We start from the raw sequence: 57440 nt of genomic DNA, 5'->3' as shown, positions 1-57440 counted from the left end.
CTGCAAAACCGGCGAGGACCTGGCCGTGGTACAGGCGGCGCACTTTTTTGGCGTTGCCTTTCATCACGGTATTGCCAAGGGAAACCTGGCCGTCGCCGCCCATGACGACTTTGCCGTGGCGACGAACTGAAACGATGGTGGTCAAGGGGAGAGTCTCCACGCTGCGGGGCGAAAATGCCCTGATGGAACTCATATGGGGGTGGTGGGGGAGATTTCAACCGTAGGGCGGGTGTGCGGACGAGTGGTGTCTAGCGGGCCGGCACAAGCTCAAGAGCACTATAAAACCAATGTGGGAGCTGGCTTGCCTGCGATAGCGGTGCACCCGTCACTGAAAATATTGACTGATACACCGTCATCGCAGGCAAGCCAGCTCCCACATCTGATCCATGTTACCTGTGGCTCAACGGCTCTGGCGTTGTTGTAACAACAGGTTGCTAAAGCCCGCGCCTGCCAGTTGTTTCTGCGCCACGGTCAGTTGTTCGCGGTTGCTGAACGGCCCCACCAGCACGCGATACCAGGTCGCTTCCTTTACGGTCCCGGACTCCACCGTCACCGTCTGCCCCAGCAGGATAATCTGCGCGCGCACTCGATCCGCATCCGCCTGCTTGGGGAACGAGCCCGCCTGCAGGAAGAACTTGGTCACCGGTGCCGCCTTGGTCGTGGCGACCGGTGGTGCCGGCGGCGGGGTAATCCCGGCCAGCGCCGCCTGGGCCCGCGCGGTGTCGATCTTCGCTGCCTCCGCCGGGGTCACCGGGGTGGTCGGTATTTGTGGCGTTGGCAGGGTTTTCTCCGGCACGGCGTCTTGCGGCACGATCACTTCCGATTCCGGCAGCAGCGTGTAGAAGTCGTACTTCGGCTTCACCGGTGCGGTCGGGCTTGGAGGTGTCTTGTTCGCCTCGGCGATCTTGCTAGCCTTCTGCTGCTCCTGCTTGACCCGCTTGACGTCTTCGCCCTGGCCTGGCTCCAGCTTCATCAGGAACACGATAAACGCTCCGACCGACAGGCCGATGGCCAGCCACATCCAGCCCGGGATCGGTTGTTTTGCCGGTGCCTGGTAGCGGCTGGCGCCGCGCTTGGGTGCAGGTTTTTTCTTGGCTGCCAACTTACATACGCTCCAGAGTTTCCAGGCCCAACAGTTCCAGGCCTTGCTTGAGGGTCCGTCCAGCCAGTGCGGCGAGGCGCAGGCGGCTTTGCTTCTGCGTTTGGTCGTCGGCGTTCAGGATCGGGCAGTTCTCGTAGAAACTGGAGAACAACCCGGCGACTTCATACAGGTAGGTGCACAGAATGTGCGGCGTGCCTTTCTCGCCGACGCTGTTGAGCACTTCGCCGAACTGCGCGAGCTTGGCCGCCAGTTCCTGCTCGTGGGGCGCGTCCAGCACGATCTGCCCTTCGACTTCGCTGAAGTCCTTGCCCAGCTTGCGGAACACGCCCGCCACACGGGTGTAGGCATACAGCAGGTACGGCGCGGTGTTGCCTTCAAAGTTGAGCATCAACTCGAAGTTGAAGCTGTAGTCGCTGGTGCGGTGCTTGGACAGGTCGGCGTATTTCACCGCGCCAATGCCCACCACCTTGGCGATGTTGCGCAGGTCGGCTTCGGCCAGCTCCGGGTTCTTTTCCTTCACCAGGTTGTAGGCACGCTCCTGGGCTTCGTTGAGCAGGTCGATCAGCTTCACGGTGCCGCCGTCGCGGGTCTTGAACGGGCGGCCATCGGCGCCGTTCATGGTGCCGAAGCCCATGTGCTCCATGTGCATCGGGTGGGTGACGAAACCGGCGCGGCGCGCCACTTCAAACACTTGCTGGAAGTGCAGGGCCTGGCGCTGGTCGACGAAGTACAAGGCGCGATCGGCCTTGAGCACGCCGCTGCGGTAGCGCACGGCCGCCAGGTCGGTGGTGGCGTACAGATAGCCACCGTCGGCCTTGACGATGATCACCGGCAGCGGCTCGCCGTCGGCGGTCTTGAATTCGTCGAGGAACACGCACTGGGCGCCGTTGCTCTCAACCAGCAGGCCCTTGGCCTTGAGGTCGTTGACCACGTTGATCAGGTCGTCGTTGTAGGCACTTTCGCCCATGACGTCGGCCATGGTCAGCTTGACGTTCAGCAACTCGTAGATTTTCTGGCAGTGCGACAGCGAGATATCACGGAAACGTGCCCACAGCTCCAGGCATTCCGGGTCGCCGGCCTGCAACTTGACCACCAGGCCCCGGGCGCGGTTGGCGAACTCTTCGGATTCGTCGAAGCGTTTCTTGGCGGCGCGGTAGAAGTTTTCCAGGTCCGACAGCTCGTTGCTGGTGATCGGGTTTTCTTGCAGGTACGCCATCAGCATGCCGAACTGGGTGCCCCAGTCGCCCACGTGGTTCTGGCGGATCACGGTGTCGCCGAGAAACTCCAGGACCCGCGCCACGCCGTCGCCAATGATGGTCGAGCGCAGGTGGCCGACGTGCATTTCCTTGGCCAGGTTGGGGGCCGACAGGTCGATGGCCACACGCTGCACAGGGCCGGCCTTGCGCACGCCGATTTTGGCGTCGGCCAGGGCGGCGTCCAGGCGCGACGCCAGGGCCTGGGTGTTCTGGAAGATATTGATAAAGCCGGGGCCGGCGATTTCGGCCTTGCTGACCTGTGGATCAGCCGGCAGCGCGGCAATGATTTTTTCCGCAAGGTCACGCGGTTTCATGCCCGCAGGCTTGGCCAACATCATCGCGATATTGCTGGCGAAGTCGCCGTGGGTCTTGTCTCGAGAGTTTTCCACCTGGATCGCCGGCGTCAGCCCTTCAGGCAACACACCTTCGTTGACGAGTTGGGTGAGGGCTTGTTGGATCAACTGGCGAATTGTGTCTTTCATGGTGTTCTCTTTCGACCGCAAGCGGCGGCGCGCGATGCGCAGGTGGAAAAACTGGACATTATCCGGTGCCAGGGCGGGCTTGCCAACCTTCAAGGTCCGTTACTGGACCTGCGGGCCTCATCGCGGGCAAGCCCGCTCCCACATTTTGATGTGTGAATACCGTCAAATGTGGGAGCTGGCTTGCCTGCGATAGCAATTTACCTATCAGTACAAATCCACCGGATCGACATCCAACGACCATCGCACCTGTCGCCCGCTGGGCATTTGCTCCAGCGCAAGTAACCAGCTACTTAATAGCCGATGCAGCGGCGCGCGGGCGCTGGCTTGCAACAGGAGTTGTGCGCGATAACGTCCGGCGCGGCGCTCCATCGGTGCTGGCACTGGGCCCAGCAACTCGATGCCGCTCAGACCCAACTCGCCGAGCAAACGTTCAGCCGCGCTGCACGCTTCGTCCAGGAAACCTTCGGCCTGCCCCGGTTTATGGGCCTCGGCGCGCAACAGCGCGAGGTGCGCAAAGGGTGGCAGGCCGGCGGAGCGGCGCTCGCTCAAGGCCTGCTCGGCGAAGGCGAAATAGCCTTGTTCTGTCAGTTGAATCAACAGGGGGTGGTCGGCCAGGTGGGTCTGGATGATTACTTTGCCAGGCTCCTCGGCCCGCCCGGCGCGGCCTGCGACCTGCACGATCAGCTGCGCCATGCGTTCACTGGCGCGGAAGTCCCCGGAGAATAGCCCGCCATCGGCATCCAGGATCGAGACCAGGGTCACGCGCGGGAAGTGATGGCCTTTAGCAAGCATCTGCGTGCCGACCAGGATGCACGGCTGGCCTTTCTGGATGGTGGCGAACAACTGGTTCATCGCATCCTTGCGCGACGTACTGTCGCGGTCCACCCGCAGTACCGGGAAGTCGGGGAACAGAATCCCCAGGCGCTCCTCGGCGCGCTCGGTGCCTGCGCCCACGGGCCGCAGGTCGACTTTGCCGCATTGCGGGCAATGGCGCGGGACCCGTTCCACATGGCCGCAATGGTGGCAGCGCAATTCGCCCGAGCGCTGGTGCACGGTCATGCGCGCATCGCAGCGGTTGCACTCGGACATCCAGCCGCAGTCGTGGCATAGCAAAGTCGGCGCAAAGCCCCGGCGATTGAGGAACACCAGCACTTGCTGGCCGGCCGCCAGGGTCTGGCCGATGGCTTGTTGCATCGGCCCTGAAATTCCGCTGTCCAGTGGCCGGCTTTTCACGTCCAGGCGCAAGAAGCGCGGTTGCTTGGCGCCGCCCGCGCGCTCGTTGAGGCGCAGCAGGCCATAGCGCCCGGTGTAGGCGTTGTGCAGGCTTTCCAGGGAGGGGGTGGCCGAGCCCAGCACAATCGGGATGTTTTCCTGGCGTGCCCGTACCAGGGCCAGGTCGCGGGCGTGGTAGCGCAGGCCTTCCTGCTGTTTATAAGAACCGTCGTGTTCTTCGTCGATGATGATCAGGCCGGGGTTTTTCATCGGCGTGAACAGCGCCGAGCGGGTGCCGATAATAATGTCGGCCTCGCCGTCCCGGGCGGCGAGCCAGGATTCCAGGCGTTCGCGGTCGTTGACGGCCGAGTGCACCAGGGCGATCCGCGCATTGAAGCGTTGCTCGAAGCGCGCCAGGGTCTGCGGGCCGAGGTTGATCTCGGGGATCAGCACCAGTGCCTGTTTGCCGGCTTCCAGGGTTTCGCGGATCAGTTGCAAATAGACTTCGGTCTTGCCGCTGCCGGTAACGCCGGCCAGCAGGAAGGCGTGGAAGCTGTCGGCGCCGGCGCTGATGGCTTCAAAGGCGGCGCGCTGTTCCGGGTTCAGCGGCAGCTCCGGTTGGGCCAGCCAGTGTTCATGGCGCTCGCCGGGGGCATGGCGGCGGATTTCCACCTGCACCAGGTCCTTGGCCAGTAGCAGATCCAGGCTGTCTTTGCTCAGCATCAGCTTGCTCAGCAACTGATGAGCAACGCCGTGGGGGTGCTGCGCCAGGGTGGCCAGGGCCTCACGCTGGCGCGGGGCGCGGGCGATGCGCGGGTCGTCCAGGCGTGCGCCCGGGGCCATCGACCAGAAACGCTCCTGGCGGGCCTCGGCCAACTCGCCCTGGCGCAACAGCACCGGCAACGCCCAGCTCAAGGTATCGCCCAGGCTGTGCTGGTAATACTGGGAGGTCCACAGGCACAGCTTGAACAGCGACGCCGGCAGCGGTGGCGTGGCATCCAGGATGGCCAGGGCCGGCTTGAGCTTTTCTGCCGGCACTTCGCTGTGGTCCGCCACTTCGATCAGGATCCCGATCATCTCCCGCCGACCGAACGGCACGCGCACGCGCATCCCCGGCTGCAACTGCGACCGTACGACACCCGCAGGCGCCCGATAATCGAACAGACGGCGCAGGGGCGAGGGCAGGGCGAGGCGCAAAATGGCGTCGGGCACGCGGGCGATTCTCATATGGCAGGCGGTGAAGAAGGGCGCGAGCCTAGCAGACCCGCAGGGGAGTGTCCTGCCACAGTTTCTGATGAAAGGGGGCATGGCGGCGCTTGCGCGTTTAAAAAGCTCTGGTAGAATCCGCAGCCCAATTACGTGCGGTATTCGACAATAGTGTCGAGTGGCGGCACGCTAGCCCGAGGAAGACACCATGAAAGCCGATATCCATCCAGCGTACGAAACCATCCAAGTTACTTGCAGCTGCGGCAACAAGTTCGAAACTCGCTCGAACCTGTGCAAGCCACTGGGTACTGACGTATGCAACGAGTGCCACCCGTTCTACACCGGTAAGCAGAAGACTCTGGATACTGGCGGCCGTGTACAGCGCTTCGCTGACCGTTTCGGTGCTTTCGGCAAGAAAGCTCCAGCTGCTGCAGAGTAAGGTTAAAGAGCCTGATGGGCTTTTACTTGCTAATGAAAAAGGCGTCCCTTGCGGGCGCCTTTTTTGTGCCTGCGATTTGGCTGTCGGCCGCCCAGGCCGAGGTGTTTTGCCCCGCGCCCGCTGCGCTCAGCACCTTCGAGGTGCAGCGCGTGGTGGATGGCGACACCGTGCGCCTCAAGGACGGGCGCAGTGTGCGGATGATCGGCGTCAATGCACCGGAGACCGCTAAGAAAGGCCGCCCGGACGAGCCATTCGCCGTGGCTGCGCGCCAACGCCTGCAAGGGTTGGTGGAGGCCAGTGGGGGTCGGGTCGGCTTGGTGCCGGGGCGCGAGGCCAAGGACCGTTACGGGCGGACCCTGGCCCATCTTTATGGGGCCAACGGCGCGAATCTGGAGGCCCAACTGCTTGCCGAGGGGCTCGGGTTCCTGGTGGCGGTGGCACCCAATGTCGATCTGGTCGCCTGCCAGCAAGCGGCTGAGCGCAGTGCGCGGGTGGCAAGGCTGGGCCTGTGGCGCCAGTCGCCAGTGCAGAAAGCCGGGCACATACAGCAGTCGGGCTTCGCCGTGGTCAGCGGGCGCGTGAGCAAGGTCGAACGCAATCGCGGCGGGATCTGGATCGAATTGCAGGACTCCCTGGTATTACGGGTTGCACCCAATCTGGCCGGGCAATTTGATAACGCCCTGCTCAAGCGCCTGCCAGGCCAGGCTATCGAGGCCCGCGGCTGGGTGCTGGACCGCTCGCGGCGGGGCGGCCTGAAAAGTGGCCAGGCGCGCTGGCTGCTCCCCTTGACCGACCCCGGCATGCTGCAATTGGCACAATAAGAAAAAATTGTAGACATTTTTTCTATCGATTGTGAACAGTTGTAGGCCTTGTATCCCGTGGCTCTTGGCCGAAAGTCGTAGGGCAGGGCCCTTGACACCGGTGACTGCCCAGTCTTGTAGGGACTTTGCGAGGCGAGTATCCTCGGCGGTCCGTCGTCCAACAGTAAAAAGCGGAATGCCGATATGTCTGATTTGAAAACTGCCGCTCTCGAATATCATGCCCATCCTCGTCCAGGAAAGCTGAGTGTCGAGCTCACCAAAGCCACTGCTACCGCACGCGACCTGTCGCTGGCGTACAGCCCCGGTGTAGCCGAGCCCGTGCGTGAAATCGCCCGCGATCCTGAACTGGCCTACAAATACACCGGCAAGGGCAATCTGGTTGCAGTGATTTCTGATGGCACCGCGATTCTCGGCCTGGGTAACCTCGGCCCATTGGCCTCCAAGCCCGTGATGGAAGGCAAGGGCGTACTGTTCAAGCGCTTTGCCGGCATTGATGTATTCGACATCGAAGTCGACTCCGAAAGCCCGCAGGCCTTCATCGACACCGTCAAGCGCATCTCCATCACCTTCGGTGGCATCAACCTGGAAGACATCAAGGCACCTGAGTGCTTCGAGATCGAAAAGGCCCTGATCGAACAGTGCGACATCCCGGTATTCCACGATGACCAGCACGGCACCGCGATCGTTACCGCCGCCGGCATGATCAACGCCCTGGAAATCGCTGGCAAAACCCTGTCCGAGGCCAAGATCGTCTGCCTGGGCGCCGGTGCCGCGGCCATCTCGTGCATGAAGCTGATTGTGAGCATGGGCGCGCGCCTTGAAAACATCTCCATGGTCGACAGCAAGGGCGTGATCCAGTCCGAGCGGACCGACCTGAACCAGTACAAGGCGATGTTTGCCCACCCGTCCTCCAAGCGCACCCTGGACGACGCCTTGAACGGTGCTGACGTATTCGTCGGCCTGTCCGGCCCGAACCTGCTGAGCGCCGAAGGCCTGAAGCTGATGGCGGCCAACCCGATCGTGTTCGCTTGCTCCAACCCTGATCCAGAAATCGCCCCGGCCCTGGCACACGCCACCCGTGACGACGTGATCATGGCCACTGGTCGTTCGGACTTCCCGAACCAGGTCAACAACGTATTGGGCTTCCCGTTCATCTTCCGTGGCGCCCTGGACGTTCGCGCCAAGCGCATCAACGAAGAGATGAAAGTGGCTGCCGCCAACGCCCTGCGTGAACTGGCCAAGCTGCCGGTGCCTCAGGACGTGTGCGACGCCTACGGTGGCGCCAAGCTGGAATTCGGCCGTGAGTACATCATTCCCAAGCCAATGGATAAGCGCCTGATCACCGTGATCTCCGATGCCGTGGCCAAGGCCGCCATCGAGACAGGTGTGGCTACCCTGCCGTATCCGAAGAACTACCCGCTGCAAAGCGTGGATGATGTGTTCAACGGCTAAGCCGTTGTAGCGCCCCCACAAAAAAGCCCCGGCTCTTGCGAGTCGGGGCTTTTTTTGTGGGGGCAGAATGCAGGCTCAAATGTGGGAGCGGGCTTGCTCGCGATGGCGGTGTATCAGACACCTAATGTGTTGACTGGCCCACCGCCATCGCGAGCAAGCCCGCTCCCACACAAATCCGCTGCCACAATGGGACCTGTGTTTAGAACAAATCGATCGGCGCCGACTCATCCGCCGGCAACGGGCTGCCCGGTGCCACGCCATTGCCCAGTTCATTCATCGACGGCGGCGTATCTTCGCTCTTGAACAGTTCAAAGTACGCATTCGGCGTGCCTGGTACGGCGGCGCGGCCGCTGATCGGGTCGATGCGCAGGCTGAGGATGCCTTCCGGCTCGGCCTGGGTGTGGGCGGGCTTGTCCTTGAGGGCGGCGCCCATGTAGCTCATCCAGATCGGCAGCGCCACGGTGCCACCGTACTCGCGGCGGCCGAGGCTTTCCGGCTGGTCGTAGCCGGTCCAGACGGTGGTGATGTAGTCGGCGTTGTAGCCGGAGAACCACGCATCCTTGGATTCGTTGGTGGTACCGGTCTTGCCCGCCAGGTCCGTGCGGCCCAGGGCCAGGGCACGGCGGCCGGTGCCGCGCTTGATCACATCCTGCAGCATGCTGGTAAGAATGTAGGTGGTACGCCCGTCAACCACACGTTCGGCCACGGCCGGTGTGTGTGGGGCCGGTGCCGCCTCCGTGGGCACAGCGCCTGGCGCAGGCTCGATGGTGATGCCAGCGTTGGCCGGTGCCGCCAGGCCATCACTGGCGGCGACGCCGTTGGGTACGCTCGGCGGGTTGGCGACAAACAGCGTGTCGCCGTTGCGGCTTTCAATCTTATCGATCAGGTACGGCGTGACCTTGTAGCCGCCGTTGGCGAACACGCTCCAGCCGGTGGCGATCTCCATCGGCGTAAGGGTCGCGGTGCCGAGGGCCAGGGACAGGTTGGGTGGCAGGTCCTGCTTGTTGAAGCCGAAGCGGGTCATGTAGTCGATGGTCTTGCCCACGCCCATCGCTTGCAGCAGGCGGATCGATACCAGGTTGCGCGACTTGTACAGCGCCTCGCGTACGCGGATCGGGCCGAGGAAGGTGTTGGTGTCGTTCTTCGGGCGCCAGACCTTGTCCAGGTACTCGTCGACAAACACGATCGGCGCGTCGTTGACCAGGCTGGCGGCGGTGTAGCCGTTATCCAGCGCGGCACTGTAGACAAATGGCTTGAAGCTGGAGCCCGGCTGGCGCTTGGCCTGGGTGGCGCGGTTGTAGTTGCTCTGCTCGAAGGCGAAGCCACCGACCAGGGCGCGGATCGCGCCGTTCTGCGGGTCGAGGGAGACCAGGGCGCCCTGGGCGACCGGGACCTGGCTGAATTTCAGGCTATCGTCCTTCTGGCGCTGCACGCGGATCAGGTCGCCGACCTGGGCCACGTCCGACGGTTGCTTGGGCATCGGCCCCATGCTGTTGGTGTTCAGGAAGGGGCGGGCCCACTTCATGCTGTCCCACGCCACATGTTCTTCGCCGCTGCGGGTCAGGACCTGCACGCCATCTTTTTTCACCTGGGTGACGATGGCCGGATCCAGGCCGCTGATGGAGCGCTGCTTGCCCAGCTCGACGGTCCAGGCGCTCAGGGTCTTGCCCGGCAGGCGCGATTCCGGCCCACGGTAGCCATGGCGCTGGTCGTAGGTGATCAGGCCTTCGTGTACTGCGTGGTTGGCAATTTCCTGCAAGTTGCTCGGAATGGTCGTGGTAACGCGGAAACCTTCGGTGTAGGCGTCGCTGCCGTAGCGGCCGACCATTTCGGCACGGGCCATCTCGGCGATATAGGGGGCGCTGATTTCTGGCGTCGGCACGTGGTAGCTGGCGTTCAACGGCTCGGCCACCGCGCTTTCATAGGCGCTCTGGTCGATCTTGCCCAGCTTGTACATGCGCCCCAGGATCCAGTCGCGGCGTTCCTTGCTGCGGGCCGGGTTGGCCAGCGGGTTGAAGCGCGACGGGGCCTTGGGCAGGCCGGCAATCATTGCCATTTGTGCCAGGCTGGCATCGCGAATCGACTTGCCGTAGTACACCTGGGACGCGGCCTCGATCCCGTAGGCGCGGTTGCCCAGGTAGATCTTGTTGACGTACAGCTCAAGGATTTCATCCTTGGTCAGCTGGCGTTCGATCTGCAGCGCCAGGAGGATCTCGGTGGCCTTGCGCGAGAAGCTGCGCTCGCTGGTGAGGAAGAAGTTCTTCGCCACCTGCATGGTGATGGTGCTGCCGCCCGATTGAATGTGTCCGCTTTTTACCAATTGCGTGGCTGCGCGCACCAGGCTGCTGGGGTCCACGCCATAGTGGTTGGCAAAATTATCGTCTTCAGCCGACAACAGGGCATTGATGAAGTTGGGTGGAATGTCGGCGAAACGGATCGGGGTGCGGCGCATTTCGCCGAACTCCGCGATCAGTTTTTCATCGCTGCTGTAGACCCGCAAAGGAATCTGCAACTGGATACTTCTCAGGGCCTCTACCGAGGGCAATCCCGGGCTAAGGTAGAGATAGGCGCCGCTGAACACGAGCAGCAGCCCGCAAACGATAGCGACGAAGGAGTACCCGAAAAACTTCAGCAGACGAATCAAGGCTTTTGGATTTCCAGAGAAAAGAATGAGTTAGGTGTCGGGGGTAGGCATGCCGACCCGACCTGCAGATAAAAAGCGGGAAAAAACGCTGGGCATTAAAGCATTTTTCGCCTCGGGGCGTCATGGGCGCTGCGGGACCGAGCCGACCGAATGCATCAAACCCGAAATTGATCAGCCCTGAGACAGGCAAAGCTTTAGGGAGTTTTATGAAAAAGGGATTTTTCAGGCGAAAAGCCGATACCGTACTGGGCGTGGACATCCAGGATCACGGCGTGCAGGTGCTGGAGCTGGCCCGTGCCGGCGATGGCTATGCGGTGCGCACCTATGCAAGCCAGCCTTTACCGGGCCACGCGGTGCTCGACAGTAATATCGTTGATCTGGAGGTTGTCGCGCAGGCCCTTTCCAAGGCATTGTTCCGGGCGCAGACCCAGGTCAGGCAGGCGGCGGTTGCCGTGGCGGGGCCTTCGGTGATCAGCCGTATGGTTGCGCTGGAGGCCGGGCTTGAGGCCGGCGAGATGGAGCGGCGCCTGCACTGCGAAGCCGAGCAGTACATTCCTTATCCGCTGGATGAGGTGGCGATTGATTTTCAGGTCCAGGGCCCCTCGGGTCGTGAGCCCGGTTATGTTGATGTGCTGCTTGTGGCGTGCCTCAAGGAGCAGGTGGAAGCGCGCGAAGCGGTGCTGGCCCTGGCCGGCCTGGTTGCACGAGTCGTGGATGTAGAGGCATTTGCCTTGGCGCGGATGACCGATCAGGTGGTCGCCCGGATAGCGCCGGGGCGTGGGATCAATAGTGCACAATGGGCTGCCGATGCCCAGGGATTGCGGGTCGCCTGCGGTTTGGCCCTCAGGAGTTTCGATTGATGACAAGAATCAACCTATTGCCCTGGCGTGAAGAACGCGCCGAGCGCCGTCGCAGGTTTTTCCTGATTTTCCTGTTGGTGATCAGCCTTATTGCATTGGCCGCGGTATGGCTGGCCGACCGCGTCATCGACCGTGCGATTGATCGGCAAGTGGCCCGTAACAACCACTTGAGCAAGCAGGTCACGATATTGGACTCACGCATCAAGACCATCGACGAGCTGCGCGAACAGCGCCAGCAACTGATGGAACGGATGAAGGTGGTCGAAGACCTGCAGAGCCATCGTGCGTCCGGCCAGGCGTTGTTCGACCAACTGGCCCGTGCCGTGCCGGATGGGGTGCAACTGAGCCAGGTCAGCGTCAGCGGCACATCGGTGGAGGTCCTCGGCACGGCGGTGTCCAGTGATGATGTCGCCTGGCTGATGCGCAGCCTGGAAGCCTCCAGCGCCCTGCACGCGCCCAATCTGCGCCATGTGCGGGCCGAGGAGGGCGGTGCGGGCAGTGCCTTCCAGTTGATGGTGGACCATGGGGAGCCTCAGGAGACGGGGCGGTGAGCCTTGCGCCCAGCCTGCCAGGGCTGGCACTCCCGCGACTCTCCACGCTGTACCGCAACACCGCCCACTGGCCTTTGGCTGGCCGGCTCCTGGTGGGCGTCGTGCTCGCCTTGCTGGTACTGGTGGCGGGGGATGCTGTGTACCTGGGCAGCGCCCGTGAGGTCTTGCAGCGTCAGGAGGCGGGAGAAATAACGCTGCGCCAGCAGTTTGCTACCAAAGCCCGGCAAGCCGCCCAGCATGAAGGGGTGGTGCGCGAGCTTGAAACCCTGCGCACCGCCTTCACCGAACAGTTGCGCCAAATGCCGACGCTGACGCAAATGCCCGGCCTGCTGGAAGACTTCGCCCGGCTGGGGCAGGCCAGCGGCGTGCAGGTCGAGCAGCTCAGTGTGCTGGACGAGCAGGTGCAACCCGTGTTCGTCGAACGGCCGATGCAGCTCAAACTGCTCGGCACCTATCACGACCTCCTGGCCTTCGTCAGTGGCGTGGCCGGGTTGTCGCATCTCGTTACCCTGCATGACTTTGTGATTCGCCCTGCCAGCTCCCAGGGTGACGCCTTGCTGAGCCTGACGATGCTCGCCAAGACCTACAGGTACAGCGCCCAGGGAGCATTGCCATGAGCCGTCTCAAGGTTGTGGGCCTGAGCCTGGCATTGCTTGCGGGGTGCGACAGTGACCCGCAATTGCAGGCGCTGAATGACGAGTTGCAAGCGATCCGCCAGCAGGCGCTGCCGTTGGCCGACGACGTGCCGGCAGCGAGGCCCGGGCCACGGTTTGTCGCCAGCTCGCCACCCCTGCGTGATCCCTTCCAGCCACCGGACCAGCCCGCCAGTCGTCCCACCGGCAAGCCTGGACCCGCACCGGACCTCGACCGTCCCCGGCAGTTTCTCGAAGGGTTTGCCGTCGATCAGTTCCAGCTGGTCGGCACCCTGTCGCTGGGCGCGCAGACCTTTGCCCTGCTGCGCGGCGCGGCAGGTGTTCATCGCCTGGCGGTGGGGGATTACCTGGGGGCCGATCATGGGCGCGTCGTGGCGATCCATGAGGGGCAGTTGGAGCTGGTCGAACTTTTTCCCGATGGTCAGGGCGCCTGGCTTGAGCGCCCGCGCACCTTGGTATTGAACGTGAACTCATAACGGAAGCAAAAAATGAAAAGGATTATTTCGTCCTTCGGTGTGGCGCTATGGATAGCGTTCACGGCACCGATGACTGAGGCTGTGCCCAAGCGGATCGACCTGATTCACTTGCCACCACCGGGCGGCTCGCCCCTGAATGCTGCGCGTGGCCCGTTTACCGGTGACAAGCTGTCCCTCAACTTCCAGGACATCGAGGTGCGCGCCGTACTGCAGCAGATTGCCGACGTCGCCGGCCTCAACCTGGTGGCCGGCGACGATGTGCAGGGCTCGATTACCCTGCGTCTCAGGGATGTGCCGTGGGACCAGGCCCTGGACCTGGTGCTGCAAGCCAAGGGCCTCGACAAACGCGTGACGGCCAATGTGCTGCTGGTGGCGCCGGCCGAAGAGTTGGCCGCGCGCGAGCTGTTGGCCCTGGAGTCGCGCAAGTTGATGACCGAACTGGCGCCCCTGCGCCGGGAGCTGCTGCAGGTCAATTACGCCAAGGCGTCTGAGCTGGCCAAGTTGTTCCAGTCGGTGGCCGGGCTTGAAGGGGCGACCGATGAGCGCGGTTCGGTGACGGTAGATGACCGCACCAATAACATCATCGCCTACCAGACGGGGGAGCGCCTGGAGGAGCTGCGGCGTATCGTCGATCAGCTGGATGTTCCGGTGCGCCAGGTGATGATCGAGGCGCGGATAGTCGAGGCTAATGTCGACTATGACAAAAGCGTCGGTGTGCGCTGGGGTGGGTTGCTGCGCAATAAAGGCAATTGGAGTGGTGGTGGGGTCGATAAAAAACCGTCAGGTGAGGGCGAGTCGCCCGATAGCTCGCCGTTCGTTGACTTGGGCGTGGTTAACCCAGGTTCCGGCCTGGGCATCGCGTTTATCACCGATAATGTGCTGCTGGACTTGGAACTCACCGCCATGGAAAAAGGCGGTAATGGCGAGGTGATTTCCCAGCCCAAGGTGGTCACGTCCAACAAGGAAACTGCGCGGATTCTCAAGGGCACCGAGATCCCTTACCAGGAGTCGACGTCCGAGGGAGCAACCTCGGTTTCGTTCAAGGAAGCCTCGCTTTCTTTGGAGGTGACGCCGCAAATCACCCCGGATGACCAGGTGATCATGGAGGTCCGGGTGACCAAGGACGAGCCTGACTACTTGAACAAGCTCAACGATGTGCCGCCGATCAAGAAGAACGAGGTCAACGCCAAGGTGCTGGTCAAGGACGGCGAGACCATCGTCCTCGGTGGGGTTTTCTCGAAAAACCAAAGCAAGGTGGTAGATAAAGTGCCATTTTTGGGCGATGTGCCGTATCTTGGCCGCCTTTTCCGGCGTGATGTGGTCGCCCAAAGAAAATCCGAGCTGCTGGTATTCCTGACTCCGCGTATTATGAATAACCAGGCGATTGCTGTGAGTCGTTGATTCTGTGCGAAATTTGATTCTTGTAGGGCCGATGGGCGCTGGAAAAAGCACCATCGGCCGTTTGCTGGCCAAAGAGCTGCGCCTGCCATTCAAAGACTCCGATAAGGAAATTGAATTGCGCACGGGTGCCAATATTCCGTGGATCTTCGATAAGGAAGGCGAACTGGGCTTTCGTGACCGCGAGCAGGCGATGATTGCCGAGCTGTGCGGCTGCGATGGCGTGGTATTGGCCACCGGCGGCGGCGCGGTGATGCGCGAGGAAAACCGGCGGGCGCTGCATGCCGGCGGTCGGGTGGTGTATTTGCATGCCTCGGTCGAGCAGCAGGTCGGGCGCACCGCGCGTGATCGCAACCGACCATTGCTGCGCACCGCCAACCCTGAAAAAACCCTGCGGGACTTGCTGACACTGCGCGATCCGCTTTATCGGGAAATCGCCGATCTGGTGGTAGAAACCGATGAACGGCCACCGCGCATGGTCGTAATCGACATTCTCGAGCGCTTGCAGCAGCTGCCGCCCCGTTAAAGCCAGGGCCGAAATGCGCTATCCTCGGCAACGCGTTGCAACCGTCCGAGGTGTGGCGTAGAGCCATTAGGCAGCGTCCGATCTCGACGGTGCCGACAACGTTAATACAGGGCAGGACGCCTGCTTCCATCTTCAGCGCGGGGACACATGCAGACACTTAAGGTCGATCTTGGCGAGCGTAGCTACCCGATCCATATTGGCGAAGGTTTGTTGGACCAGCCCGAGTTGCTCGCGCCGCATATTGCCGGGCGACAAGTGGCAATCATCTCCAACCAGACCGTGGCGCCGCTCTACCTTGAGCGTCTGAGTCGCAGCCTTGCGGCGTATTCGGTGATCTCGGTGATTCTTCCCGACGGCGAAGCCTTCAAGAACTGGGAAACCCTGCAACTGATCTTTGACGGCCTGCTCACCGCACGCCACGACCGGCGGACCACGGTGGTGGCCCTTGGCGGCGGCGTGATCGGCGACATGGCCGGTTTTGCGGCGGCCTGTTACCAGCGTGGCGTGGACTTTATCCAGGTGCCGACCACCCTGCTGTCCCAGGTCGATTCGTCGGTGGGCGGCAAGACCGGGATCAACCATCCCCTGGGCAAGAACATGGTCGGCGCGTTCTACCAGCCCAATGCCGTGCTGATCGACACCGCCACCCTCAATACCCTGCCGCCCCGCGAGCTGTCGGCGGGTCTGGCGGAAGTCATCAAGTACGGGTTGATCTGCGATGAGCCGTTCCTGACCTGGCTTGAAGAGCACGTCGATGCCTTGCGCAACCTGGACCAGGTGGCGCTGACCGAGGCTATCTCCCGCTCCTGTGCGGCCAAGGCGCTGGTGGTCAATGCCGACGAACGTGAGTCTGGCGTGCGTGCCACCCTGAACCTGGGCCACACCTTCGGCCATGCGATTGAAACTCACATGGGCTATGGTGTCTGGTTGCATGGAGAGGCCGTGGCGGCTGGCACAGTGATGGCGTTGGAGATGTCGCAACGCCTGGGCTGGATCAGTGTCCAAGAGCGTGATCGCGGCATTCGCCTGTTCCAGCGCGCCGGGTTGCCGGTCATTCCTCCTGAGGCAATGACCGAGGCCGATTTCCTCGAACATATGGCGATAGACAAGAAAGTGATCGATGGTCGTTTGCGTCTGGTGCTGTTGCGCCGAATGGGCGAAGCGGTAGTGACCGACGATTATCCGAAAGAGATTCTACAGGCCACGCTGGGAGCGGATTACCGCGCCCTGGCCCAGCTGAAAGGTTAACCAGATCCCGATGACTAGTTTGCATGCCGACGAGGCTTTCCTCGGCCATTACCAGTTGAGCCACGACCCTTTTGCGCCACGGGTCCCCGGTTTCAAGTTTTTCCCTGCGCAACGCAAGCCGGTGCTGGGGCAGTTGCACCACCTGGCGCGCTACAGCCAGTTGCTGCTGGTGGTCACCGGCCCCCTGGGCAGCGGCAAGACCCTGCTACGCCAGGCGCTGGTGGCCAGCACCAACAAGCAATCGGTGCAGAGCGTGGTGGTTTCCGCCCGTGGCGCCGGCGATGCGGCCGGCGTGTTGCGCCAGGTTGCCCAGGCGCTGGATGTGGCCAATGCCGAGCCGACCGCGATCCTCAAGCAAGTGGTGCAACTGGGCCTGACCGGCCAGGAAGTCTACCTGCTGGTGGACGACGCCGAGCAGCTCGACGAGTCCGCCCTGGAAGCGTTGCTGGCCCTGGCGGCGGGTACGCCGGAAGGTCGCCCCCATGTGTTCCTGTTCGGTGAGGCATCGCTGATTGCCGATCTGGAGCAACTCAGTGGCGAGCAAGAGCTGTTCCACGTCATCGAATTGCAGCCCTACGAAGAGGAAGAAACCCGCGAGTACCTGGCCCAGCGCCTTGAAGGTGCTGGCCAGGGCATCGAACTTTTCTCCGCCCAGCAGATCTCTGATATTCACGAAAGCTCCGACGGCTGGCCTGGCACCATCAACCAGGTGGCCCGGGATGCAATGATCGAAGCAATGATTGCCAGCCGCTCTGCGGTTAAGCGTCCAAAGATGGGGTTCACCATGCCGAAGAAACACGTACTGGCGATTTCTGCTGTTGTCGTGGTGGCCGTTGTCGCCGCCTGGCTGATTCCTGGCCGCAGCAAGGCCCCGACCGCGCCAGGTGCGCCGACCGAGCAGGCACAACTGCCACTGGGCAAGCCCACCACCAACGGCGCGCCTGCCGTTGAGTTTGCCGGTTCCGGCCAGCCTACCAACCTGCCGATGGTCGGCCAGCCGGTCATGCGAGGCCCGCTGGCAGAAGAAGCCGGCGCCATTTCCGAAGGCGACGACGGTGTGCCGGTAGAAGGCTCCAGCGCCACGCCACCGACCGTTACCACCGTGGCTCCGCCACCGGGCGCAACAGCCAGCCCTGCACCGGTGCCTGCGGCTACGCCAACGCCTGCTCCGACCCAGGTTGCCACCGCCAAGCCAGCTCCGGCGCCAGTGGTCAAGCCTGCGCCAGCCCCTGCGGCTAAGCCAGCGCCTGTCGCCAAGCCTGCTGAGAAACCGGTGACCGTGGCCAAGGCCGCTGCCGGCAGTGGCTGGTACGGTAGCCAACCGGCCAAGAACTACGTGGTGCAGATCCTCGGCACCAGCTCCGAAGCCAACGCCCAGGCGTTCGTCAAAGAGCAGGGCGGTGAGTACCGTTATTTCAAGAAAGTGCTCAACGGCAAGCCTCTCTACGTGATCACCTACGGCAGTTTCCCGAGCCGTGCGGCCGCCGATTCCGCGATCAAGGCCTTGCCAGCGAAGGTTCAGGCTGGTAAACCTTGGCCTCGCACTGTTGCCAGCGTTCAACAAGAACTGGCAACAACTCGCTGAAGATCCGGCGACCTTACCCAGGTCGCCCTCTCAGCACCTCAAAAAAACGACAACAGCGTGCAGCCCTGAAGGCCGCGCGCTTTGTGGTGTCTGCGTCACAGTGGCTTTTGAGTAGTCGCAGTCAAAATTAAAAAAGTTTTGACTAGCACAGCATATCGCTTTAAACCTTTCATAAATGCGACATAGATTTGCGACAGTTCGTCGCCAAATTTGTGGGCGTCTGTGTCGGTGTGTACAATGACCTCCCTTTTGCCCCCGCTAAGCCGGCGTACGTTCGGCGTGGAAGGTAACCGGTTGAATTGAAAAGAAATTTGCCTCGAAATAAGAGGCAGCCTGGTGAGAAAGTGTCTATGAAAGCAGGTCTGTACCAACCCGATGAATTCAAGGATAACTGTGGTTTCGGCCTGATAGCCCATATGCAGGGCGAACCCAGTCATACCCTTCTGCAAACGGCCATCGAGGCCCTGACCTGCATGACCCACCGCGGTGGGATCAACGCCGACGGCAAGACCGGTGACGGCTGTGGCTTGCTGATTCAAAAGCCCGACCTGTTCCTGCGCGCTGTCGCCAAGGAAACCTTCGGCGCCGATTTGCCCAAGCAATACGCGGTGGGCATGGTGTTCTTCAATCAGGACCCGGTCAAAGCCGAGGCCGCTCGCGAGAACATGAACCGCGAGATCCTTGCCGCCGGCCTGCAACTGGTCGGCTGGCGCAAAGTGCCAATCGACACCAGCGTGCTCGGCCGCCTGGCCCATGAGCGCCTGCCGCAGATCGAACAAGTGTTTATCGCAGGCGACGGCCTGAGCGACCAGGACATGGCGATCAAGCTGTTCACCTCCCGTCGTCGTTCGTCCGTGGCCAACGCCCTGGACACCGACCACTACATCTGCAGCTTTTCCCACAAGACCATCATTTATAAAGGCCTGATGATGCCGGCGGACTTGACCGCCTTCTATCCAGACCTGAGCGATGAGCGCCTGCAAACCGCGATCTGCGTGTTCCACCAGCGCTTCTCCACCAACACCCTGCCGAAATGGCCGCTGGCCCAGCCATTCCGCTTCCTCGCCCACAACGGCGAGATCAACACCATCACCGGCAACCGCAACTGGGCCGTGGCCCGTCGCACCAAGTTCGCCAACGACCTGATGGACCTCGAAGAGCTCGGCCCATTGGTCAACCGCGTGGGTTCCGACTCTTCGAGCATGGACAACATGCTGGAATTGATGGTCACCGGCGGCATCGACCTGTTCCGTGGCGTGCGCATGATCATTCCGCCAGCGTGGCAGAACGTCGAGACCATGGACCCCGACCTGCGGGCGTTCTATGAGTACAACTCGATGCACATGGAACCGTGGGACGGCCCGGCCGGCGTGGTCATGACCGATGGTCGCTACGCGGTGTGCCTGCTCGACCGTAACGGCCTGCGCCCGGCGCGCTGGGTAACCACCACCAACGGCTTCATCACCCTGGCGTCGGAAGTCGGCGTGTGGAACTACCAGCCTGAAGACGTGATTGCCAAAGGCCGCGTCGGCCCTGGCCAGATCCTCGCCGTGGACACCGAAACCGGGCAGATCCTCGACACCGATGCCATCGACAACCGCCTGAAGTCGCGCCACCCGTACAAGCAATGGCTGCGCAAGAACGCCCTGCGCATCCAGGCGACCATGGAAGATAACGACCATGGCTCGGCGTTCTATGACGTGGACCAGCTCAAGCAGTACATGAAGATGTACCAGGTCACGTTCGAGGAGCGCGACCAGGTGCTGCGCCCACTGGGCGAGCAAGGCTACGAGGCGGTCGGCTCCATGGGCGACGACACGCCGATGGCCGTGCTGTCCCAGCGCGTGCGCACGCCGTACGACTATTTCCGCCAGCAGTTCGCCCAGGTGACCAACCCACCGATCGACCCGCTGCGTGAAGCCATCGTCATGTCTTTGGAAGTGTGCCTCGGTGCCGAGCGCAATATCTTCCAGGAATCGCCAGAGCACGCCTCCCGCGTGATCCTCAGCTCGCCGGTGATTTCCCCGGCCAAGTGGCGTTCGTTGATGACCCTGGAGCGTCCAGGCTTCGACCGCCAGATCATCGACCTGAACTACGACGAGAGCCTCGGCCTGGAAGCCGCGGTGCGCAACGTCGCCGATCAGGCCGAAGAAGCCGTGCGTGCCGGTCGTACCCAGATCGTACTGACCGACCGCCATATCGCCCCGGGCAAGCTGCCGATCCACGCCTCCCTGGCCACCGGCGCGGTGCACCACCGGCTGACCGAAAAAGGCCTGCGCTGCGACTCCAACATCCTCGTCGAAACCGCCACCGCCCGCGACCCGCACCACTTTGCGGTGCTGATCGGCTTTGGCGCCTCGGCGGTGTATCCGTTCCTGGCCTATGAAGTGCTGGGCGACCTGATCCGCACCGGCGAAGTGCTGGGCGATTTGTACGAGGTGTTCAAGAACTACCGCAAAGGCATCACCAAGGGCCTGCTGAAGATCCTGTCGAAGATGGGCATCTCCACCGTCACCTCTTACCGTGGCGCGCAGTTGTTCGAGGCCATCGGCCTGTCGGAAGAAGTCTGCGAACTGAGTTTCCGTGGCGTGCCAAGCCGCATCAAGGGCGCGCGTTTCGTTGATATCGAAGCCGAACAGAAAGCCCTGGCCCTGGAGGCCTGGAGCGCGCGCAAGCCGATCCAGCAAGGTGGCCTGCTCAAGTTCGTGCACGGTGGCGAATACCACGCCTACAACCCGGATGTGGTCAGCACCCTGCAAGCCGCTGTGCAGCAGGGCGACTACGCCAAGTTCAAGGAATACACCGCGCTGGTGGATAACCGCCCGGTGTCGATGATCCGCGACCTGTTCCAGGTGAAAACCCTGGACACGCCGTTGGCTATCAGCGAAATCGAACCACTGGAGTCGATCCTCAAGCGCTTCGACTCCGCCGGTATCTCCCTGGGCGCCTTGTCCCCCGAGGCCCACGAAGCCCTGGCCGAAGCCATGAACCGCCTGGGTGCGCGTTCCAACTCCGGCGAAGGTGGCGAAGACCCGGCGCGCTACGGCACCATCAAGAGCTCGAAAATCAAGCAGGTGGCCACTGGTCGTTTCGGCGTAACCCCGGAATACCTGGTCAACGCCGAAGTGCTGCAGATCAAAGTCGCCCAGGGCGCCAAGCCCGGTGAAGGCGGCCAGTTGCCAGGCGGCAAGGTCAATGGCCTGATCGCCAAGCTGCGTTATGCGGTGCCGGGCGTGACCCTGATCTCGCCACCGCCGCACCACGACATCTACTCGATTGAAGACTTGTCGCAGCTGATTTTCGACCTCAAGCAAGTCAACCCGCAGGCCCTGGTCTCGGTGAAACTGGTTGCTGAAGCCGGTGTGGGCACCATCGCCGCTGGCGTGGCCAAGGCCTATGCCGACCTGATCACCATCTCCGGCTACGACGGCGGCACCGGCGCTTCGCCGCTGACCTCGATCAAGTACGCTGGCGCACCGTGGGAGCTGGGCCTGGCCGAGACCCACCAGACCCTGCGCGGCAATGACCTGCGCGGCAAAGTCCGGGTGCAGACCGATGGCGGCCTGAAAACCGGCCTCGACGTGATCAAGGCCGCGATCCTCGGCGCCGAAAGCTTCGGCTTCGGCACCGCGCCGATGATCGCCCTGGGCTGCAAATACCTGCGCATCTGCCACCTGAACAACTGCGCCACCGGCGTGGCCACGCAGAACGAGAAGCTGCGCAAGGATCACTACATCGGCACCGTCGACATGGTGGTGAATTTCTTCACCTACGTCGCTGAAGAAACCCGTGAGTGGCTGGCCAAGCTCGGCGTGCGCTCCCTGGAAGAACTGATCGGGCGTACCGATCTGCTGGATATCCTCCAGGGCCAGACCGCCAAGCAACAGCACCTGGACCTGACGCCGCTGTTGGGCAGCGATCATATCCCGGCAGACAAGCCACAATTCTGCCAGGTGGAGCGCAACCCACCGTTCGACAAAGGCCTGTTGGCCGAGAAAATGGTCGATATGGCCGGTTCCTCGATCAATGACGCCAGTGGTGGCGAGTTTGCCCTGGATATCTGCAACTGCGACCGCTCCATCGGCGCACGCATCTCCGGCGAAATCGCGCGCAAGCATGGCAACCAGGGCATGGCCAAGGCGCCGGTCACCTTCCGCTTCAAGGGCACTGCCGGCCAGAGCTTTGGCGTGTGGAACGCCGGCGGCCTGCACATGTACCTCGAAGGCGACGCCAACGACTACGTGGGCAAGGGCATGACCGGCGGCAAGCTGGTGATCGTCCCGCCAGCGGGTAGCATCTACAAGACCCAGGACAGTGCCATCATCGGCAACACCTGCTTGTACGGCGCCACCGGTGGCAAGCTGTTTGCCGCAGGGACCGCCGGTGAGCGTTTCGCCGTGCGTAACTCCGGTGCCCACACTGTGGTTGAAGGCACGGGCGATCACTGCTGCGAGTACATGACCGGTGGCTTTGTCTGCGTGTTGGGCAAGACCGGTTACAACTTTGGTTCGGGCATGACCGGCGGTTTCGCCTATGTGCTGGACCAGGACAACACCTTCGTCGACAAGGTCAACCACGAGTTGGTCGAGATCCAGCGGATCAGCGGCGAGGCCATGGAGTCCTACCGGAACCACTTGCAGCACGTGCTGGACGAGTACGTCGAGGAAACCGGCAGCGAATGGGGTCGTAACCTCGCCGAGAACCTCGATGATTACCTGCGTCGTTTCTGGCTGGTCAAGCCCAAGGCGGCCAACCTGAAATCGTTGCTTTCCAGCATCCGTGCCAACCCGCAGTGATATGCGCCTGAAGAGTTTGATGAGGTTTTAACATGGCTGAACGTCTGAATAACGACTTCCAGTTCATCGATGTCGGGCGCAAAGATCCGAAGAAGAAACTGTTGCGTCAACGCAAGAAAGAGTTCGTGGAAATCTACGAGCCCTTCAAACCCCAGCACTCGGCCGAACAGGCCCACCGCTGCCTGGGGTGCGGTAACCCGTATTGCGAATGGAAGTGCCCGGTGCACAACTTCATTCCCAACTGGCTCAAGTTGGTGGCCGAGGGCAACATCCTCGCCGCCGCCGAGCTGTCGCACCAGACCAACACCCTGCCGGAAGTCTGCGGCCGGGTGTGTCCCCAGGATCGTCTGTGCGAGGGTGCGTGCACCCTCAATGACGGTTTTGGCGCGGTGACCATCGGTTCGGTGGAGAAGTACATCACCGACACCGCGTTCGCCATGGGCTGGCGCCCGGACATGTCCAAGGTCAAGCCCACCGGCAAGCGCGTGGCGATCATCGGCGCAGGCCCGGCGGGCCTGGGCTGTGCCGACGTGCTGGTGCGTGGTGGCGTGACCCCGGTGGTGTTCGACAAGAACCCGGAAATCGGCGGCCTGCTGACCTTCGGCATCCCCGAGTTCAAGCTGGAAAAGACTGTGTTGAGCAATCGCCGCGAAGTCTTCACCGGCATGGGCATCGAGTTTCGCCTGAACACCGAGATCGGCAAAGACGTGACCATGGAGCAACTGCTCGAAGAATACGATGCGGTGTTCATGGGCATGGGCACCTACACCTACATGAAGGGCGGCTTTGCCGGTGAGGACCTGCCGGGCGTGTACGACGCGCTCGACTTCCTGATCGCCAACGTCAACCGCAACCTGGGCTTTGAAAAGTCGCCGGAAGATTTCGTCGACATGAAAGGCAAGAAGGTCGTGGTGCTGGGCGGTGGCGACACCGCGATGGACTGCAACCGCACGTCGATCCGCCAGGGCGCCAAATCGGTGACCTGTGCCTATCGCCGTGACGAAGCCAACATGCCGGGCTCGCGCAAAGAGGTGAAGAACGCCAAGGAAGAAGGCGTGAAGTTCCTCTACAACCGTCAGCCGATCGCTATCGTTGGTGAAGACCGCGTCGAAGGCGTGAAGGTGGTCGAGACCCGTCTCGGCGAACCGGACGCCCGTGGCCGTCGCAGCCCCGAGCCGATCCCGGGTTCCGAAGAGATCATCCCGGCCGATGCCGTGGTCATCGCTTTTGGCTTTCGCCCAAGCCCGGCGCCGTGGTTCGAGCAGTTCCAGATCCAGACCGACAGCCAGGGCCGCGTCGTGGCCCCGGAGCAGGGCCAGTACAAGCACCAGACCAGCAACCCGAAAATCTTCGCCGGTGGCGATATGGTGCGCGGTTCTGACCTGGTGGTGACGGCGATCTTTGAAGGCCGCAATGCCGCCGAAGGCATCCTGGACTACTTGCAGGTCTGATCTGATCGTTCCCACGCTCCGCGTGGGAACGATCGGCCGCGACAAATTGACCCTATAGACAAAAGGCACGGTGCATACCGTGCCTTTTGCGTCCGGCTCTGAGAAAATGCCCGCACTTTTTTTGCGGATGCCGACATGACTGCCCTCAAGAACGACCGTTTCCTTCGTGCCCTGCTCAAGCAACCCGTAGACGTCACCCCCGTGTGGATGATGCGTCAAGCCGGTCGCTACCTGCCGGAATACCGCGCCAGCCGCGCCAACGCAGGCGATTTCATGAGCCTGTGCATGAACCCGGAGTTTGCCTGTGAGGTCACGATGCAGCCGCTGGACCGCTATCCACAACTGGATGCGGCCATCCTCTTCTCCGATATCCTGACCATCCCCGATGCCATGGGCCAAGGCCTGTACTTTGAAACCGGCGAAGGTCCACGCTTCAAGAAAGAGATCAGCACCCTGGCCGATATCGAAGCCCTGCCGATCCCTGATCCACATAAAGACCTCGGTTATGTGATGGACGCCGTCAGCACCATCCGCCGCGAACTCAACGGCCGCGTACCGCTGATCGGCTTCTCCGGCAGCCCGTGGACCCTGGCCACCTATATGGTCGAAGGCGGCTCGTCGAAAGATTTCCGCAAGACCAAGGCCATGCTCTACGACAATCCGCAAGCCATGCACCTGCTGCTGGACAAGCTGGCGCAGTCGGTCGTGTCTTACCTCAACGGCCAGATCATGGCCGGCGCGCAAGCGGTGCAGATCTTCGACACCTGGGGTGGCAACCTGTCGGCGGCGGCGTACCAGGAATTCTCCCTGGCCTACATGCGCAAAATCGTCAGCGGCCTGATCCGCGAACACGAAGGCCGCAAAGTGCCGGTGATCCTGTTCACCAAGGGCGGCGGCCTGTGGCTGGAAAGCATCGCCGATGCCGGCGCCGATGCATTGGGCCTGGACTGGACCTGCGACCTGGGCGAAGCCCGTCGCCGCGTCGGCAGCCAAGTGGCCCTGCAAGGCAACATGGACCCGACCGTGCTCTACGCCAAGCCAGAGGCGATCCGCAGCGAAGTGGGGCGCATCCTCGCCAGCTACGGCAAGGGCAGCGGCCATGTGTTCAACCTCGGCCATGGCATCACCCCGGAAGTGAACCCGGAGCATGCGGGCGCGTTCCTGCGGGCGGTGCATGAGTTGTCGGCGCAGTATCACGAGTGATTGCAGCCTATAAAAAACGCCCGGCTTAGGCTGGGCGTTTTTTTGGGTCGGTTTTATGAGTGGGCAACGGACGTAAGAGGCTTGTAAAGTCCGTCATATAGGACTAAATGTATGATTTACTCTATAAAGTCCGATATGGGTAACATTATGTTGCTGACTAATCCACCTGACCTCGGTGAAAGGATACGCCAGTTGCGTCGCGCCAAAGGTTACAGCCAGGCGCAACTGGCGGACCGTGCCAAGTGCAATCGCAAGACCATCATTGATCTTGAAGCGGGTGAGAACGTCGCGATGTACACGGTATTCCGGGTGATCTCGGCACTCGGGATGGCCTTGGAAGTCGTCGACAAACGCATCGATCTCAAATCCCTGGCGGATCTGGTGGAGCACGATGAGTAGAGTCAAATTGCTCAATGTCGTAGCCCCACAGGGGAACTCAGGCGCGCTGTCCAAGGGCTCCCAGTTCTCGTTTGCCTACGCGTCTGCCGATGCCGAGCGCGAGGTGTCGCTGGTCATGCCTTATGACCCTACGCCTGCGGTCAGCAATGTGTTGCATCCGATTTTTGATATGAACGTGCCGGAGGGTTTTCTCGCCGATCAGATAAAACGCCGGATGGCCAAGCACATGCAGGTAGATGAGATGCGCCTGTTATCGGTAATCGGCGGGAACCAGATCGGACGTCTGACCTATCAAAACCCAGTCGAAGCGTCGGTTGCCGTGCGTGCTCAGGTTGGGCTTGAGCAAATACTTTCGGCCGATACCTCCCAGGGCATATTCGAGTTTCTGGTGCAAACGTACTTCGAGTCGGGTATTTCCGGCGTGCAGCCCAAAGTGCTGGTACCTGACCTGGATAAGCTGACCGGTAGCCGCAAAACCATGCTCAGTTCCGACCTGATCGTGAAGTCTGGTGCCGATGAGTACGCCCACCTGGCCCAGAACGAGTTCCTCTGCATGGAAGCTGCGCGCTTAGCGGGGATGGAAACACCACCATTCTGGCTGTCTGAAGGTGGCGATCTGTTTGTCATGGAGCGCTTTGACTTGACACCATCTGGCCGGCTCGGTTTTGAAGACATGGCTGTGCTCTTGGGGCTCAACAAAGACCCCCATGACAATTACAAGTATTCCCAGAGCTACGAAACCCTTGCTGCAGTCATTGACCATGTCTGCTCACATGGCGACCCGTTACGTGAGCTTGAGCGGTTTTTTTTCTCGGTCTGCTTGTCGGTGATGCTGCATAACGGTGATGCGCACTTGAAGAATTTCGGGGTGATCTACACCCATCCGGGCGCTCGTGAAACGGTGCGGCTGGCGCCCGTGTTCGATGTGACCACTACCACGGTGTATGAGAACTACAACCCAAAATCCGGCCGCTCATTGGTTGATCGCACGTTGGCAATCAAAATGAACAAGGTGAAAACCTACCCGGACCGTCAGCAACTGATGGAGTTCGGTCGTAAACACTGTGCTGTGGAGAAGCCTGGGGTGATCATCGAGCGAATCGCAGAGGCCATGTCCGAGGCGCTCGTTACTCATCAAGCACGAATCGACGTTGAGCTGTTTTCGGCGATGCAGGCGGAGTGGGACGCGGGGCGTGCCACGGCGTGTTATGACTCGATAACTACCGCAATGAAGCGCAAGCCTGTGGTGAGAAAAACGCAGTGAGGCGCTTTATCCAGGAGCACTTCAAGCCACTGTTTGTCTCAGCGGCGCCAACTTCGCCAGCTTCAACGCCACCAGCAGCGCCACGATCAGCAGCGCCACGATAAACCCGCCAATCCCGTTCCACCCGGCGTAATGCCAGAAAAACCCACCGGCCGTCCCGGCAATGCTCGACCCCGCGTAATAGCTGAACAGGTACAGCGACGAAGCCTGGCCCTTGGCTTTCAGGGCGCGGCGGCCAATCCAACTGCTGGCTACCGAGTGGGCGCCGAAGAAGCCGAAGGTGAAGATCAGCATGCCGATGATAATCAGCGCCAGCGGGCTGAACAGGGTCAGGGTGATGCCGGCGAGCATCAGCACAATCGTGGCCCACAGGACGCGGCGGCGGCCCAGGCGGTCGGCCAGCGAGCCAATCTTCGCCGAGCTGTAGATGCCCGATAGGTACACCACCGACAGCAAGCCCACCACCGCCTGGCTCAGGTCGTAGGGATCGGCCAGCAAGCGGTAGCCGATGTAGTTGAACAGCGTGACAAACGCCCCCATCAGCACGAAGGCTTCGAGAAACAGCCACGGCAGGCCGGCATCCTTGAAGTGCATGACAAAGCCATTGATCAGGTTGCGCGGCTTGAGGCTGCTGGCGCGGAAGTTGCGCGAGGGTGGCAGGATCTTCCAGAACACTGTCGCCGCAATCAGCGCCAGGGCGCCGATGATCAGCATTGCCGTGTGCCAGCTGACAAAGTCGATCAACACGCCAGTGATCAGGCGCCCGCTCATGCCGCCAATCGCGTTGCCGCCGATATACAGGCCCATGGCCAGGCCGATGTGCTGCGGGTGGATCTCTTCGCTGAGGTAGGTCATGGCCACGGCTGCCAAGCCACTAAGGGACAGGCCCAGCAACGCGCGCATCCACAGGATGCCTTCCCAGGTCGGCATCAGGCCGCTGGCGATGGTGCATACGGCTGCGCAGAACAGCGAGGTGACCATCACCGGCTTGCGCCCCAGGCGGTCGGAAATCGGCCCGGTGATCAGTAGGCCAAAGGCGAGCATCGCGGTGGAGACGGAGAGGATCAGGCTGCTCTGTGCGGCATTGATGGAAAATTCGTGGGACAGCGCCGGCATCATCGGCTGTACGCAATACAGCAGGGCAAAGGTGGCAAAGCCGCCGGAAAACAGCGCCAGCACCGTACGCATAAACATCGGCGTACCTTTTTCGATGTACGCGTCGTTGAGCTGTGCCACCACCTCATCCAGGGCGGTGGGCGGACGTTCTTGGGCAAGTGGAGCGACAGCAGCTTTCACGCGGGACCTCGGGAAGCAAAGGCAGCCAGGACTGGCCATGCAAAAAAGAATATAGCTGGCTAATGATTCTTTCCAATATATTGTTCGACCTGTTTGATAGCTTTTACGACCTAATGAGGTTTTTATGGAATTGCGCCACTTGCGCTACTTCATCGCCGTGGCTGAAGAGCTGCATTTCGGCAGGGCTGCCCAGGTCCTGGGTATCTCCCAGCCGCCCTTGAGCCAGCAGATCCAGGCGCTGGAACAGCAGGTCGGCGCGCGGCTGTTCGAGCGCACCAATCGTCGGGTCGAGCTGAGCGAGGCTGGGCGCCTGTTCCTCGTGGAAGCCCGCCTGGTGCTGGCGCAGGTCGACAAGGCTGCGGATGTGGCGCGCCGTGCGCAGTTGGGGGAGTTGGGGGAACTGAAGATTGGCTTCACTTCTTCGGCGCCGTTCAACTCCAGCATCCCACAGGCGATTTTTGCTTTTCGCCAGGCCTTCCCGGCGGTGCACCTGAACCTGCAGGAAATGAGCAGTACCGAAGTGGCGGATGCGCTGGTGGATGAGTCGATCCAGGTCGGCTTGATGCGCCCGTTGCCCTTGCCGGACTCACTGAGTGTCGTGGAGTTGATGCGTGAGCCCCTGGTGGCGGTGCTCAGTGCCGGCCATCCATTAGCGCAAGGCAGCGAACGGGGCTTGCACCTGACGCAGTTGGCTGACGAACCTTTTGTATTTTTCCCACGGGCCTATGGCAGCGGCCTGTATGCCCAATTGCTCAGCCTGGCTCGCGACGCAGGCTTTAGCCCGCATTTTGCCCAGGAGGCCGGTGAGGCCATGACCATCATCGGCCTGGTGGCGGCGGGGTTGGGGGTGTCGGTGTTGCCGGCGTCGTACCAGCGCATCCGCATCGACGGCGTGGTCTACCGCCCCTTGCTCGACCCGGAGGCGGTGACGGCGGTATGGCTGGTGCAGCGCAAGGACCAGCAGTCACCCATGGCCAAGGCGTTTGTCGAGCTGCTGACGCGTAAGGCGTTGGTGTAGCGGCGGTCACATATCAGGTAACGGAACCGATTTAGTGATTTGCCTTGGAGTTGCGCAGAATCGTTTCTTTTTCACTGAGTGACATGGATGACACTTCTCTATCAGCCCAAAGAAGGCAGCGTGTTGATTTGTGATTTTCGAGGCTATGAGGTGCCGGAAATCATCAAGATCAGACCTGTTATTGTGATACGCAGGCACAGGACCAATAAGCTGTTGGTAACGGTTGTGCCTTTAAGTACCACGGCGCCGCAGACGGTACTCGCACACCACTTGCAGCTTGAAAGCCATTTACAAGGTGCGAACCCGGTGTGCTGGGCGAAATGCGACATCGTTGCCACCGTCAGCCTTGGACGACTTGATCGAATCAAGAGTAAGGATCGGCATGGCAAACGAACTTACAAAATCGCCGAACTTTCCAGTGAGCAGTTTTTGGCTGTCAAGGCGGCGGTGCGCGGTGCACTTGGCCTTTGAGGAGTGCGTTAGCCGACAGGAGGCGTTTTGCCACGGATTGTCCTGCCCGGTATTTCAGGCATACTGACCCAGTTCCCGAAAGGGGCTTGTGAGACTCTGAGGATCCTGGAAATCCAGCCATCGCAGAGCCGGGCAGGACAAGGCGATGACAAGCCAGCCTGCTTGTGAAGAGGGCGCCGAAAGGCGCCCTTTGTCGTTTCTGGTGCTAGGTAGATGCCGGTTTTTCAGGCGCCGATCAGTTCTGCTTCGACGTCCCCGTCTCCTTGAACAACTGCGCCGCCGTGCCTGCTTGCGCTGCGCCGCTTGTGCGCAGCCCGGCCATGATGTCGCGGTCGAGCATGCTCACCCAGCGGTTGTAGTTGCGGTGGATCTTGCCGTCCTTGTAGCCCAGTTCCTGGCTGTCGCGGTAGGTGATGGCGTAGCTGGTGCCGGTGTAGCGGATGTCGATTTCGGCGGAGTAGCGGTTGCGCACGTTGATCTGGGCCTGGATCAGGCGTGGGTCGGCGCGCTGTACGGTCCAGTTGCGCTTGTCCAGGGCAGTGAGGATGCTCTGTTTCATTTTCTCTTCACTGACCTGCTCGTTGGCGGCGAGTGCGTGCTGGGTGTTGAGCACCGGCTTGCTGGTACAGCCGGCAGCGGTCAGCAGGGTCAGGGCGATAAGGGTGGCGCGTAGCAACGAAGACATTGCGTTCTCTCCAATCAATTAAAAGGCTTACTGCCAGCGGCGAAAGATCAGCGACGTGTTGACGCCGCCAAAGGCAAAGTTGTTGTTCATCACGTAGTCGTTGTGCATCTGGCGGAACTCGCCGCGCAGGTAATCCAGTTCGCCGCAGCGCGGGTCGATGTGATCGAGGTTGAAGGTCGGCACGTACTGGTCGCGGTTCATCATCTCGATGCTGAACCACGACTCCAGCGCCCCGCAGGCGCCCAGGGTATGGCCCAGGAAGCTCTTCTGCGAGCTGATGGGCATGCGGCTGCCGAACAGGCTGCTGGTGGCCAGGGTCTCGGCTATGTCGCCTTGTTCGGTGGCGGTGCCGTGGCCGTTCACGTAACCGATGGCATCCGGCGCCAGGCCGGCATCTTCGAGGGCCAGCTCCATCGCCCGGCGCATGGTGACCTGCTCGGGACGGGTGGTGTGCTGGCCGTCGGCGTTGCTGCCAAAACCGACGATCTCGGCATGGATAGGCGCACCGCGGGCCAGGGCATGTTCCAGCTCTTCAAGCACCAGCATACCGCCGCCTTCGCCGATCACCAGGCCATCGCGGCCGCTGTCGTAGGGGCGTGGGCTGGTTTGCGGCGCGTCGTTTTTCAGGCTGGTGGCGTAGAGCGCATCAAATACCATGGCTTCGGTGGGGCACAGCTCTTCGGCGCCGCCGGCGAGCATCAGCGGCAGGCGGCCGAACTTGATCGCTTCATAGGCATAGCCGATGCCCTGGCTGCCGCTGGTGCACGCGCTGGAGGTGGGGATCAGGCGCCCGGTGAGGCCAAAAAAGATGCTGATATTGGCTGCCGTGGTGTGCGGCATCATGCGCACATAGGAGTTGGCGTTCAGGCCTTCGGCCACCGAGTTGAGCAGCATATTGCCGAATGCCTTGATCTCATCGGTACTGCCGGTGGATGAGCCGCAGGCTACACCCATGCGCCCATCCTTGATCGACGCATCGCCCAGCAGGCCGGCGTCCCGCAACGCCTGCTCGGCCGCCCACACCGCCAGGCGCGAGACCCGGCCCATGCTGCGCAGTTGTTTGCGGGTCCAGTGGGCGGGCACGACAAAGTCGTCAATCGGCCCGGCCAAACGGGTGTTCAGTTCGCTGAAGCGATCCCACTCGTCCATGCGCCGGATACCGCTGCGTTGGGCGCGGAAGTTGGCGACGATGGTTTCCCAGTCGCAGCCCAGGGAGGTCATGCCGGCCATGCCGGTGACTACCACACGTTTCATCAGCACAGGCCCCCGTTCACGGCCAGGACCTGGCGGGTGATGTAGCCGGCCTCGGCCGACATCAGGAAGTTCACCGCACTGGCGACCTCTTCGGGGGTGCCCATGCGTTGCGCGGGGATCATCTTCATCAGTTCTTCCACCGGCACGTTCTCGTCGAGCATCGCCGTGTCGATCAGGCCCGGAGCCACGCAGTTGACGGTGATCTTGCGTTTGCCCAGCTCAATGGCCAGGGCCTTGGCGGCGCCGATCAAGCCGGCCTTGGACGCGCTGTAGTTGACCTGGCCACGGTTGCCGATCAGCCCCGAGACCGAGGTGATGCACACAATGCGCCCGGCCGCGCGACGCCGGATCATCGGCATCATCACCGGGTGCAGCACATTGTAGAAACCGTCGAGATTGGTGCGCATCACCACGTCCCAGTCGTCTTCCGACAGCGCCGGGAACGCGCCATCGCGGGTCAGGCCGGCGTTCAACACCACGCCGTAATAGGCGCCGTGGGCTTCTACGTCGGCTTCAAGGATCTGCTTGCAGGTGGCCCGGTCCGCCACATCGAATTGCAGCACCCGCGCCTTGCGGCCCAGGGCCTGGACTTCGACCTGTACGGCATCCGCCTCGGCGCGGCCACTGCGGCAATGCAGCACAATGTCATGGCCGGCCTGGGCCAGGCGCAGGGCGATAGCGCGGCCGATACCCCGGCTGGAGCCGGTGACCAGTACGGATTCAGTCATGACGAGTGTCCTTCGATTCAGCTAAATAGTTGGCCGCCTGGGGCGGTCGAAATACGTTCAGGCGCGCGCTGGCCTGGATCCCGTCGCCGGTCAGGTGGCACTCGAACACACCCATGCCGTTGTCGTCTTCCAGGGAGCGCAGGCCGTGGATGGTCAGTTCGGTGCCGGCAGGAAAGTGCTCGACATTGCACTCGAATTTACGGGTGCCCAGCAGGAAGCCCAACGCCACGGCTTCGCCGTTCTGGCGTGCGCGGCAGCCGGCATAGGCCGCGACGCTTTGCGCCATCAACTCGACGCCGACCCAGGCCGGCAGGCTGCCGTCAGGGCGGTTGAACAGGCCGCCGGGCTTGACGGTGGCGTGGGTGCGGATCTGCTCTTCATCGAAGGCCAGCACCTGGTCGATCAGGATCATGTCCCCGGCGTGGGGCAGCAGTTCGGCGAGTGGCCAATGGCTCATGGGGCGTCTCCGATAATCAGGCTGACGTTATTGCCACCGAAGGCAAACGAGTTGCTCATCAGGTAGCGTTTTTCCAGGGGGTCGCCGACCTTGGCCCAGCGCAGGGCGGGCAGCGCCGGGTCGGCGTGGCCGTCCCAGAGATGCGGCGCCAGCGTGCCCTCGACCAGGCTCAGCCAGCAAAACGCCGCTTCCAGCGCCCCGGCGGCGCCGAGGGTATGGCCGGTCAGTGGCTTGGTCGAGGAGCAGGCCACGCCCGCCGGAAACAGGCTGGCCACGGCCAGGCTTTCCATGGCGTCGTTATGCTGGGTGGCGGTGCCGTGCAGGTTCAGGTAACCGATCTGCGCCGGTGCTAACTTCGCGTTGGCCAGGGCCTTGCTCATCGCCTGCAATGCGCCCTTGCCACTGGGCTCCGGTGCGGAAATATGGTGCGCGTCGCAACTGGCGCCGCTGCCCAGCAGGGCGATGGGCCCTGGGGTCTTGCTCATCAGGAACAGCACCGCCGCCTCGCCGATATTGATGCCATTGCGGTTCAGCGAAAACGGGTTGCAGCGCTCGGCGGACACCGCCTCCAGCGAGGTAAAGCCATTGAGGGTCAGCTTGCACAGGCTGTCGACCCCGCCGCACAGCACCGCATCGCACAGGCCCAGGTCCAGCAGGCGGCGTGCGCTCATCATTGCGCGGGCGCTGGAGGTGCAGGCCGTGGAAATCACATAGGCCGGGCCGCTCAGTTGCAGCCAGTCGGCGAGGAAGTTGGCCGGGGCGCCGAGTTCCTGTTGCCGGTAGTCATAATCGTCAGGGAAGTGCCCTTCTTGCAGATAGTGGGCAATGCCGCGGCTGGCTTCATCGATGCCCGAGGTGCTGGTGCCCAGCACAATCCCGATGCGCGCGGCGCCAAAGGTGTGGATCGCCTGCCGGATCGGGCCTTCGATCTGCAAGGCGGCCTCCAGCAGCAACTGGTTATTGCGACTGCTTTGTTGCGCCAGGTGCGGCGGCAGCGGTGCCAGCTCGCCAGGCACGCTGCCCACCGGCAGTACCCGCTCGGGCACCCAGCCACTCTCGGCGCGCATGCCCGAGCTATCCCCGGCAAACAGGTTGCGCCGCACTTGCTGCTGGCCACGGCCCAGGGCGCAGATGATCCCCAGGGCATTGAGGTAGGCGGTCATGGGCTGCTCTCAAGCGCGCTGACGCGGTAGTTCAGGTGCTGGCCCGGCATGTTCACGCTGAAGATCAAGGGCGCGCGGTAGATCCCCTGCCAGTGCGGCTTGAGGGCCCGCCCGCCATCGTCTTCACGGGCTTGGGGGTAGTTGCCGGGCAGCTCGGCGGCGGGTGTCAAAGCAAATAGCAAGGCGGCAAACAACTCGCGGGCCTGGGGGTTGGGCGGCAGCAGGCCATCTGCCTGCCAAGCCCCGGCCACCAGCTTTTGCCGGGCCAGGGGGATGCCCAGCGGGTCCAGCAGCGACCAGCGCAAGGCCTGGCCTTCGCGCTGGATCACCAGCAACCAGTCCTGGCGCTGGCCATCCTGCTCGCGCTCGATATGCAATTGCAGGGGCAAGGCCAGGCTTGGCGTATGCACCGGCAGCGGCGGCTGGCTGGCGCAGGCGGCCAGCAGCAACAGGCAGCCGATCAACAGCGCGCGGATCATGCTGGCGGGCCTGCGAGGGGCTTGCGCGCAACCACATTCACCAGGGTCTCTTCACGTTGGCCAAACGGCTTGGGCTGGCGCAGGCCCCAACGCTCCAGCAGGCCGAAGTCTGCCGAGCGGCTCCACCACAGGTACGGGTACGACACGTTCTGCGGGCCAAACTCGAAACCCTGGTCGCGGATCATCTCCAGGTACTCATCGGCACTTTTCTGCACCTGCATCGGGTGGCGGAACAGCCAGCGAATTACCCAAGTGTCGATGTAGGCTTCGGTGGACTCGGCAAACAGCAGGTAGCCGCCGGGCTTGAGCACCCGATAGAACTCGGTCAGTGCCCGCTGTTGCTCCACCAGGTGGTGGAAGGTCTGGTGGCAGAACAGGATATCGACACTTTCATCGGCCACCTTGAGGGTCGCGCAATCGCTGCCGATCAGCTCGATCGCTATGCCCTGGCGCGCCGCTTCGGCACGGCTCAGGTCGAGGCTGTGCGGGTCGGCGTCCAGGCCGATCAGGCGCTTGGGGGCGAATACCTGCTGCAAATAGCCGAACGATTTGCCCTGGCCACAACCTGCATCCAGCAGCACCGGGGCCTCGGGCAGTGGCGCGCTGAACAGGCTGCGCAGGTCCTTGATGGCCACGCGCAGTACGTGATGCTGCCAGGTGTGGCTGCGCAGGAACCAGAAGCCGAACTTGGTTTCTTCGACGTAGTTTTTGCTCAAGTACTCTTTTGACACAGGTGGGCTGCTCATAGGTTTTCCCCGGCACAGATTTCCGAGAGCATCCGCAAGCGGCGCTTGGGTTCGCTGACAAAGGGGTTGCGCTCGTCCCAGGCATAACCGGCGAGGATCGAGCTGATCATGCGGCGGATTTCCGGCGAACTGCCTGGGTGGTAGATCACATCCTGGAACGTGCCGGCGTACCAACCTTCGACATAGCAGCGGAACGTATCGACCCCACGTTTGAGCGGCTCGGCGAACTCGGTCTGCCAGTCCACCCTTTGGCCCTTGAGCTGGCGGTGCAGCAGCCCTGCGGCCATGCTGGCCGAGCGCATGGCGATGGTCACGCCGGAGGAGAACACCGGGTCGAGGAACTCCGCCGCATTGCCCAACAGCGCAAAGCCCGGGCCATGCAGGGTGGTGACGTTGGCCGAGTAGCCGCCGATGGTCCGCGCCGGGGTGTCCCAGACCGCGTTCGCCAGCACCTTGGACAGGCTCGGGGTTTGCTCGATAAAACCGCGCAGGCAGGCATCCAGATCCCCATCGCAACCGTCGAAATGCTCCTTGGCCGCGACTACGCCCACCGAGCAGCGCCCATTGCTGAACGGGATGGTCCAGAACCAGATATCGCGCTGGGTCGGGTGGGTGGTGATGAGGATCTTGCTGCGGTCGAAGCCCGGATGTTCGATGCGGTCCTCGACGTGGGTGAACACCGCCTGGCGCAACGGGAAGTTCGACGGCGCTTCGAGGTTCAGCAGGCGTGGCAGCACGCGGCCGTAACCGCTGGCGTCGAGGACGAAGCCGGCCTTGATATGGTATTCGCGGCCATTTTCGCGGCGTACATGCAGGTAGCGGTGGCCAGCGACAAAATCCACCCCGACCAGGGTCTGGCCATACCGGATCTCCACGCCTTGCAACGCCGCCTGATCGGCCAGCAACTTGTCGAAATCGGCGCGCTGGACCTGGAAGGTGGTGGGCTTGCCATCGCTGAACGTGTCGCTGAAATCAAAGGCACTGTAGCGCTCGCCCCAGGCAAACGCGGCGCCGGTTTTCAGCTGGAAGCCGGCGGCGTTGACCGCCTCGAGCATGCCGGCTTCTTCGATAAAGTCGATGCAGTGGGACAACAGGCTCTCGCCGATGGAAAAGCGCGGGAAGTGCTGGCGCTCGATGATCAACACATCATGCCCGTTACGCTTGAGCAACGCGGCCGCAATGGCGCCGGACGGGCCGGCACCGATCACCACGACCTGGCGACGTTCCATTTCAACTGTGGGCACTGTGGCTCCTTGCCGGGTTGGCAATCATCAGGTTCGACTCAATAAAATTCGTGGGCATCATTGCGTGTGCTCCTGGCGGCCGGCCCACGGCGCCAGCATAAAGCTGAAGGCCAGGCCCAGGCTGACCGACAGGCCGAAGTTACTCACTGCCGGCGTACTGGAAACGGCCAGCAGGCCAAAGGACAGCCAGGTGGTGACGGCGGCCAGCAAGGTCCCCAGAAGACTGACAGCGGCACCGCCGATCTGTTCGCGCATGAGGATCGCATAATCGACGCTGATGGCCGTCACCAGCAGCAGGCCAAACAGGCTGAACAGGGTCAACGGCTGCCCCAGCCAACCGAGGCTGGCCAGGCTGCACAGGGCGGCCAGCAGCGGCAGGGCGACAATCCGCAGCGCGCCGCCCAGGCCGAAGGGCAGGATCAGCAACAAGACAATCAGTACACAGGACAATAATTTCAATTCGGCGGCGCTGACCTGGGTCGCGGCAAATACCTGGTTCAAGTCGCCAAGGCGATCCACCAGTTGCACGCCCGGCAGGTCCAGGGCCTGGATACGCAGCAGCGCCGGGTTGTTCAGGCCTTGCAGGCTGACCATCGCCGCCACGCCGCCGTCCACCTTGCCCAGCCACAACAGGCGCCACGGTTCGGCCAATGGGCCGGCCAGGGCGGCGTCGATGTCGGCGGTGGGCAGCGCCTGCAACTGCGCCACCTCCGCTTGCAAGGCACTGGCGGGGATGCCGAGGTCGAGCAGCGGTTGCCACAGCGCCGGCAGTTGCTTCAGGGCCTCGCGCACGTGTTGCTGTTCGCCGGGCGTGCTGACCAGTTGATTGAGCGCCAGGTAGCCCTGCAGCTTGTCCAGGTGCACCAGTTGATCCAGGCGCTGGCTCAACGCAGCCTGGCGCTCCAGTAACTGTTGTTGAGTGTCCGCCCGCACCAGGAAGAACTGGCTGGTGGGTTGGTAGCCGGTAATCCGTGCAATGGCCTGGGCTTCTTGCAGCAACTGCGGCGGTGCGCCGATCCACTGGCGAATATCGTTCTTGCTGTTCAACTGCCACAGGCCGCCGGCGCAGAACAGCAGGGCCAGCACCAGCAGCGCCTGGCTCGGCAGGCGCTTGAGCAAGGATTCACGTACCCCCAGCAGGAACTCGGCGACCCGCAGCGGCCATTGCGCTGGGCGCAGGTCCAGGCCGTTGAGCAGCGCCGGCAACAGGCATACCGCCGACAGGTAGGCGCCCACCAGCCCAGCGGCGGAGAACACGGCGATCTGGGTCAGCGCCGGGAATGGCGTCCAGGCCAGGGCCAGGTAGCCGATGCAACTGGTGGCCAGGCTCAGGCTCAGGCCCGGCAGGGTCAGGCGCAAGGCTGGCCAGCTGCGCCAGGGTTGCAGGCTCCAGCTCTTGGACAGGTAATGCAGCGGGTAGTCGACGGCCACGCCGATCAGGCTCGCGCCCAGCACCAGGGTCATCACATGCATATGGCCGAACAGCGCCACGCAGGCCACCGCGCCAAACAGCATGCCCACCAGCACCGGGACAAAGGCCAGCAACACGCGCCAACGACGGAACGCCAGCAGCAACAGCAACAGAATCCCTACCGTTGCGCCGCCGCCGACCCAGGTCATCTCGCGGCTGGCCTGTTGTTGGCCGTTGGCCGCGTACAGCAGGCCGCTGGCGGCGAGCAGTTGCACGCCCTGCTGGCTGGCCTGTTCGCGGCTCGCTTGCAGCAGGTCGGCGACTTGCAGCGGCAGCTTCATATCAAAGGCGTTGCCCTGGGTACGCGCACGCAGCAGCACCCAGCTTTTGCCGTCGGCATCGGCGATCAAGGCGCCGCTGCCGATATCCAGCTGCACCGCGCCATGTTGCGGCTGGCTGTTCTGGATGCGTCCGGTCAGGCCCAGCCAATCGTCCTGGCTCGACACCAGGCTGAAGCCGGTAAAGGGGTCGAACAGTGCCTGCACCCGCTGCGCGATAAATGCCGCAGGCTCGCTGGCCAACTGCTCACGGTCCTTGGCCGATAGCATCGCCAGGCGCCCTTGCAGCAATTGCTGGCGCAGGGCTGGCAGGTCGGCTTGTAGGGTCCAGGTGACCTGTTCAAACAGGCCGCTGGCCTGCCACTGCGTGCCGAGTTGTTGGGCCATGCTCAGTGCCTGCTGGCGGTCGGCATGCCCGACCAGCACCAACATCTCGCGGTTCAGCGGTTCTTGCATGCGTTGCTCGGCCGCCAGTTCCAGAGCGTCCGGGGTGTTACCCGGCACCAGGTCCATCAGGTTGGCCGACAACGGTGCGCCATGGCGCCATTGCCAGCCGGCCAGGGCCAGCACGGCCACCAGCAGGATCAGGAACAGGCGCGGCAACCAACGCTCACTGGGCAAAGTCGTGTTGCTCCGCGTCGCTCAAGGGTTGCGTGCTGGTGCTGTCTTGCATGCGCAACAGGGTGCTGTCGCCCTGGGTTTCCAGCAGCTCGATGGTGTGCACCAACTCGCCGCCGTCGATATTGATCTGGGTGAACACTTGCTTGAGCAGCAGCGAGCGGGGGATCAGCGTGAGTTTCCAGGCCTTGGCCTCGCCTTGCAGCTGCAACTCGAAGTCGCGCTGCAAGCCGCTGCTGTCGCCTTGCAGCACGGCGAGGAACAAACGGTTCTGCTCGGCGCCGGCGCTTTTGTTCGGCAGCGGTTGCCAACCGTTGGCATCACGCCGGGCAATGCCCTGGGCGTTGATGCGGTAGTCCTGTTGCAGCGGGGTTTTCAGCAGCCAGAGCAGGCCGTGGTCCCGGGCCAATACGAAGGTGCCCTTGCTGGTCAGCGGCTGGGGCAGGGCGCGCAGGTGTTTTTCCTGGATGAAGTTGCCGTGGATCACCGTGGGTTTGGCCAACTGATCGCTCAGTTGTTGCAAGTCGAAGGCATAAGCCCCAACGCTCAGCAACAACCCAACTCCTGTAGGCGCGAGCTTGCTCGCGAAAAACCCGAGGACGCCGCGCAGTGTCAGGCACCCCGCGTTATTGTTGGCGACCATCGCGGGCAAGCTCAGCATTCCAGAGCCCTTTCGACGGCGGTGGTGAACACGGCGGGTGAGGCCAGTTGCATCTCGCGGCTGGCAATCTCGACCGCCACTTGCACAGTGCTGGCGCGGGTCAGGCGTTCGCCGCTGGCCAGGTCGGTGATCAGGTAGTTGACCTTCAAGCGGTTCTCCCACTCCACCAGGCTGGCGCGCACATTGAGGGTCTGGCCAAAGGTGGCGCCCCGCACGTAGCGCAGTTGCAGGTCGATCACCGGCCACGCATAGCCGGATTCGAGCATTGCCGTGTAGTTGTGGCCGAGCTTGTCGAGCAACGCGCAGCGGGCGATTTCCAGGTATTTCACGTAGTGGCCGTGCCAGACCACGTTCATCGTGTCGATGTCGAAGAAGGGCACGAGGATTTCAGTGTCGCAATGCAACACGCCGGGGCTACGCATGCAGCCTCCAGTGTTGCGCGGCGATGCGTTGCAGGCACAGGCGCAGTTCGCCTTCCAGGGCGCGGTCTTCAATCACCGGCGGGAAGTCCTTAGCCAGCTCGCTGTGCATCGCGGCCAGGGCCGGCGGCAACGGCCTGGCATCCGTGACCTGGGCGCGCAACCACACGCCCTGGTTGGCCGCGAGCAAGGTGGCGGCGGCCACCTGTTCGGTCAGCTCCAGCACGCGGATCGCATCGCGGGCGGCGATCGTACCCATGCTCACCTTGTCCTGGTTGTGGCACTCGGTGGAGCGTGAAAACACGCTGGCCGGCATCGTATTTTTCAACGCTTCGGCGGTCCAGGCGCTGGTGCCGATCTGCACCGCCTTGAAGCCGTGGTTGATCATCGCACGGTCCGCCGGGGCGCCCGACAGGTTGCTCGGCAAGCCATGGTTGTAGCGCTCGTCCACCAGCAGCGCCAATTGCCGGTCGAGCAGGTCGGCGACGTTGGCCACCAGGTTTTTCAGGCTGTCCATGGCAAAGGCGATATGCCCGCCGTAGAAGTGCCCGCCGTGCAGCACGCGCTCGGCCTCGGCGTCGATGATCGGGTTGTCGTTGGCGCTGTTGAGTTCGATCTCGATAAACGAGCGCAGCCAGTTCAGGCTGTCGGCCAGCACGCCGAGAACGTGGGGCGCGCAGCGCAGCGAGTAGCGGTCCTGCAAACGGTGCAGCGGCGCGGTCGGGGCGTCGATGGCCAGGTCCTTGCGCAACCAGGCCGCCACCTGCATCTGCCCGGGGTGCGGCTTGGCGGCGAACAGGCGTTCGTCGAAGTGCTCCGGGTTGCCTTGCAGCGCCACCACGTTCAACGCGGTGATGCGCGTGGCCAGTTGCAGCAGGTAGTCGGCGCGGGCGAAGGCCAGGCAAGCCAGGCCGGTCATCACCGCGGTGCCGTTCATCAGCGCCAGGGCTTCCTTGGGCCGCAGCACCAGCGGCGTCCAGCCCAGTTCGCGATGGACATCGGCGGCCTGGCGGCGCTCGCCACGAAACAGCACTTCACGTTCGCCGGACAAGGTCGCGGCCACGTACGACAGCGGCGTCAGATCGCCGCTGGCGCCCACCGAGCCCTCTTCGGGGATCAGCGGCAGGATGTCGTGTTCAAGGAACGCATGCAGGCGCTCCAGCAGTTCAACCCGCACCCCGGACACGCCATGGCACAGCGACTGCAAGCGTGCCGCCAGCACTGCACGGGTGGCCTGGGCGTCGAGCAACTTGCCCAGGCCGCAGCCGTGGAAGGTGTACAGGTGACGCGGCAAGGCCTCGACATGCTGCAACGGCACCGCCACCACGCACGAGTCGCCGTAGCCGGTGGTGACGCCGTAGATCACGCCTTCCTTGTCCAGCAGCGAATCGAGGAACTGCGCGCCCTTGGCGATGCGCTGGCGGTACCCGGCGTCGTCTTGCAGGCGGGTGGGCGCCTGACGGTTGGCCAGGGCCAGCACGTCTTCGATGCGCAAAGGGAGTTCGCCGAAGGTTACCGGCTCAAGCAGATGCGTCGTCATCGGTCTTCCAGAAAGGGTAAAAGTTGAACCATTGTTGGGGCGCTTGCAGGCAGAACTGGCCCAGGCGTGCGGCGTAGCGCGCGGCCCAGTGGGCGATCACCTGCTGGCGGTCGCTGCGTTTCCATTCGATCAATGGGGCGAAGGGCTCGATGATCAGCCGATAGCGCCCCTGCTGTTTGAGACACATCAGCAGGTTGACCGGGCATTTGAGCAGGCCGGCCAGCAGCCAGGGGCCCTGGGGGAAGGCCGCGCTGTGGCCGAGAAAGTCCACGCGCACCGTGCGCCCGCCATGCAGGGGGATGCGGTCGCCGGCAATCGCCAGCCATTCACCGTCGTCCAGGCGCTGGCTGAGCAGCAGCATCACCGCCGGGTCCAGTTCGCTGACCTGGATCAGCCGCAGGTTGCTCGCCCCGGCCTCGCCCAGCAGGCGGTTGAACTGTTCGGCGTGCTTGGTGTGCACCAGCACATTCATGGTGACTTTCTCGCCCAGCTCCGCCAGGGCCCGGCACACTTCCAGGTTGCCCAGGTGCGCGCCCACCAGCATCTGCCCGCGCTCGCCGCGCAGTTGCCCGCGCAGTTGGGCCGGGTCGATGATTTCGATCTGTTCCAGGCGCAGCTTGCCGTTCCACACGTCGAGCTTGTCCAGCAAGGCGTCGGCGAAGGCCATGAACTGGCCGAAGACCCGGGTGTGGCTGGGGCGCAGGTCGTCGCGCCCGCTCCAGTCGGCCAGGCGCTGCTGGTATTGCCAGATGCTCCGGCGCGCGGCGCGGCCAAACAGGAAAAAGTACAGGACGATGCCATACAGCAGTGGGCTCAATACCCGGCGTCCAAGGACTTTGGCGGCGAACGCGGTGAGTTTCATCAGCCAGAAACTGCCGCGCTCCTGGCGGTCGGCCCAATGCCGGGTGTTTTCGCTCATGCCTGCCACCGTCGCCAGAGGATCAGCGGTGCGCGCAGCAACATGCCGAAGAACAGCCGGGTATGCATGGATGAAATCAGCAGGTTGTCGCGGACCAGGCGAAAGTGCGACAGGCCGTCGGCCGGGTAATGCACCTGGGTCGGCAGCCAGCGCATCGGCTGGTTGCGCCATGACAGGCGCACGATGATGTCGGAGTCGAAATCCATGCGCTTGCCGATCCGCGCCGAGTCCATCAAGGCCAGCACCGGTGCCAGGGGGTAGAGGCGAAAGCCACACATCGAATCGCGGATCTGCAGCGACAGGCTGTTGATCCACACCCAGACGTGGGTCAGGTAACGCGCATAGAGGCGGCCCTTGGGCACGCTGTCGTCGTATTCGGGGTAGCCGCAGATCACCGCGTCGGGGTGGGTGCGTGAGGCGTCGAGAAACAGCGCGACTTCGCGCAGGTCGTGCTGGCCGTCGGCGTCCACTTGCAGGGCGTGGGTGAAGCCCAGGCGTGCGGCTTCGCGAAAGCCGGCCATCACTGCCGCGCCCTTGCCTTGATTGACGGGCAGGGTCAGCAGCGACACGTTATCCAGGTTTGCCAGTTGCGCCAGCACGGCGGCGCAGGCCGGGCTGCTGCCATCGTCCACCAGCAGGCAGGGCAGGCCGTGGTCCAACAGGCTGCGGACCACGGCGGGCACGGCGGCTTCATGGTTGTAGACCGGGATCAGGGCGCAGGGGTTATGCATGGTGGTGGACACCTGATGGACCGAGTTGCCTGCATCGCAGGCAAGCCAGCTCCCACCCAATGTGGGAGCGGGCTTGCCCGCGATTGAGCGCGCAGCGCTCACCCAGCCTATGCATGGGAGCTCTCCAGCAAAATCCGCCCGCTGGAACACGCCGCACTGTCATTGCGATAGGCGAAATACAACTTGCCCCGCTCGCGATCAAAGCGCAGGTGCAACTCGACCCCATCGCCTGGGCGCACCAGTTGCTGGAACTTGAGCACTTCCATACCGGCAAAGCTCGCTGGTAGGTCGAGCAATTGCTGGCCCAGATTGAACGCCCACTCCACCTGCACCACTCCCGGCAACACCGGGGTGTGGGGGAAATGGCCACTGAAGTAGGCCAGGTCCGGCGGGATGCTCAACTGCAGGGTCCATTCGCCGTCCGTCTCGACTTGCGCCAGGACTTCCGGCGCCTTGGGGCGCGGCGCCAGCAGCAGGGCTTCGACCTCGGCCTGGGGCAGTTTGCCCTGGGGGTTGAGCGGCAACTGCCGCACCAGGCGCCAGCGGCGGGGCAGGGCCAGGGCTTCGCAATGCTGGCCCAGGTGCTGGCGCAGGGCTTGGGTGACGCTGCGCCGGCCTTGGTTGCGCAGGGCGTGCAGGCCGTCGCCACTGAGCACCACCAGGGCGCCGAGGGAGGCGCGGTTTTCCTGGACCACGCCCAGGCGCGCTTCGGCGACCCAGGCGTGACTGGCCAGGGCTTGTTCGAGCATGGGCAGGGAGATGCGTTTTTCTTCCAGCTTGACGATCCGGTCCAGGCGCCCGAGCAGCTCAAAGCGGCCATCGGCGTGGATCTGCGCGGCGTCGGCCGTCTGCTCCACATGCCCGGCCGGCAGGTACGGCGAGGCAATGCGTAGGGCGCCATCGGCATCCTGAGTCAGGCGCACATCGGCAAACGGTTGCCACGGTGCCTGGCCCTGGCGCCAGGCTATGCCGCCGGTTTCCGAGCTGCCGAGGATCTCCGTCGGCCACTGTTGCAGGCGTTGGTGCAGGCTGTCGGCCGCGTCAGTGGGCAATGCACCGCCGGAGGAGAACACCCGCTTGACCGCACTCAGGGCAGCCCAGTCGAGGTTATCGCCCATGCGCTTGAGCAGGGCCGGGCTGGCCACCCAGGCAAAGTGTGGGTGCTGGCGGCTGACGCGCTGCAAGTCTTCGGGGAACGGCAGTTGCTCGCGCACAAAGGCGCGGCCGGCGCACAGCGGCCACAGCACGCGGAACAGCAGGCCGTAGATATGCTGGGTGGCGACGCTGCCGATGATGCAGGCCTGGCCCAGGTCGGCGCCCCATAAGGCTTCCAGGGCCTGCACCTCATTGGCCAGTTGGCGCAGGGTCTTGTCGATGCGCTTGGGTTCGCCGCTGGAGCCGGAGGTGCACAGGCCCAGTTGGCAGGTATCCAGGTCGAGGGCGGCGGCGGCAAGGGGTGGCTGGTAGAGCGCATCCAGGTCGCCCGCTTCGGTCAGCCAGGCGTCAACATCTGCGGCCCAGCGTTGGCGGGTCTGGGGTTGCAGGTCGGCGGGTAGCAACACGCTGACCCCGGCGCGCCAGGCGCCCAGCAGGGCAATCGCCAGCTCGCCGGCGTCGTTCAGGTGCACCGCCAGGCGCTGGATGCCACGGGCTTGCAGCCCGGCCGCCAGGCTCAGGGCCCGTTCGCACAGTTGTGCGTGGTTCATCGCCGGTTCAGTGGTGACCGAACGCAGTTGCACAGGCTCAAGCAACAGGTGCTCAAGATTGACCCAATTCATACGCGGCCTCGAACCCTTTGTCGTACCAGCCATTCCACGGCAAACAACAAACCCATCAACCCATAGGCGATCAGGCCGTTGTACAACATCCACCAGCTCAGCGGTGCCCACAGGGTGAGCGCGGCGGCGAGCAGGCCGTTACACAAGAAAAACACACTCCATGCCACGGTGACCTGGCGCGTGTACGCAATGGCCTTCTCGGGCAACTGCGGATCGCTCAGGCGCGCCAGGCGTTCGACCATCGGCGGGCCGTACTTCAGGCTCAGGCCGAACAGCGCCAGCATGAAGATGCTGACCAGGCTTGGGTACCAGCGCAGCCACTGTGGGTTGTCGAACCAGGCCAGCAGCAGGCAAAACACAATCGCTACCACGGCCATCCAGCCACTGCCGGGGCGTCGCGGGCCGGTCAGCGCGCGCAGCAGCCACAGGCTGGCCAGCAGCAGGCCGAATTGCCACGGGGCGAAATGCTCCGTGCCGTAATACACCGCGAAAGGGTACAGCAGCCCGACCAGCAACAGGCCAAGGCCGATCAGCCGGCTCATGCGGCCGGTTGGACCAGACGGTAGACCGCCTCGACCACGTCATTGACCGTACGCACGGCCTTGAACTCTTCGGCGGCGATTTTCTTGCCGGTCTGGCGCTTGATATGGTCGATCAGGTCCACCGCGTCGATGCTGTCGATTTCCAGGTCCTGGTACAGGTTGGCGTCGAGGGTGACCTGCGCCGGCTCCAGTTCAAACAACTCCACCAGGGCGTCGCGCAGGGTGTTGAAGATATCGTCACGAGTTTGCATGGTCGGGTCTCAAGCTGCCTGTCTGGCCGTGACGAACGCCGCGAGGCTGGCCACGTTGATAAAGTGATTGCGGGTATCCTTGGCGTCGGCATCGATCTTGATGCCGTACTTTTTCTGGATCGCCAGGCCCAATTCCAGGGCGTCTACCGAATCCAGGCCCAGGCCTTCGCCGAACAGGGTTTGCTCGCTGCCGATGTCGCTGGCGTCGATGTCTTCCAGGCCCAGGGCCTCGATGATCAGGGTTTTTATCTCGTGCTCAAGGCTGTTGGGGTTGCTCATCTTCGGCGAGCTCCTTAATGAAATAGTGATGCAGATAATCGTTGAGCTTGCGTGAAGCCTGGGGTGCCGGCCCTTGCGAGGCAAACACCTGTGGGTCTATATCGGCACCCACCTGCAAACTGAAGTGAAAACGGCGGTGGGGGATGCGATACCAGGGTTCGGCCTTGGTCAGCGTGGTCGGGCTGACCCTGAGCACGACGGGGGTGATGATTGTCGCACCCCGCAGGGCAATGGCGGCGGCCCCGCGATGAAAGGCCGGCGCTGCGCCCGGCACGGTGCGGGTGCCTTCGGGAAAAATAATCAGGGTCTGGCCATCACGCAGGGCGCCCGCAGCAGCATCGAGCAGGTCGATGCTGCCGTCATTGCTGAGGTAGCCGGCATCGTTCACCGGGCCGCGGGTGAAGGGGTTCTGCCACAGGCTTTGCTTGACCACGCAATTGGCCTGGCGTACCAGGCCGATCAGCACCACCACGTCGATCAGCGACGGGTGGTTGGCGATGATCATCTGCCCGGGGCGCCCGAGTTTTTCGGCGCCCTCGACGCTATAGGTGAGAATGCCGGCGCGGTACATCATGTTGATAAAGAACCAGAACAACCGGCCGATGGTCAGGCGCGCCCGCCGCTGGTGCTGCCGGGCGTCCCCCGGCAGGCAACTGAGCAGCGGAAATACCAGCAGGCGCAGGCACAGGCCGCCGAGGCCAAACAGCACAAAGCTGGCCGCCGTGGCGAACAGGCGCCAGTAGTAGGCGTCCCGGGGCTTTTCGGTCAGGGTTTGCGTTGCCAGTTCCATACTCGGTTCTTCCAGGCATGTTGGCAGGCCTCCTGCTCGGTGAGCAGGGTGCGCAGCAGGTTCAGGGCGTGGGGCCACTGGGTCTCGGAGGGTTGGACAGTCGCGGTGTGCAAGGCCAGTTGCCATTCGTCGCCAGGGGTCAGCAGCAGGCCCAGGGCATAGGGGAACGGTACGTCGTCGATCCAGCGCGCGTAGGCGCCGGGGGGCTGTTCTTCGGTGATTACCAGCAGCACCGCTGGCGCGCCCTCGTTGAGCAGGGCCGCGGCTTCGAGCATGCCGTGCTCCAGGCCGTCGCCCGCCGCTGCCAGGGCGGTCATTTCACTGGTTTCATTGCGCAGGATCGACCACAGGCCAATCACCGCGTTATGTACCGACAGGCTGAACTGGGTGGGCGACAGGGGCTGGTCAGTGGCCAGGTCGCTGAGAATATCCAGGGTGCGCGGGGTTTCGCCGTGACGGGAGACAAATACCAGCGGCAGGTCCCGCAGGCCTTCGGCCAATGGCCAGCCGACACTGAAGGCCATCCGGGCCAGGCGGCCCAGGCGCCGACGCTGCATGGCCGGCAGAAACGACACATCGGGCGCAGCATCGCTTTGGGCCAGCAACGCCGGGGCATGGCACCAGGCGCGCCAGGCATCCACGCTGTCGAGCCCCGGGGCCCAGGCGCGCCATTGGGCGATGTTGAAGTTGATCACTGAGAAGAATTCCCGCCCCTGCGGGCTTCCTTGTGCTGCAATTGGCCCGTAGAACCGGGACATGGCGCGATGGCCGAGTGGCGCGCATTATCCCGGTGCGGTGGGGTTCTAGCAAACTTTGGTAAAGAATTGTTCACGGAATATTACAAAATCGCCGAAAAAGAATCGCTGATTGTCCGCCATGGGGGGTGTGTGCCAGGTGTCGGGGATTTCCTGTTTTGTCGGAGGAAGCGACAGGCTGCGATGCGAGATAAAGCCTTCAATGCTGTAGTACAGGAATGATCAAGGTAGCGAGCGGGCGCTTTTGCCCTCTACACTCGGGCATTCATTGATACACGGAGGTTTTTCCATGCGGCGTGTGGTGTTCAATCAAAAAGGTGGGGTTGGCAAGTCCAGCATCGCCTGCAACCTGGCGGCGGTCAGCGCCAGCGAAGGCTATCGAACCCTGTTGGTGGACCTCGATGCACAGGCCAACTCGACCCAGTACCTCACGGGGCTGACGGGCGACGATATCCCCATGGGGATTGCCGATTTCTTCAAGCAGACCCTGTCTTCCGGGCCGTTCTCGAAGAAAAACCAGGTGGATATCTACGAAACCCCGTTCGACAACCTGCACGTCATCACCGCCACCGCAGAACTGGCGGACCTGCAGCCCAAGCTTGAGGCCAAGCACAAGATCAACAAGCTGCGAAAGCTGCTCGATGAATTGGCCGAGGATTACGACCGGATATACCTGGATACCCCGCCGGCCTTGAATTTTTATGCGGTTTCGGCGCTGATCGCGGCTGATCGTGTATTGATACCGTTCGATTGCGACAGCTTCTCGCGTCAGGCGCTGTATGGGCTGCTGGCGGAAATCGAAGAGCTCAAGGACGACCACAACGAAGGCCTTGAAGTGGAAGGCATTGTGGTCAACCAGTTCCAGGCCCGGGCGAGCCTGCCGCAGCAGATGCTCGACGAGTTGATCGCCGAAGGCCTGCCGGTGCTGCCGGTGTACCTGGCCAGCTCGGTGCGCATGCGCGAGTCCCACCAGGAAAGCAAACCGCTGATCCACCTGGACCCGCGCCACAAACTGACCCAACAGTTTGTGGCGCTGCATAACCTGCTGGAAAACCGCTGATCATCAAGGATGAACACGCTCGATGTGGGAGCTGGCTTGCCTGCTCCCGCAGGCTTACACCCCTTGGCTGCGCAACCAGCTCATCAATTGCGGCAATGGAAAGGCCCCACTCTGGCGCGCCACTTCGCGGCCGTTCTTGAACAGGATCAGGCTGGGAATCGAACGAATCCCCAATTGCGCCGAAAGCTGCTGGTTGGCCTCGCTATCGAGCTTGGCCAGCCGGCACTTGCCCGCCAACTGCCCGGCCGCCTGTTCAAACACCGGCGCAAACGACTTGCACGGCCCGCACCATTCGGCCCACACATCCACCAGGAGCGGCAAATCGCCCTTGATCTGGCTGGAATAGTCGCCCTGGCTTAATTCAAACGGTTTGCTGAGCAACACCGGCTGCTTGCAGCGCCCGCACTTTGGGGCATCGCCCAGGCGTTCGTGGGGGATGCGGTTGAGGGCGTTGCAGTGGGGGCAGGGGATTACAAGAGAATCGGACATGATGGGGTTCCGTTGACGTTGCCAATGAACACTATTTGGAGCCAAGGCCGAGATTATCAAGGTTCGGCGGTGGTGACGCACGCGTTCACATTTTTGTCTGTGCGCAGCTTTGGCCGTGTATCTAGGCTGCTTGGGCGGGTCTGGGATTGCGCCATTGGTCTGCTGACCAGTTATCGCATATTGCGATAATTTGATCCCCGGACTAACCTTCATAGCAAGATGCGATAAGGATATTGCATGCGAGTAATCAGTGTGAGGCCAATTCAAAATGCCAGGGAAAAATGGCCGCACTCAGCCAGTGCCCTGGATGAGTGGTACCGCAAAGTCAGGGTCATTACTCCCGGCGATTTTGCTGCATTGCGGTCGGTCTTTCCTTCAGTGGACAAGGTTGGGTCGTTGCATGTCTTCAATATCGGTGGCAATAAACTGCGGCTCATAGCCGTTGTGCGCTACCGCATGCAGCGCCTCTATATCCGGCATGTACTGGACCACCATGAATATGACAAGGGCAGGTGGAAGGAGTAACGAGAAATGAGCGTATTGATTGAGCAGGCCGTTGAGCACTGGGAGTTTGTGTCACCGTTGTTGCGCAAACCCAAAAGTGAGGCAGATTACAATGTGCTGGTCGAGGCCCTCGACGAATTGCTGGATATTGTCGGGGAGGACGAAACCCACCCGCTGATGGGGTTGGTGGATATCATCGGCGACTGGGTCGAGGCCTATGATCTGGAGCATTGGCCGATGCCTGAGGTGAGTGGGGTCGATGTGTTGCGGTCAATGATGCAAGAGCACGGTTTGACCCAGAGCGACTTACCGGGCGTTGGTCCTCAATCAGTGGTCTCTGAAATTCTCAGCGGCAAGCGCCAGCTCAACGTGCGGCAGATTCGTTGGCTGGCAGAGCATTTTAAAGTGCCGGTGGACATGTTCATCTGAGAAGGGCTAGGACGAACAACTGATCTCCAAATGCTTGCCCCAATCGGGCGGTCGTTGCGCGTACTGCTCCATCCCGGCCTGTTCTTCAAATGGATGGCTCAATACCTCATGCAGCCTTCGCACTTCACTGTAGTCACCTGATTCGGCGGCAGTGATGGCGTTTTGTGCCAAGTAGTTGCGCAGGATGTACAGCGGGTTGACCGCGTGCATCCGCTCGCGGCGTTCTGCCTCGCTCCCTGTGCCGTCGCGCTCAACCCGGGCCTTGTAATCGTCGGCCCAGGCATCGAAGCCCGCGCGGTCGACGAAGTCATCCCGCAGGCGCGCCACGGCCAATGCGGCGGGCTCATTCCCCAGGTGGCGGAAGAACAGGGTGTAGTCCACGCCGCTGTTCTGCATCAGTTGCAGCAAACGCTCCACCCGTTTCTGGTCGTCGTCTTCGGCGGTGGTCAGGCCCAGGCGGCGGCGCATCAGGTCCAGGTAGTGGGCCTGGTACAGCGGCAGGTACAGGCCGAGGGTTTCGCGCAGGGCTTCAACGCTGATATACGGCGTCAACGCCTGGGCCAGGGCGCTGAGGTTCCACTGGCCGATGGGCACCTGGTTGCTGAAGGCGTAGCGGCCTTCGTGGTCGGAGTGGTTGCAGATGAAATGGGCGTCGAAGTCATCGAGGAAGGCAAACGGCCCGAAGTCGAAGGTAATCCCCAGGATCGACATGTTGTCGGTGTTCATCACCCCATGGCAAAAACCATAGGCCTGCCATTTGGCGATCAGCTCGGCATTGCGTTCGACGATCTCGCGGAACATCGCCAGGTACGGCTCGGGTTGCCCCTGGCAGTGGGCAAAGTGCAGCTGCAGTACGTGCTCGGCCAGTTGCTGGTGCAGCTCGGTTTTCTGGGTGTAGTAGAAGTACTCGAAGTGCCCGAAGCGGATATGGCTCGGTGCCAGGCGCAGCACCATGGCGGCGCGCTCCTGTTTTTCGCGCCAGACCGGGGTGTCGGAGCCGATCACGCACAGGGCGCGACTGCTGGGGATGCCCAGGGCATGCAAGGCTTCGCAGGCGAGGAACTCGCGGATCGACGAACGCAGCACAGCGCGGCCATCGCCCATGCGCGAGTAAGGCGTTTGCCCGGCGCCCTTGAGGTGCAAGTCCCAGTGCTCGCCCGCCGCGTTGTACACCTCGCCCAGCAGTAAGCCGCGGCCGTCCCCCAGTTGCGGGTTGTAAGAGCCAAACTGATGCCCGGAATAGACCATCGCCCGCGGTTCAGCCTCGGCCCACAGCGTGTGGCCGCCGAACAGTTCGGCGAACACCGGCGTGTCGGCGACGGCAGGGTCGAGGTCCAGCAGCGCCAGGGCGGCGTTGCTCGCCACCACCAGGCGGGGCGCGTCGATGGGCTCGGGCAATACGTGGGTTGAGAAACCGTCGCCCAGGCGGGCGAAGCGGTTGTCGAAGGTCAGGTCGTCGAGGGCTTTCACCGGCCATCTCCAGCAGAATGTCCGAGCATTCTGCTGGGGATAGCGCGGTTAGTCGAGTTTGGCCGGCGGGGTGGGTTGCGGCGAGCCGTCATTGGCCGGTTTGCTCAGGGGCTCGATTTCCACCAGCTTGTATTCCTGGCCATGCAGGTTCTTCAGGTAGACCTCCATCTGCCGGAACGAAATGTTGATGCTCTGCTTCTTGAACTCACGGTTGATAAAGCGGTTGACCTCATCGATCACCGGGTTGCGGTCGCCCAGGTCGCGCACATGCATGCGCAACTCGTGGTCGAGGGTGCTTTCGCCGAAGTTGAGGAAGTACACATGGGGTTCCGGGTCTTTCAGTACCCGTGGGTTATCCCTGGCGGCCTTGAGCAGCAAATCCTTCACCAGGTCCAGGTCGGAGCCGTAGTCCACGCCGAGCTTGAGGGTTACCCGGGTGATGGTGTCGGTCAGCGACCAGTTGATCAGTTGCCCGGTGATAAAGGTTTTGTTCGGGACAATGATGTCCTTGCGGTCGAAGTCGGTGATGGTGGTGGCACGGATGCGGATCTTGCTCACCGTGCCCGACAGGTTGCCGATGGTAATGGTGTCGCCAATCCGTACCGGGCGCTCGAACAGGATCATGATGCCGGAGATAAAGTTGGCGAAGATCTCCTGCATGCCGAAGCCCAGGCCCACCGAGAGCGCGGCCACCAGCCATTGCAACTTGTCCCAGCTCACCCCGAGGGTCGACAGGGTGGACACAAAACCCACGCCGGCAATTACATACGACAGCAAGGTGGTGGTGGCGTAGGCGCTGCCCTGGGCCAGGTCCAGTTTCGACAGCACCAGCACTTCCAGCAGGCCCGGCAGGTTGCGCGCCAGGGCAAAGGTGATGCCGATGATGATCAGTGCGCCGAGCATGTCACCGATGCTGATGGGCACCATGCTGATATTGGCGCCGGTGCCGCTGGTGTATTCGTAGAGGGTGATGTTGTCCAGGTAGGAGAACACTGAGATCAGGTCGGACCAGACCCAGTACAGCGCCGCGATAAAGCCGCCGAGCAGGGCCAGGCGGATCAGGCGCATGGATTGTTCGTTGACCTGCTCGATATCCAGGGTCGGTTCCTCGATCACCACTTCGCCGTCGCCGGCTTCCTTGGCGGCCTGGCGCTTGGCCAGTGCCCGGGAGTACGCCAGGCGCCGTGCGGCCACGCCCAGGCCGCGAACGAAGGTGGCTTCGATCACCAGCCAGAACATCAGCAGGTACAGGGTGTTGATCAGGCGGTCGCTGAGTTTGAGGGCGGTGTAGTAGTAGCCAAAGCACACGGCGATAAACAGGGCGATGGGCAGCGCGGTAAACAGCACGCCCACCAGCTTGCGAAACAGCGAGGCTTTTTCATGGGTCGGGCTGTTGAGCAGCAGGCGGCTGAGCAACCAGGCCATCAGTGCATAACAGGTCAGTACCACGGCGATGCCCAGTACATCGTCGGCCAGGGCCGCCGGTTGATGTTCGGCGATCGACACCACGGCCACCAGCGCCAGCACCACCAGCCCCAGCTTGCGGATCCAGCCCTGGAGGAATTCGACCTGGGGTTTTTCCCAGCGGAAATGCAATTCGGCCACGCCACCCGGCGCCAGGATCCGATAGGCGGTGTAGAACACCAGCCACGCCTGGGCGATCTGCACCAGGGCCATGCCCAGGTTGGCGTTCTGCCCGCGGGCGTCGATTTGCAGGGCGTAGCCACACAGCGCCAGGCCGAGGGTCACCGGCAAGGCCAGGAGGATGTTGACCAGGATCGCGATGGGGGTGTGCCACTGGCTGTCACGTTTGAAGTGGCCGATATCCATATGGATTTTTCTCAGCCGCTCGTACAGGTTGCTGCGCCGCCACAACAGCGCGCCGATCAACAGCAGCAGGGGCAGGAACAGCAACGGGCGCTGGGCCAGGCCGTCGTACAGCTCGCTGAGGCTGGAGGCCCAGGGCAGGGTGTCGACCTGCTTTTCCAGGCGGGTGGGCACGGTTTCCAGCCATTCGACGTCCAGCGGTTTGTTGCTGGGGATCCAGAACATCTGTTCGTCGAGGGTTGCGCGCAGGCTGGCGGCGGTGCTGAGCAGTTGTTTCTGGTTCAGTTGCAGGGTGATGGATTCGTTGAGCAGCGCGCTCAACTCCCGGCTCAGGCGTTCGAGCAGGTCGCTGCGGGTCACCGCCAGTTCCATCAGGGTGCGGCGCAATTGCGGTGTGACTTGGTCTTGCGGTTGGTTGGCCAGCAGGTTATCCACATAGGTGCTTGGCGAACTGATCAGCTCGCGCTGCTGGTTGACCTCGAACTGGTACAGGCGAATGTTGGCGATATCGTCCGCCAGGTCGCGGTCGACCCGCAGTCGCGGCAAGGCCTGTTTCTGTTTGTAGAGAATCTTCGACAGCAGCAGGCTGCCCTTGAGTACGTTGATTTGCTCGTCCAGGGCCGAGTCGCTCTGGGTCACGTTGTCCAGCAACTGTTTGGTTTGCAGGTTCTGCTGGGTCAGCTCGTTGAGCCGGTCGGTACTTTTGAGCAGGTAGTCGGACAGTTTCAGGTTGGCCGCGCTTTCCGTGGCCAGCAGGCTGCTGCTGCCGGCTTTTTGCGCTTCGATGGACTGCTGGGTCACGGTTTCCTGGGACTGGGCCAGGCGTTTCTGGTTGATCAGGGTTTGCAGGTCTTGGATTTCCTGCTCCAGGCGCGCGGTTTTTTCCACTGCCAGGTCATGTTGGCTGTTGCCCAGGTCTTGCAGTTGGCTGTTGCCCGCCAGTTCCTGGCGGCGTAACGGGATCAAGGCGTTGAGCGACGCCAGCTCGGCGTTCAGCAGGTTGCGCTGGTCGCCATTGAGGGGTTTGCCGTTGTCCTTGCCGGCCTTGAGGATGCCGTTGATCTGCTGGATGCGGGTCTGGCTGTTGCTGATTTCGGTCTGGGCGCGCTCGGGCCGGGTCTGGGCGGCGATGCTCAGGCTGTTGGCGTCGGCCAGCTCCTTTTGCAGGTCGCCTTGCTGGGTGCTGCGCTGCACCAGCAGTTGTTCGAGCTGCGGCACCGGCAGGCTGGCATAGCGTTGGGCCACTGGGATGACCTTGGTGGCTTTGAGCCGGGCCAGTTCACGGGCGTTTTCCGTGGTCTGGCGCGGCGCGTCTTGCAATTGGCGCTTGAGATCGCTCAGGCGCTGCTCGTAATCCTGCTTGTTGCCCAGCAAGGTCAGGGTCTGCTGCAACACATTTTGCAGCGCCTTCATGTCGGCGTCGGGTAGTTTGCGGTCCGGCAGCTTGTCCAGGGTCTGCTGTACGCTCTCGACGCTCGGCGGCTCGGCAGCGAACACGGGGCTTACGCAGAGACTCAGGCCCAGCAGGGCAGTGGCAAAAAAGGTGCGCAGGATTGTCATAGAGACCGGTCGGACAAGGTGGGAAATAGGGGGCGTCCTGGCATCCAGTGGCACGCCGTCGCCCCGCAGTTTAGAGGAAGAGCCCGGGGCCCGGGCGACTTCCTTCGGGGAATCTGACGCCAACTTTGCCGATCTTGTTCCCGTCCATCACCGCGACGGTCCAAATGGTGTTGTTCCACTCCACCTGGTCGCCGACAATCGGCGCGCCCCCGACTTTCTGGGTAATAAAGTGGCTGAGCGGCATGTCCGGGTCGATGCCGTCGAGCTTGAGCCCGTACAGCGCCGACACCGCGCCCAACTGGGCGTCGCCCTCCAGCACGAAGTCGCCGAAAAAGCGCAGGTCCAGGCCCCGTTGCGGTGCCTGGCTGAACAGTTTGCCGAGGGCGGCGAGGTTGTGTTCATGGCCGATCACGCACAGCAGGTCGCCGACTTCCAGCACCGTACTACCCGACGGGTGGAGCAGTTGCTGGCCGCGAAACAGCGCGGCGATCCGCGTGCCTTCGGGCATTTTCAGTTCGCGCAGGGCAGCGCCGATGCACCATTTCTCGGCCCCCAGGCGGTAGACAAACAGCTCCCACTCGCTGGTGACGTGCACTTCCAGGGCCGCCCGGGAAATCGGCGCAGGCTCGGGCGGGACCGTCACTTTCAAGAGCTTGGCCACCCACGGCAGGCTGGTGCCTTGCACCAGCAACGACACCAGCACGATAAAGAAGGCCAGGTTGAAATACAGCTGGGCGTGGGGCAGGCCGGCCATCAGTGGGAACACCGCAAGAATGATCGGCACCGCGCCGCGCAGGCCGACCCAGGCGATAAACACTTTTTCGCGGCCATGGAAGGCCTTGAACGGCAGCAGGCCGACCGCCACCGACAGTGGCCGGGCAAACAGGATCATCCACAGCGCCAGGCCCAGGGCCGGCAGGGCAATCGGCAGCAGGTCATGGGGCGTGACCAGCAGGCCCAGCACCAGGAACATGCCGATCTGTGCCAGCCAGGCCATGCCGTCGAGCATATGCAGGATGCCGTGGCGGCTGCGTACCGGGCGATTGCCGATCACCAGGCCGCACAGGTACACGGCGAGGAAGCCACTGCCATGCAGGGCGTTGGTCAGGGCAAAGATAAACAGGCCGCCGGCGATCACCAGGATCGGGTACAGGCCGTTGGCCAGGTTGATCCGGTTGACCAGTTGCAGCATCAGCCAACCGCCGCCCAGGCCGATAATGCCGCCGATGCCGAACTCGCGGATCAGGTGGGTCAACAGGCTCCAATGCAGGCCGGTCTGGCCGCTGGCGAGCATGTCGATCAAGGTTACGGTGAGGAACACTGCCATGGGGTCGTTGCTGCCGGACTCGATTTCCAGGCTGGCACTGACCCGTTCGTTCAGGCCCTTGCCACCCAGCAGCGAGAACACGGCGGCGGCATCGGTGGAGCCGACGATGGCGCCGATCAGCAGGCCCTGGATGATATTGAGGTCGAACAGCCAGGCTGCTGCCATACCGGTGAGGCCGGTGGTAATCAACACCCCCACGGTCGCCAGCGACAGGGCTGGCCACAGTGCCACGCGAAAACTCGCGACCCGGGTCCGCAAGCCGCCATCGAGCAGGATCACCGCCAATGCCAGGTTGCCCACCAGATACGCGGTAGGGTAATTATCGAAAATGATCCCGCCGCCATCGACGCCGGCCAGCATGCCCACGGCCAGGATGATCACCAGGATCGGGATCCCCAGGCGGGATGAAAGAGAACTCACCAGAATGCTCGCACTTACCAGCAACGCGCCGATCAAGAACAGGCTGTTGATGGTCGTCGCATTCAAAGGCAGTACTCCGGAAAAAAAGGCGGGGCGCAGACTGGCCATGCAGCCTGCGTGCCAGCGATTCTAACCTGTTGAATTGCTACGCTGTCAAAAAGCTTTCAGGTTGCGCCTATCAAATGGCAGGTAGTTCCAGTACTCATCGCCGGCGGGTGGCTTCTTATCAAAAAATATATGTATGTTGCGATTAGTGTTGGTTTCCGCGGGCTCATTAAGAAAAAATGAACCTACTGTGGTTAGTTAGGCGGACTGCCTGTTATTGATATGGGCAATGTCAGGAAAGTTGTCACGTCCAGCCGGAGCCGACAATATCCCCATTCCTTACTTCGCCTTCTGCGGTGATACTAAGCGGCGGTCGATTGTGCACATGAATATAGGTTGTATTGTCTTCTGGAACCCAGTTCAACAATGTGTCACCTGGTTTTTTTATGGCGTCAGGACCTAAGGTTTGGAGGGTGAAAGAGTTTAAGCCCATGTGTTTTAGAGTGTCGGAAAAATCTATGAGATCTTTACCGGTCTGGAAGCCCTGGATTTTATGAGAGCCGGCTCTTGGATCGGATGGGCCATAGATAGAATAGGTGTTTCCTCCTCTATCGTTAGGGAAACTCTGAAAAAGACTTTCTGATTTGGCAAAATACCGCGACCCCACCCACCGAGTTTCCCGATGAAGCAGATGACCTTCGCCGACGCCGAG

51 protein-coding genes and 1 pseudogene (1 of these 52 running past the window's edge) are annotated in these 57440 nt (G+C 62.5%); 21 read left to right on the top strand and 31 right to left on the bottom strand.

Going from position 1 to position 57440, the window contains the following annotated elements; genetic code table 11:
* The 4 genes from hslV to AO268_RS15870 all read right to left on the bottom strand — a co-directional run.
* A protein-coding gene (gene hslV, locus AO268_RS15885) for an ATP-dependent protease subunit HslV (protein ID WP_017738857.1) crosses the window boundary here: on the bottom strand, positions 1 to 145 show its beginning. The gene continues 386 nt to the left of window position 1, outside the view; 145 of the gene's 531 nt are visible here — the first part of the coding sequence; it begins with the start codon at positions 143 to 145; its stop codon lies beyond the left edge, outside the window.
* A 255-nt stretch (positions 146 to 400) separates the two neighbouring features.
* Entirely contained in the window at positions 401 to 1102 is a 702-nt protein-coding gene (locus tag AO268_RS15880) for an SPOR domain-containing protein (protein WP_076961714.1), read from the bottom strand.
* A gap of 1 nt (position 1103) precedes the next feature.
* On the bottom strand, positions 1104 to 2840 hold the full coding sequence (gene argS, locus AO268_RS15875; protein WP_099169355.1) for an arginine--tRNA ligase: 1737 nt from the start codon (positions 2838 to 2840) through the stop codon (positions 1104 to 1106).
* Between the two features lie 204 nt (positions 2841 to 3044).
* Positions 3045 to 5264 (bottom strand): primosomal protein N', encoded by a 2220-nt coding sequence (locus AO268_RS15870; RefSeq protein WP_076961715.1) that lies wholly within the window; start codon positions 5262 to 5264, stop codon positions 3045 to 3047.
* Positions 5265 to 5466: 202 nt separating this feature from the next.
* Between AO268_RS15870 and rpmE the strand changes: the two genes are divergently transcribed.
* From rpmE to AO268_RS15855, 3 genes are all read left to right on the top strand, one after another.
* Positions 5467 to 5697 (top strand): 50S ribosomal protein L31, encoded by a 231-nt coding sequence (gene rpmE, locus AO268_RS15865; protein ID WP_029296053.1) that lies wholly within the window; start codon positions 5467 to 5469, stop codon positions 5695 to 5697.
* Between the two features lie 14 nt (positions 5698 to 5711).
* Entirely contained in the window at positions 5712 to 6518 is an 807-nt protein-coding gene (locus tag AO268_RS15860) for a thermonuclease family protein (RefSeq protein WP_076961716.1), read from the top strand.
* Between the two features lie 183 nt (positions 6519 to 6701).
* Positions 6702 to 7970 carry a malic enzyme-like NAD(P)-binding protein gene (locus AO268_RS15855; RefSeq protein ID WP_076961717.1) on the top strand — a complete coding sequence of 423 codons (1269 nt, stop codon included), beginning with the start codon at positions 6702 to 6704 and terminating at the stop codon, positions 7968 to 7970.
* Positions 7971 to 8169: 199 nt separating this feature from the next.
* On the opposite strand, the gene AO268_RS15850 is transcribed toward AO268_RS15855, so the two are convergent.
* Entirely contained in the window at positions 8170 to 10611 is a 2442-nt protein-coding gene (locus AO268_RS15850) for a penicillin-binding protein 1A (protein WP_373562140.1), read from the bottom strand.
* Between the two features lie 209 nt (positions 10612 to 10820).
* Here AO268_RS15850 and pilM point away from each other — a divergent pair, with 209 nt between their 5' ends.
* The 13 genes and pseudogenes from pilM to AO268_RS15780 all read left to right on the top strand — a co-directional run bounded on the left by pilM (position 10821) and on the right by AO268_RS15780 (position 27024).
* Complete coding sequence (gene pilM, locus AO268_RS15845; protein ID WP_076961719.1) at positions 10821 to 11474, top strand: type IV pilus biogenesis protein PilM; 654 nt, start codon at positions 10821 to 10823, stop codon at positions 11472 to 11474.
* The gene (locus AO268_RS15840; RefSeq protein ID WP_099169220.1) at positions 11474 to 12025 is read left to right on the top strand and encodes a PilN domain-containing protein; all 552 of its coding nucleotides are present in this window, start codon (positions 11474 to 11476) and stop codon (positions 12023 to 12025) included. Before pilM ends, AO268_RS15840 begins: the two co-directional genes overlap by 1 nt.
* Entirely contained in the window at positions 12022 to 12642 is a 621-nt protein-coding gene (locus tag AO268_RS15835; protein ID WP_099169219.1) for a type 4a pilus biogenesis protein PilO, read from the top strand. The genes AO268_RS15840 and AO268_RS15835 overlap by 4 nt, the downstream gene beginning before the upstream one ends.
* Positions 12643 to 12770: 128 nt before the next feature.
* Positions 12771 to 13154 (top strand): annotated as a pseudogene (locus AO268_RS15830) (pilus assembly protein PilP); the annotation flags it as partial.
* Between the two features lie 69 nt (positions 13155 to 13223).
* Positions 13224 to 14555, top strand: coding sequence for a type IV pilus secretin PilQ (locus AO268_RS15825; RefSeq protein WP_076961722.1), 1332 nt, complete (start codon positions 13224 to 13226; stop codon positions 14553 to 14555).
* Positions 14556 to 14559: 4 nt separating this feature from the next.
* Positions 14560 to 15078, top strand: coding sequence for a shikimate kinase AroK (gene aroK / locus AO268_RS15820; RefSeq protein WP_038445430.1), 519 nt, complete (start codon positions 14560 to 14562; stop codon positions 15076 to 15078).
* A gap of 147 nt (positions 15079 to 15225) precedes the next feature.
* Positions 15226 to 16326 (top strand): 3-dehydroquinate synthase, encoded by a 1101-nt coding sequence (gene aroB / locus AO268_RS15815; protein WP_099169218.1) that lies wholly within the window; start codon positions 15226 to 15228, stop codon positions 16324 to 16326.
* 10 nt (positions 16327 to 16336) lie between these two features.
* Entirely contained in the window at positions 16337 to 17911 is a 1575-nt protein-coding gene (locus AO268_RS15810) for an SPOR domain-containing protein (protein WP_099169217.1), read from the top strand.
* 350 nt (positions 17912 to 18261) lie between these two features.
* Entirely contained in the window at positions 18262 to 22707 is a 4446-nt protein-coding gene (gene gltB / locus AO268_RS15800) for a glutamate synthase large subunit (protein ID WP_099169215.1), read from the top strand.
* 32 nt (positions 22708 to 22739) lie between these two features.
* Complete coding sequence (locus AO268_RS15795) at positions 22740 to 24158, top strand: FAD-dependent oxidoreductase (RefSeq protein WP_076961727.1); 1419 nt, start codon at positions 22740 to 22742, stop codon at positions 24156 to 24158.
* A 135-nt stretch (positions 24159 to 24293) separates the two neighbouring features.
* On the top strand, positions 24294 to 25361 hold the full coding sequence (hemE, locus tag AO268_RS15790; protein WP_099169214.1) for a uroporphyrinogen decarboxylase: 1068 nt from the start codon (positions 24294 to 24296) through the stop codon (positions 25359 to 25361).
* A 111-nt stretch (positions 25362 to 25472) separates the two neighbouring features.
* Entirely contained in the window at positions 25473 to 25760 is a 288-nt protein-coding gene (locus tag AO268_RS15785; protein ID WP_306474139.1) for a helix-turn-helix transcriptional regulator, read from the top strand.
* A complete protein-coding gene (locus tag AO268_RS15780) occupies positions 25753 to 27024 on the top strand; it encodes a type II toxin-antitoxin system HipA family toxin (protein ID WP_099169213.1) in 1272 nt (423 codons plus the stop codon). Before AO268_RS15785 ends, AO268_RS15780 begins: the two co-directional genes overlap by 8 nt.
* A 21-nt stretch (positions 27025 to 27045) precedes the next feature.
* On the opposite strand, the gene AO268_RS15775 is transcribed toward AO268_RS15780, so the two are convergent.
* Positions 27046 to 28320 (bottom strand): MFS transporter, encoded by a 1275-nt coding sequence (locus tag AO268_RS15775; protein ID WP_099169212.1) that lies wholly within the window; start codon positions 28318 to 28320, stop codon positions 27046 to 27048.
* Positions 28321 to 28444: 124 nt separating this feature from the next.
* Between AO268_RS15775 and AO268_RS15770 the strand changes: the two genes are divergently transcribed.
* Both AO268_RS15770 and AO268_RS15765 read left to right on the top strand, forming a co-directional pair.
* Positions 28445 to 29338 carry a LysR family transcriptional regulator gene (locus AO268_RS15770; protein WP_099169211.1) on the top strand — a complete coding sequence of 298 codons (894 nt, stop codon included), beginning with the start codon at positions 28445 to 28447 and terminating at the stop codon, positions 29336 to 29338.
* Between the two features lie 87 nt (positions 29339 to 29425).
* Positions 29426 to 29809, top strand: coding sequence for a type II toxin-antitoxin system PemK/MazF family toxin (locus tag AO268_RS15765; RefSeq protein WP_076961732.1), 384 nt, complete (start codon positions 29426 to 29428; stop codon positions 29807 to 29809).
* Between the two features lie 235 nt (positions 29810 to 30044).
* Here the strand turns inward: AO268_RS15765 and AO268_RS15760 are convergent, their stop codons facing one another.
* From AO268_RS15760 to AO268_RS15665, 20 genes are all read right to left on the bottom strand, one after another.
* Positions 30045 to 30494, bottom strand: a complete 450-nt coding sequence (locus tag AO268_RS15760; RefSeq protein ID WP_076961733.1) for a hypothetical protein — start codon at positions 30492 to 30494, stop codon at positions 30045 to 30047.
* Positions 30495 to 30521: 27 nt separating this feature from the next.
* The gene (locus AO268_RS15755) at positions 30522 to 31748 is read right to left on the bottom strand and encodes a beta-ketoacyl-ACP synthase (RefSeq protein ID WP_099169354.1); all 1227 of its coding nucleotides are present in this window, start codon (positions 31746 to 31748) and stop codon (positions 30522 to 30524) included.
* On the bottom strand, positions 31748 to 32476 hold the full coding sequence (fabG, locus tag AO268_RS15750; RefSeq protein WP_076961735.1) for a 3-oxoacyl-ACP reductase FabG: 729 nt from the start codon (positions 32474 to 32476) through the stop codon (positions 31748 to 31750). The genes AO268_RS15755 and fabG overlap by 1 nt, the downstream gene beginning before the upstream one ends.
* On the bottom strand, positions 32469 to 32933 hold the full coding sequence (locus AO268_RS15745) for an ApeP family dehydratase (RefSeq protein WP_076961736.1): 465 nt from the start codon (positions 32931 to 32933) through the stop codon (positions 32469 to 32471). The genes fabG and AO268_RS15745 overlap by 8 nt, the downstream gene beginning before the upstream one ends.
* Positions 32930 to 34096: a beta-ketoacyl-[acyl-carrier-protein] synthase family protein gene (locus tag AO268_RS15740; RefSeq protein WP_076961737.1), complete on the bottom strand. Its 1167-nt coding sequence runs from the start codon at positions 34094 to 34096 to the stop codon at positions 32930 to 32932. Before AO268_RS15740 ends, AO268_RS15745 begins: the two co-directional genes overlap by 4 nt.
* Positions 34093 to 34575, bottom strand: a complete 483-nt coding sequence (locus AO268_RS15735; protein ID WP_099169210.1) for a DUF3261 domain-containing protein — start codon at positions 34573 to 34575, stop codon at positions 34093 to 34095. Before AO268_RS15735 ends, AO268_RS15740 begins: the two co-directional genes overlap by 4 nt.
* Positions 34572 to 35306 carry a class I SAM-dependent methyltransferase gene (locus tag AO268_RS15730; RefSeq protein WP_176561382.1) on the bottom strand — a complete coding sequence of 245 codons (735 nt, stop codon included), beginning with the start codon at positions 35304 to 35306 and terminating at the stop codon, positions 34572 to 34574. Before AO268_RS15730 ends, AO268_RS15735 begins: the two co-directional genes overlap by 4 nt.
* Positions 35307 to 35317: 11 nt before the next feature.
* Entirely contained in the window at positions 35318 to 36565 is a 1248-nt protein-coding gene (locus tag AO268_RS15725) for an NAD(P)/FAD-dependent oxidoreductase (RefSeq protein WP_257154402.1), read from the bottom strand.
* A gap of 57 nt (positions 36566 to 36622) precedes the next feature.
* Positions 36623 to 38935: an MMPL family transporter gene (locus tag AO268_RS15720; protein WP_099169207.1), complete on the bottom strand. Its 2313-nt coding sequence runs from the start codon at positions 38933 to 38935 to the stop codon at positions 36623 to 36625.
* Positions 38925 to 39575 (bottom strand): outer membrane lipoprotein carrier protein LolA, encoded by a 651-nt coding sequence (locus AO268_RS15715; protein WP_099169353.1) that lies wholly within the window; start codon positions 39573 to 39575, stop codon positions 38925 to 38927. Before AO268_RS15715 ends, AO268_RS15720 begins: the two co-directional genes overlap by 11 nt.
* Positions 39576 to 39586: 11 nt before the next feature.
* A complete protein-coding gene (locus tag AO268_RS15710) occupies positions 39587 to 40015 on the bottom strand; it encodes an acyl-CoA thioesterase (protein ID WP_099169206.1) in 429 nt (142 codons plus the stop codon).
* Positions 40008 to 41552, bottom strand: coding sequence for an HAL/PAL/TAL family ammonia-lyase (locus AO268_RS15705; RefSeq protein WP_076961744.1), 1545 nt, complete (start codon positions 41550 to 41552; stop codon positions 40008 to 40010). Before AO268_RS15705 ends, AO268_RS15710 begins: the two co-directional genes overlap by 8 nt.
* Positions 41533 to 42471, bottom strand: a complete 939-nt coding sequence (locus AO268_RS15700) for an LpxL/LpxP family acyltransferase (RefSeq protein WP_099169205.1) — start codon at positions 42469 to 42471, stop codon at positions 41533 to 41535. Before AO268_RS15700 ends, AO268_RS15705 begins: the two co-directional genes overlap by 20 nt.
* Complete coding sequence (locus AO268_RS15695) at positions 42468 to 43202, bottom strand: glycosyltransferase family 2 protein (protein WP_076961746.1); 735 nt, start codon at positions 43200 to 43202, stop codon at positions 42468 to 42470. The genes AO268_RS15700 and AO268_RS15695 overlap by 4 nt, the downstream gene beginning before the upstream one ends.
* 107 nt (positions 43203 to 43309) lie before the next feature.
* Positions 43310 to 44980: an acyl-CoA synthetase family protein gene (locus tag AO268_RS15690; protein WP_076961747.1), complete on the bottom strand. Its 1671-nt coding sequence runs from the start codon at positions 44978 to 44980 to the stop codon at positions 43310 to 43312.
* Positions 44977 to 45522, bottom strand: coding sequence for a hypothetical protein (locus AO268_RS15685; RefSeq protein WP_099169204.1), 546 nt, complete (start codon positions 45520 to 45522; stop codon positions 44977 to 44979). Before AO268_RS15685 ends, AO268_RS15690 begins: the two co-directional genes overlap by 4 nt.
* A complete protein-coding gene (locus tag AO268_RS15680) occupies positions 45519 to 45773 on the bottom strand; it encodes an acyl carrier protein (protein ID WP_076961749.1) in 255 nt (84 codons plus the stop codon). The genes AO268_RS15685 and AO268_RS15680 overlap by 4 nt, the downstream gene beginning before the upstream one ends.
* Before the next feature lie 9 nt (positions 45774 to 45782).
* Positions 45783 to 46052 carry a phosphopantetheine-binding protein gene (locus AO268_RS15675; protein WP_029296129.1) on the bottom strand — a complete coding sequence of 90 codons (270 nt, stop codon included), beginning with the start codon at positions 46050 to 46052 and terminating at the stop codon, positions 45783 to 45785.
* Positions 46030 to 46842: a lysophospholipid acyltransferase family protein gene (locus AO268_RS15670; RefSeq protein WP_076961750.1), complete on the bottom strand. Its 813-nt coding sequence runs from the start codon at positions 46840 to 46842 to the stop codon at positions 46030 to 46032. Before AO268_RS15670 ends, AO268_RS15675 begins: the two co-directional genes overlap by 23 nt.
* Positions 46818 to 47537 carry a beta-ketoacyl synthase chain length factor gene (locus AO268_RS15665; protein WP_076961751.1) on the bottom strand — a complete coding sequence of 240 codons (720 nt, stop codon included), beginning with the start codon at positions 47535 to 47537 and terminating at the stop codon, positions 46818 to 46820. Before AO268_RS15665 ends, AO268_RS15670 begins: the two co-directional genes overlap by 25 nt.
* A 349-nt stretch (positions 47538 to 47886) precedes the next feature.
* Here AO268_RS15665 and AO268_RS15660 point away from each other — a divergent pair, with 349 nt between their 5' ends.
* The gene (locus AO268_RS15660; RefSeq protein WP_076961752.1) at positions 47887 to 48657 is read left to right on the top strand and encodes a ParA family protein; all 771 of its coding nucleotides are present in this window, start codon (positions 47887 to 47889) and stop codon (positions 48655 to 48657) included.
* 54 nt (positions 48658 to 48711) lie between these two features.
* On the opposite strand, the gene trxC is transcribed toward AO268_RS15660, so the two are convergent.
* On the bottom strand, positions 48712 to 49146 hold the full coding sequence (trxC, locus tag AO268_RS15655; protein WP_076961753.1) for a thioredoxin TrxC: 435 nt from the start codon (positions 49144 to 49146) through the stop codon (positions 48712 to 48714).
* Between the two features lie 237 nt (positions 49147 to 49383).
* Between trxC and AO268_RS15650 the strand changes: the two genes are divergently transcribed.
* The gene (locus AO268_RS15650; RefSeq protein ID WP_099169203.1) at positions 49384 to 49671 is read left to right on the top strand and encodes a type II toxin-antitoxin system HigB family toxin; all 288 of its coding nucleotides are present in this window, start codon (positions 49384 to 49386) and stop codon (positions 49669 to 49671) included.
* Between the two features lie 6 nt (positions 49672 to 49677).
* Complete coding sequence (locus AO268_RS15645) at positions 49678 to 50079, top strand: helix-turn-helix domain-containing protein (RefSeq protein ID WP_076961755.1); 402 nt, start codon at positions 49678 to 49680, stop codon at positions 50077 to 50079.
* A gap of 6 nt (positions 50080 to 50085) precedes the next feature.
* On the opposite strand, the gene selO is transcribed toward AO268_RS15645, so the two are convergent.
* From selO to AO268_RS32745, 4 genes are all read right to left on the bottom strand, one after another.
* Positions 50086 to 51549, bottom strand: coding sequence for a protein adenylyltransferase SelO (gene selO / locus AO268_RS15640; RefSeq protein ID WP_099169202.1), 1464 nt, complete (start codon positions 51547 to 51549; stop codon positions 50086 to 50088).
* Between the two features lie 48 nt (positions 51550 to 51597).
* A complete protein-coding gene (mscK, locus tag AO268_RS15635) occupies positions 51598 to 54936 on the bottom strand; it encodes a mechanosensitive channel MscK (protein WP_099169201.1) in 3339 nt (1112 codons plus the stop codon).
* Positions 54937 to 55006: 70 nt separating this feature from the next.
* Entirely contained in the window at positions 55007 to 56749 is a 1743-nt protein-coding gene (locus tag AO268_RS15630; protein WP_076961790.1) for a potassium/proton antiporter, read from the bottom strand.
* Positions 56750 to 57032: 283 nt separating this feature from the next.
* On the bottom strand, positions 57033 to 57440 hold a 408-nt coding region (locus tag AO268_RS32745), incomplete at its 5' end, for a hypothetical protein (RefSeq protein ID WP_176561377.1).

Origin of the sequence: Pseudomonas sp. ICMP 8385, from assembly GCF_002699915.1 — a bacterium.
In the GTDB taxonomy this organism is placed as follows: domain Bacteria; phylum Pseudomonadota; class Gammaproteobacteria; order Pseudomonadales; family Pseudomonadaceae; genus Aquipseudomonas; species Aquipseudomonas gessardii.
This window is presented reverse-complemented; position numbering and strand designations above follow the sequence as displayed.

Excerpts from the sequence above, each read along its gene's own strand:
- AO268_RS15680 (WP_076961749.1), bottom strand. The coding sequence starts at position 45,773 with ATGCAAACTCGTGACGATATCTTCAACACCCTGCGCGACGCCCTGGTG.
- rpmE (WP_029296053.1), top strand. The coding sequence starts at position 5,467 with ATGAAAGCCGATATCCATCCAGCGTACGAAACCATCCAAGTTACTTGC.
- gltB (WP_099169215.1), top strand. The coding sequence starts at position 18,262 with ATGAAAGCAGGTCTGTACCAACCCGATGAATTCAAGGATAACTGTGGT.
- AO268_RS15825 (WP_076961722.1), top strand. The coding sequence starts at position 13,224 with ATGACTGAGGCTGTGCCCAAGCGGATCGACCTGATTCACTTGCCACCA.
- AO268_RS15770 (WP_099169211.1), top strand. The coding sequence starts at position 28,445 with ATGGAATTGCGCCACTTGCGCTACTTCATCGCCGTGGCTGAAGAGCTG.
- AO268_RS15795 (WP_076961727.1), top strand. The coding sequence starts at position 22,740 with ATGGCTGAACGTCTGAATAACGACTTCCAGTTCATCGATGTCGGGCGC.
- AO268_RS15670 (WP_076961750.1), bottom strand. The coding sequence starts at position 46,842 with ATGGAACTGGCAACGCAAACCCTGACCGAAAAGCCCCGGGACGCCTAC.
- AO268_RS15780 (WP_099169213.1), top strand. The coding sequence starts at position 25,753 with ATGAGTAGAGTCAAATTGCTCAATGTCGTAGCCCCACAGGGGAACTCA.
- pilM (WP_076961719.1), top strand. The coding sequence starts at position 10,821 with ATGAAAAAGGGATTTTTCAGGCGAAAAGCCGATACCGTACTGGGCGTG.
- AO268_RS15645 (WP_076961755.1), top strand. The coding sequence starts at position 49,678 with ATGAGCGTATTGATTGAGCAGGCCGTTGAGCACTGGGAGTTTGTGTCA.
- AO268_RS15685 (WP_099169204.1), bottom strand. The coding sequence starts at position 45,522 with ATGAGCCGGCTGATCGGCCTTGGCCTGTTGCTGGTCGGGCTGCTGTAC.
- AO268_RS15700 (WP_099169205.1), bottom strand. The coding sequence starts at position 42,471 with ATGAGCGAAAACACCCGGCATTGGGCCGACCGCCAGGAGCGCGGCAGT.
- aroB (WP_099169218.1), top strand. The coding sequence starts at position 15,226 with ATGCAGACACTTAAGGTCGATCTTGGCGAGCGTAGCTACCCGATCCAT.
- AO268_RS15855 (WP_076961717.1), top strand. The coding sequence starts at position 6,702 with ATGTCTGATTTGAAAACTGCCGCTCTCGAATATCATGCCCATCCTCGT.
- argS (WP_099169355.1), bottom strand. The coding sequence starts at position 2,840 with ATGAAAGACACAATTCGCCAGTTGATCCAACAAGCCCTCACCCAACTC.
- mscK (WP_099169201.1), bottom strand. The coding sequence starts at position 54,936 with ATGACAATCCTGCGCACCTTTTTTGCCACTGCCCTGCTGGGCCTGAGT.
- trxC (WP_076961753.1), bottom strand. The coding sequence starts at position 49,146 with ATGTCCGATTCTCTTGTAATCCCCTGCCCCCACTGCAACGCCCTCAAC.
- AO268_RS15705 (WP_076961744.1), bottom strand. The coding sequence starts at position 41,552 with ATGACGACGCATCTGCTTGAGCCGGTAACCTTCGGCGAACTCCCTTTG.
- AO268_RS15690 (WP_076961747.1), bottom strand. The coding sequence starts at position 44,980 with ATGAATTGGGTCAATCTTGAGCACCTGTTGCTTGAGCCTGTGCAACTG.
- AO268_RS15740 (WP_076961737.1), bottom strand. The coding sequence starts at position 34,096 with ATGACCGCCTACCTCAATGCCCTGGGGATCATCTGCGCCCTGGGCCGT.
- AO268_RS15785 (WP_306474139.1), top strand. The coding sequence starts at position 25,473 with ATGATTTACTCTATAAAGTCCGATATGGGTAACATTATGTTGCTGACT.
- AO268_RS15675 (WP_029296129.1), bottom strand. The coding sequence starts at position 46,052 with ATGAGCAACCCCAACAGCCTTGAGCACGAGATAAAAACCCTGATCATC.
- AO268_RS15715 (WP_099169353.1), bottom strand. The coding sequence starts at position 39,575 with ATGGTCGCCAACAATAACGCGGGGTGCCTGACACTGCGCGGCGTCCTC.
- AO268_RS15710 (WP_099169206.1), bottom strand. The coding sequence starts at position 40,015 with ATGCGTAGCCCCGGCGTGTTGCATTGCGACACTGAAATCCTCGTGCCC.
- fabG (WP_076961735.1), bottom strand. The coding sequence starts at position 32,476 with ATGACTGAATCCGTACTGGTCACCGGCTCCAGCCGGGGTATCGGCCGC.
- AO268_RS15660 (WP_076961752.1), top strand. The coding sequence starts at position 47,887 with ATGCGGCGTGTGGTGTTCAATCAAAAAGGTGGGGTTGGCAAGTCCAGC.
- AO268_RS15735 (WP_099169210.1), bottom strand. The coding sequence starts at position 34,575 with ATGATCCGCGCGCTGTTGATCGGCTGCCTGTTGCTGCTGGCCGCCTGC.
- AO268_RS15760 (WP_076961733.1), bottom strand. The coding sequence starts at position 30,494 with ATGTCTTCGTTGCTACGCGCCACCCTTATCGCCCTGACCCTGCTGACC.
- AO268_RS15765 (WP_076961732.1), top strand. The coding sequence starts at position 29,426 with ATGACACTTCTCTATCAGCCCAAAGAAGGCAGCGTGTTGATTTGTGAT.
- AO268_RS15860 (WP_076961716.1), top strand. The coding sequence starts at position 5,712 with ATGGGCTTTTACTTGCTAATGAAAAAGGCGTCCCTTGCGGGCGCCTTT.
- AO268_RS15755 (WP_099169354.1), bottom strand. The coding sequence starts at position 31,748 with ATGAAACGTGTGGTAGTCACCGGCATGGCCGGCATGACCTCCCTGGGC.
- AO268_RS15745 (WP_076961736.1), bottom strand. The coding sequence starts at position 32,933 with ATGAGCCATTGGCCACTCGCCGAACTGCTGCCCCACGCCGGGGACATG.
- hemE (WP_099169214.1), top strand. The coding sequence starts at position 24,294 with ATGACTGCCCTCAAGAACGACCGTTTCCTTCGTGCCCTGCTCAAGCAA.
- AO268_RS15695 (WP_076961746.1), bottom strand. The coding sequence starts at position 43,202 with ATGCATAACCCCTGCGCCCTGATCCCGGTCTACAACCATGAAGCCGCC.
- AO268_RS15810 (WP_099169217.1), top strand. The coding sequence starts at position 16,337 with ATGACTAGTTTGCATGCCGACGAGGCTTTCCTCGGCCATTACCAGTTG.
- AO268_RS15840 (WP_099169220.1), top strand. The coding sequence starts at position 11,474 with ATGACAAGAATCAACCTATTGCCCTGGCGTGAAGAACGCGCCGAGCGC.
- AO268_RS15650 (WP_099169203.1), top strand. The coding sequence starts at position 49,384 with ATGCGAGTAATCAGTGTGAGGCCAATTCAAAATGCCAGGGAAAAATGG.